Annotated in this window: 37 protein-coding genes and 2 pseudogenes; 16 read left to right on the top strand and 23 right to left on the bottom strand. The window is 70.5% G+C overall.

What is annotated here, in order from left to right:
• Nucleotides 1-990 precede the first annotated feature (990 nt).
• Both AC07CM_RS41675 and AC07CM_RS41670 read left to right on the top strand, forming a co-directional pair.
• Nucleotides 991-2,489: pseudogene (locus AC07CM_RS41675) on the top strand (DNA primase family protein); the annotation flags it as partial.
• Nucleotides 2,490-2,501: 12 nt separating this feature from the next.
• Nucleotides 2,502-2,903, top strand: coding sequence for a DUF6009 family protein (locus AC07CM_RS41670; protein WP_478881754.1), 402 nt, complete (start codon nt 2,502-2,504; stop codon nt 2,901-2,903).
• A gap of 386 nt (nt 2,904-3,289) precedes the next feature.
• Here the strand turns inward: AC07CM_RS41670 and metK are convergent, their stop codons facing one another.
• The 6 genes and pseudogenes from metK to AC07CM_RS41640 all read right to left on the bottom strand — a co-directional run bounded on the left by metK (nt 3,290) and on the right by AC07CM_RS41640 (nt 9,068).
• Nucleotides 3,290-4,480 (bottom strand): methionine adenosyltransferase, encoded by a 1,191-nt coding sequence (gene metK / locus AC07CM_RS41665; RefSeq protein WP_478881749.1) that lies wholly within the window; start codon nt 4,478-4,480, stop codon nt 3,290-3,292.
• A gap of 28 nt (nt 4,481-4,508) precedes the next feature.
• Nucleotides 4,509-5,612: an LLM class flavin-dependent oxidoreductase gene (locus AC07CM_RS41660; protein WP_478881748.1), complete on the bottom strand. Its 1,104-nt coding sequence runs from the start codon at nt 5,610-5,612 to the stop codon at nt 4,509-4,511.
• A 19-nt stretch (nt 5,613-5,631) separates the two neighbouring features.
• On the bottom strand, nt 5,632-6,651 hold the full coding sequence (locus tag AC07CM_RS41655) for an LLM class F420-dependent oxidoreductase (RefSeq protein WP_478881747.1): 1,020 nt from the start codon (nt 6,649-6,651) through the stop codon (nt 5,632-5,634).
• A complete protein-coding gene (locus AC07CM_RS41650) occupies nt 6,648-7,553 on the bottom strand; it encodes an ABC transporter substrate-binding protein (protein ID WP_478881753.1) in 906 nt (301 codons plus the stop codon). Before AC07CM_RS41650 ends, AC07CM_RS41655 begins: the two co-directional genes overlap by 4 nt.
• A pseudogene (locus AC07CM_RS41645) lies at nt 7,505-8,083 on the bottom strand (ABC transporter substrate-binding protein); the annotation flags it as partial. The pseudogene AC07CM_RS41645 and the gene AC07CM_RS41650, both read right to left, overlap by 49 nt.
• Before the next feature lie 199 nt (nt 8,084-8,282).
• A complete protein-coding gene (locus tag AC07CM_RS41640) occupies nt 8,283-9,068 on the bottom strand; it encodes an ATP-binding cassette domain-containing protein (RefSeq protein ID WP_478881752.1) in 786 nt (261 codons plus the stop codon).
• A gap of 161 nt (nt 9,069-9,229) precedes the next feature.
• Here AC07CM_RS41640 and AC07CM_RS41635 point away from each other — a divergent pair, with 161 nt between their 5' ends.
• Together AC07CM_RS41635 and AC07CM_RS41630 are read left to right on the top strand one after the other, a co-directional pair.
• Nucleotides 9,230-9,538 carry an IS3 family transposase gene (locus tag AC07CM_RS41635; protein WP_053743648.1) on the top strand — a complete coding sequence of 103 codons (309 nt, stop codon included), beginning with the start codon at nt 9,230-9,232 and terminating at the stop codon, nt 9,536-9,538.
• Nucleotides 9,535-10,407 carry an IS3 family transposase gene (locus tag AC07CM_RS41630; RefSeq protein WP_478881746.1) on the top strand — a complete coding sequence of 291 codons (873 nt, stop codon included), beginning with the start codon at nt 9,535-9,537 and terminating at the stop codon, nt 10,405-10,407. The genes AC07CM_RS41635 and AC07CM_RS41630 overlap by 4 nt, the downstream gene beginning before the upstream one ends.
• Before the next feature lie 237 nt (nt 10,408-10,644).
• On the opposite strand, the gene AC07CM_RS41625 is transcribed toward AC07CM_RS41630, so the two are convergent.
• Nucleotides 10,645-11,394: an ABC transporter ATP-binding protein gene (locus AC07CM_RS41625; RefSeq protein ID WP_478881745.1), complete on the bottom strand. Its 750-nt coding sequence runs from the start codon at nt 11,392-11,394 to the stop codon at nt 10,645-10,647.
• Nucleotides 11,395-11,472: 78 nt separating this feature from the next.
• Here AC07CM_RS41625 and AC07CM_RS41620 point away from each other — a divergent pair, with 78 nt between their 5' ends.
• Nucleotides 11,473-12,192, top strand: a complete 720-nt coding sequence (locus AC07CM_RS41620) for a hypothetical protein (protein ID WP_478881744.1) — start codon at nt 11,473-11,475, stop codon at nt 12,190-12,192.
• A 307-nt stretch (nt 12,193-12,499) separates the two neighbouring features.
• Nucleotides 12,500-13,033 carry an NUDIX hydrolase gene (locus AC07CM_RS41615; protein WP_478881743.1) on the top strand — a complete coding sequence of 178 codons (534 nt, stop codon included), beginning with the start codon at nt 12,500-12,502 and terminating at the stop codon, nt 13,031-13,033.
• Here AC07CM_RS41615 and AC07CM_RS41610 read toward each other — a convergent pair.
• Nucleotides 13,011-14,351 carry a hypothetical protein gene (locus AC07CM_RS41610; RefSeq protein ID WP_478881742.1) on the bottom strand — a complete coding sequence of 447 codons (1,341 nt, stop codon included), beginning with the start codon at nt 14,349-14,351 and terminating at the stop codon, nt 13,011-13,013. The genes AC07CM_RS41615 and AC07CM_RS41610 overlap by 23 nt on opposite strands.
• Nucleotides 14,352-14,464: 113 nt before the next feature.
• On the opposite strand from AC07CM_RS41610, the gene AC07CM_RS41605 reads away from it, so the two are divergent.
• From AC07CM_RS41605 to AC07CM_RS41595, 3 genes are all read left to right on the top strand, one after another.
• Complete coding sequence (locus AC07CM_RS41605) at nt 14,465-14,707, top strand: hypothetical protein (protein ID WP_478881741.1); 243 nt, start codon at nt 14,465-14,467, stop codon at nt 14,705-14,707.
• A gap of 187 nt (nt 14,708-14,894) precedes the next feature.
• The gene (locus tag AC07CM_RS41600; protein ID WP_478881740.1) at nt 14,895-15,347 is read left to right on the top strand and encodes a glycine-rich domain-containing protein; all 453 of its coding nucleotides are present in this window, start codon (nt 14,895-14,897) and stop codon (nt 15,345-15,347) included.
• Nucleotides 15,348-15,417: 70 nt separating this feature from the next.
• Nucleotides 15,418-16,260 (top strand): protein kinase family protein, encoded by an 843-nt coding sequence (locus tag AC07CM_RS41595; protein WP_478881739.1) that lies wholly within the window; start codon nt 15,418-15,420, stop codon nt 16,258-16,260.
• A 658-nt stretch (nt 16,261-16,918) separates the two neighbouring features.
• Here AC07CM_RS41595 and AC07CM_RS41590 read toward each other — a convergent pair.
• On the bottom strand, nt 16,919-17,485 hold the full coding sequence (locus AC07CM_RS41590; protein WP_478881751.1) for a cupin domain-containing protein: 567 nt from the start codon (nt 17,483-17,485) through the stop codon (nt 16,919-16,921).
• A 19-nt stretch (nt 17,486-17,504) separates the two neighbouring features.
• Between AC07CM_RS41590 and AC07CM_RS41585 the strand changes: the two genes are divergently transcribed.
• On the top strand, nt 17,505-17,648 hold the full coding sequence (locus AC07CM_RS41585) for a hypothetical protein (protein ID WP_478881738.1): 144 nt from the start codon (nt 17,505-17,507) through the stop codon (nt 17,646-17,648).
• Between the two features lie 208 nt (nt 17,649-17,856).
• Here AC07CM_RS41585 and AC07CM_RS41580 read toward each other — a convergent pair whose 3' ends face one another.
• Entirely contained in the window at nt 17,857-18,876 is a 1,020-nt protein-coding gene (locus tag AC07CM_RS41580; RefSeq protein WP_478881737.1) for an LLM class flavin-dependent oxidoreductase, read from the bottom strand.
• A 227-nt stretch (nt 18,877-19,103) separates the two neighbouring features.
• Here AC07CM_RS41580 and AC07CM_RS41575 point away from each other — a divergent pair, with 227 nt between their 5' ends.
• Both AC07CM_RS41575 and AC07CM_RS41570 read left to right on the top strand, forming a co-directional pair.
• On the top strand, nt 19,104-20,303 hold the full coding sequence (locus tag AC07CM_RS41575; protein ID WP_478881736.1) for a cytochrome P450: 1,200 nt from the start codon (nt 19,104-19,106) through the stop codon (nt 20,301-20,303).
• A gap of 32 nt (nt 20,304-20,335) precedes the next feature.
• The gene (locus AC07CM_RS41570; protein WP_478881735.1) at nt 20,336-20,551 is read left to right on the top strand and encodes a ferredoxin; all 216 of its coding nucleotides are present in this window, start codon (nt 20,336-20,338) and stop codon (nt 20,549-20,551) included.
• Here AC07CM_RS41570 and AC07CM_RS41565 read toward each other — a convergent pair.
• Both AC07CM_RS41565 and AC07CM_RS41560 read right to left on the bottom strand, forming a co-directional pair.
• Nucleotides 20,511-21,554 (bottom strand): LLM class flavin-dependent oxidoreductase, encoded by a 1,044-nt coding sequence (locus tag AC07CM_RS41565; protein ID WP_478881734.1) that lies wholly within the window; start codon nt 21,552-21,554, stop codon nt 20,511-20,513. The genes AC07CM_RS41570 and AC07CM_RS41565 overlap by 41 nt on opposite strands.
• 357 nt (nt 21,555-21,911) lie before the next feature.
• Entirely contained in the window at nt 21,912-23,375 is a 1,464-nt protein-coding gene (locus tag AC07CM_RS41560) for an MFS transporter (protein WP_478881733.1), read from the bottom strand.
• Between the two features lie 126 nt (nt 23,376-23,501).
• Between AC07CM_RS41560 and AC07CM_RS41555 the strand changes: the two genes are divergently transcribed.
• Both AC07CM_RS41555 and AC07CM_RS41550 read left to right on the top strand, forming a co-directional pair.
• Complete coding sequence (locus AC07CM_RS41555; RefSeq protein WP_478881732.1) at nt 23,502-24,107, top strand: TetR/AcrR family transcriptional regulator; 606 nt, start codon at nt 23,502-23,504, stop codon at nt 24,105-24,107.
• 53 nt (nt 24,108-24,160) lie between these two features.
• Nucleotides 24,161-25,540, top strand: coding sequence for an NtaA/DmoA family FMN-dependent monooxygenase (locus AC07CM_RS41550; RefSeq protein WP_478881731.1), 1,380 nt, complete (start codon nt 24,161-24,163; stop codon nt 25,538-25,540).
• On the opposite strand, the gene AC07CM_RS41545 is transcribed toward AC07CM_RS41550, so the two are convergent.
• The 7 genes from AC07CM_RS41545 to AC07CM_RS41515 all read right to left on the bottom strand — a co-directional run bounded on the left by AC07CM_RS41545 (nt 25,524) and on the right by AC07CM_RS41515 (nt 34,934).
• On the bottom strand, nt 25,524-27,068 hold the full coding sequence (locus AC07CM_RS41545) for an ABC transporter substrate-binding protein (RefSeq protein ID WP_478881730.1): 1,545 nt from the start codon (nt 27,066-27,068) through the stop codon (nt 25,524-25,526). The genes AC07CM_RS41550 and AC07CM_RS41545 overlap by 17 nt on opposite strands.
• 79 nt (nt 27,069-27,147) lie before the next feature.
• Complete coding sequence (locus AC07CM_RS41540; RefSeq protein ID WP_478881729.1) at nt 27,148-27,966, bottom strand: ABC transporter ATP-binding protein; 819 nt, start codon at nt 27,964-27,966, stop codon at nt 27,148-27,150.
• Nucleotides 27,953-28,765 (bottom strand): ABC transporter ATP-binding protein, encoded by an 813-nt coding sequence (locus tag AC07CM_RS41535; protein WP_478881728.1) that lies wholly within the window; start codon nt 28,763-28,765, stop codon nt 27,953-27,955. The genes AC07CM_RS41540 and AC07CM_RS41535 overlap by 14 nt, the downstream gene beginning before the upstream one ends.
• Nucleotides 28,758-29,627: an ABC transporter permease gene (locus AC07CM_RS41530; RefSeq protein ID WP_478881727.1), complete on the bottom strand. Its 870-nt coding sequence runs from the start codon at nt 29,625-29,627 to the stop codon at nt 28,758-28,760. Before AC07CM_RS41530 ends, AC07CM_RS41535 begins: the two co-directional genes overlap by 8 nt.
• A 10-nt stretch (nt 29,628-29,637) precedes the next feature.
• Nucleotides 29,638-30,669: an ABC transporter permease gene (locus AC07CM_RS41525; protein ID WP_478881726.1), complete on the bottom strand. Its 1,032-nt coding sequence runs from the start codon at nt 30,667-30,669 to the stop codon at nt 29,638-29,640.
• On the bottom strand, nt 30,669-31,667 hold the full coding sequence (locus AC07CM_RS41520) for an aldo/keto reductase (RefSeq protein ID WP_478881725.1): 999 nt from the start codon (nt 31,665-31,667) through the stop codon (nt 30,669-30,671). The genes AC07CM_RS41525 and AC07CM_RS41520 overlap by 1 nt, the downstream gene beginning before the upstream one ends.
• 69 nt (nt 31,668-31,736) lie before the next feature.
• Entirely contained in the window at nt 31,737-34,934 is a 3,198-nt protein-coding gene (locus tag AC07CM_RS41515; protein ID WP_478881724.1) for a type I polyketide synthase, read from the bottom strand.
• A gap of 230 nt (nt 34,935-35,164) precedes the next feature.
• Between AC07CM_RS41515 and AC07CM_RS41510 the strand changes: the two genes are divergently transcribed.
• The gene (locus AC07CM_RS41510) at nt 35,165-36,049 is read left to right on the top strand and encodes an IS110 family transposase (RefSeq protein WP_478881723.1); all 885 of its coding nucleotides are present in this window, start codon (nt 35,165-35,167) and stop codon (nt 36,047-36,049) included.
• 170 nt (nt 36,050-36,219) lie between these two features.
• Nucleotides 36,220-37,428 carry an RNA-guided endonuclease InsQ/TnpB family protein gene (locus AC07CM_RS41505; protein WP_478881722.1) on the top strand — a complete coding sequence of 403 codons (1,209 nt, stop codon included), beginning with the start codon at nt 36,220-36,222 and terminating at the stop codon, nt 37,426-37,428.
• Nucleotides 37,429-37,579: 151 nt separating this feature from the next.
• Here AC07CM_RS41505 and AC07CM_RS41500 read toward each other — a convergent pair whose 3' ends face one another.
• From AC07CM_RS41500 to AC07CM_RS41485, 4 genes are all read right to left on the bottom strand, one after another.
• Nucleotides 37,580-48,025, bottom strand: a complete 10,446-nt coding sequence (locus tag AC07CM_RS41500) for an SDR family NAD(P)-dependent oxidoreductase (RefSeq protein WP_478881721.1) — start codon at nt 48,023-48,025, stop codon at nt 37,580-37,582.
• Between the two features lie 66 nt (nt 48,026-48,091).
• Nucleotides 48,092-49,123 (bottom strand): 3-oxoacyl-ACP synthase III family protein, encoded by a 1,032-nt coding sequence (locus AC07CM_RS41495; protein ID WP_478881720.1) that lies wholly within the window; start codon nt 49,121-49,123, stop codon nt 48,092-48,094.
• A gap of 6 nt (nt 49,124-49,129) precedes the next feature.
• Entirely contained in the window at nt 49,130-49,654 is a 525-nt protein-coding gene (locus AC07CM_RS41490) for an allene oxide cyclase barrel-like domain-containing protein (RefSeq protein WP_478881719.1), read from the bottom strand.
• Between the two features lie 69 nt (nt 49,655-49,723).
• Nucleotides 49,724-57,658, bottom strand: a complete 7,935-nt coding sequence (locus AC07CM_RS41485) for an SDR family NAD(P)-dependent oxidoreductase (RefSeq protein ID WP_478881718.1) — start codon at nt 57,656-57,658, stop codon at nt 49,724-49,726.
• Nucleotides 57,659-57,671: the final 13 nt, after the last annotated feature.

The raw sequence follows: 57,671 nt of genomic DNA, 5'->3' as shown, positions 1-57,671 counted from the left end.
AGAAGCCCTCTCATTGATGAGGGGGGAGCAGTCCCTCCCGGCTGCGCTGCCCGGTCGAGCGGGGCGCCTTCACCCTCAAACGCCGGCGTGCCTTGCGCCGCTCCCGCTGCAGCCCCAGCTGGCTCGCGTCAGCCGCCAAGGTCGTTCTCATCCGGGAGAGGCAACGCGAACAATGCTCAGTAATGCCGTCGCACTCGTCCAGCGCGTCGCGCAGCATCTGTCGGGTGGCGTCCCATCGTTGACCGGGAGCTATGGATGTTCACCTGGGAGTTCCCAACGGCCGGAGCCTTAGCTAATCTTATGTCCGCTGTTGAGTCGCTTCGATCGCTGGTGAGGGGCATCGCAATCACCAGTACGACCTACGACCGTGCTGGCATCCGTCCGACCCCATGACGGTGGCCGGTACTCCCGGGCAGGCCGTACTAAGCGCCTCCATCAACTGCGCAGCGTCACCGGCCGCCACACACCACCAGTTCGAGGATGGCCGGCACCATCATCAATTCAGGCTCGGCCGCCAGGCCTCCTACACGGATGCCGACGGAAGAACCGGCTCCTCGACCGCCTGGTCAAGTTCGCGGAGATCATGGTTACCGTACGGTGCCGCGGGACGCGCATTACAGTGATGCGCACCTCGCTGCTTGTTGAGTCCCTTCAGTCGCTGATGAAGGAAACTATTTGCCCGCAAACCTGCGGTATTTTCGTAGCGAGTCCGCGCGACCGAACCCCTGAGCATCAGGCACCGTCCCTCAGTCGCTGGCCACTGCCCGGCAGCGCGCCAGCCGCCGCTGGCCCGTCCACCCGCGTGCGTGCTGCGTACACCCTCGCAGGCCCGATCGCTGCCGGCCGTCTTCCTCAGGTAGAGGCTGAACAGGCTGCGAGGGAGGCTGCGGTCGAGGCTCGTCCGGGTCGGGAGACCAGGATGGAGCAAGTTGTCCGTAGCGGTCTTGCCGCGTGCTTGAAGAGGCCTATGCGCGTGGCCGGGAGGCGCCCGTGACGCCGCCTCGCCCAGAAGCGCTGTTCGAGTTTGATCCGCAGGCTGTCGCGGCTCAGATCCGTGATCACCATGCGATTCCGCACTCGCCTGCTCAGGCCGCCTCAGAGCGTCCCGCTGGCGAGGCGACGGCCCATGGGCTGCTGCCCGACACCCTCTCCGACCGGGGTAATGCCAAGCTGTTCGTGAGGCTCTACTGCAACGATTACCGGCACGTCCCCGGTATCGGCTGGTACCGGTGGGACACCACACGCTGGCAGGTCGACGAGGACGACACCGTGCTGTGGGCGGCCGGCGATCTCGCCGAGAACATCGCCGCCCACGACCCTCGCGGCGTCTTCACCACCACCGCGCTGCAGCAGCACCGCCGTCGAGCGCTGTCCACCACGGGCATGAATGCCATGCTGTCCCAGGCGAAGGCCGCTCCCGGTATGGTCCTGAGTGCTGCCCGTCTGGATGCTGACCCCTATGCTCTGTGCACGCCGAACGGGATCGTCGATCTGCGTACCGGTCTGCTGAAGACTCCCGATCCGAACAAGGACTTCCATTCCCGTTCCACCAGCGTCGGCCCGCAGTCCATGCTGACCCCACGGTGGGATCGTTTCCTGGCCGACACCTTCGGTGATAACGCCGAAGCCCAAGAGATGATCTCCTACCTGCACCTGCTGCTCGGGTATTCGATCACTGGTGATGTTGGCGGCCAGGTCCTGCCTTTCCTGTTCGGTGCTGGGAAGAACGGTAAGTCCGTGCTGATGGACGTGCTGATGAAGGTTCTGGGTGACTATGCGGATGCCGCCCCGCCGGGCTTTTTGATGGCCAAGCCCTATGAGGGTCATCCCACCGATCTGGCCGAGCTGCACGGTCGGCGTGTCATTGTCTGTTCCGAGGTCAAGCCTGGGGACAAGTTCGACGAGGCGCGCGTCAAGCTTCTGACCGGCGGCGAACGGATCAAGGCCCGCCGCATGCGGCAGGATTTCTTCAGCTTTCAACCCACCCACAAGCTATGGCTGCTGGGCAACCATCGTCCGGAAGTGGGTACCGGTGGTTTCGCGTTCTGGCGGCGCATGCGGCTGATTCCTTTTGAGAGTGTGGTTCCCGACAGCCGCATGACAACCTGGCCGACATGCTTGTCACCGAGGAGGGTTCCGGGATTCTCAGGTGGCTGATCGACGGCGCACGCCGCTATCTGGCGGGCGAGCGCGACCTGACCGGCTCCGAGCGCGTCCGCATCGCCACCACCGCGTACGCCGAGACCGAGGACCACACCGGCCGGTTCTACGAGGAATGCTGCCGCCTGGACCCCGCGCTACGCGCTGAACAGACCGCGCTCTACGCCGCCTACAAGACGTGGTGCCAGAATGAAGGAGCAACCGCCATGACTTCCCGGGCGTTCGCCTCCCGCACCCGGGAAATGGTCGGACTGGTCTCGCCCAAGGAGATGATCCTGTCCAACCAGCGTAAGCACTACCCGGGCATCGGACTACTCACCGACGACGAAAGGGACACACACATGAGTTCCCTGATCGGCGCGGACGAGATCAGCCACGAAAGCGAACTGGTATGGCTGGAGGACATCGACCACCTCGACTACGTCCGCCAGAGCCTGGACCGCCTCCCCACCCGCAAAGGCAAACCGGCCTACCACCGCGACGGCCGCATGATCGGCTACGCCCTCCTCGACCCTGCCGCCAAACCCTCACGGGCCTCGGGCACCTTCCGCCGACGCGTCTTCTGGCTCCTGCCCCACGACCGCGACAGCGAACCCGACGGCCTCTACTCCCAAAGCGCCCCCGCCGAAGCCGTCGACCCCCGCACCCTTGAACCCCGCGTCAAAGGCTACAAAACCGAGCGATCGGAAGGCGGACCACCCTCCACCGCCATGCAGGAACTCGGCATCACGCTGCCCCTGTAGCCGAAGGCGTGCCCCAGGCGGCGGCGTACACGGGGGCGCCGTTCACGGCGGAGCTGCTGGCGTCGTCCGCCCGGAGGTCAGCCATCTGACCCGCCATCTCACCGGCCGTGCCCCCAAGGTGCTGTCCCCGACCTGGACAACACGGTGTGGGGCGGGGTATTCGGCGAGGACGGGCCGGAGGGCATCGAGGTGGCGGGTGGCCGCCGGCGGGAACGCCTTCCGAGCACTGCAGCGCACCGCCCTGCATCTCGCGCGCAGGGCGAGATGCAGGGCGGTGGTCAGCAAGAACGCTCCCGGTCCGGTGGCCGACGTTCTACGCAAACACCCCGTTTGCGGGCATCTTGGCAAGGGCAACTTCATCTCAGTCGCGGCCGCCACCAGCCTTGTCAGGCCACGATCGCCCGCAACTGCTCGACCCGGTTGGTGCGTTCCCAAGTGAAGTCGGGCAGTTCGCGGCCGAAGTGGCCGTAGACGGCGGTCTGGGCGTAGATCGGGCGCAGCAGGTCCAAATCGCGGATGATGGCAGCCGGTCGGAGGTCGAAGGCGGAGGTGATGGCCGACTGGATCCGCTCGACCGGCACCTGGTGCGTGCCAAATGTCTCCACGAACAGGCCCACTGGCTCTGCCTTGCCGATGGCGTAGGCAACCTGGACCTCGGCGCGGGAGGCGAGTCCAGCGGCCACGACGTTCTTCGCCACCCAGCGCATTGCGTAGGCGGCGCTGCGGTCCACCTTCGAGGGGTCCTTGCCGGAGAACGCGCCCCCGCCGTGGCGGCCCATACCGCCGTAGGTGTCGATGATGATTTTGCGGCCGGTGAGCCCGGCGTCCCCCATGGGGCCGCCGATTTCGAAGCGGCCCGTTGGATTGACGAACAGCCGGTAGCCGGAGACGTCCAAGTCGAGCGAGGCCAGCTCCGGTTCGACGACGTGCTGGCGAATGTCTGGGCCGAGCTGGGTTTCGAGGTCGATGCCCTTGGCGTGCTGGGCGGAGACGACGACCGTGTCGAGACGGACTGCGCGGTCGTCGTCGTAGGCGATGGTCACCTGGGTCTTGCCGTCGGGGCGCAGGTAGGGGAGGGTGCCGTTCTTGCGGACGGTGGCGAGGCGCTGGGCCAGCCGGTGGGCCAGGATGATGGGTAGGGGCATGAGTTCGGGGGTTTCATCGCTGGCGTAGCCGAACATCAGGCCCTGGTCGCCGGCGCCCTGGCGGCCCAGTTCGTCGTTCTCGTCGCCGAGACGCGACTCGTACGCCGTTTCGACGCCCTGTGCGATGTCGGGGGACTGCGTGCCGATGGACACGGTCACCCCGCAGGAGGCACCATCGAAGCCCTTGGTCGAGGAGTCGTAGCCGAGGTCGACGATGGCGTCGCGGACCAGCTGCGCGATCGGGGCGTACGCTTTGGTGCTCACCTCCCCGGCGATGTGGACGAGGCCGGTGGTGATCAGGGTCTCGACGGCGGCGCGGGAGTTGGGGTCGTCCTTGAGCAGGGCGTCGAGGATGGTATCGCTGATCAGGTCGGCGATCTTGTCGGGGTGTCCCTCGGTAACGGATTCTGAGGTGAACAGGCGGGTTGACATGGCAACTCCGGGGTGTGGGTGGATGGGTTCACCAGCCGCGGCGGACGTGGGCAGCGTTGCGGGGCGGGGACGGGAGGTAGGCTGCGCGTAGCCGGGCAACGAGGGCCCGGCGCAGTTCCCGGTCCTGTTCGGTCTCCAGCGGCATGTCGAGCTGGACGATGCTCACGCCGGCCGCGCGCAGCCATCCGATGCGGGCGGCGACGGTCTCGGGGGAGCCGATGAACGCGCTGGCCATGGAGCGGGCGATGTAGGCGGAGAGCGGGTGGGGGCCGTCGGCGCGGCCGCGTTCGCGGTCCCGGTCGAACTGTACGGCGTCCAGCCAGCGGGAGGCGTCGGGGCCGGAGGTCAGCCGCAGGGCGTCCTCGCGGATGCTCCGGGCGCGCTGCTCCGCCTGTTCGTCGGTGGGGGCGGTGATGACGGTGATGTGCCGCCAGATTCTGAGGTACCGGCCGTGTGCCGCGGCTGCGGCGCGGGCCCGTGCGATCTGCCGGCGGGTGGCGCTGATGGGCAGGGGCGACACCGCAAACACGTCGGCGTACTGGCCGGCAAGTGTCACGCCCTCGGGTGAGGAGCCGCCGAAGGACAGCAGCTCGGAGCGGGGCTGGGGGAACAGGCCCGCGCGGGCACCGCGCACGGTGTAGAACTCGCCGTGATGGTCGAAGTCCTGCTTTTCGGTCAGGGTTCGGCGGAAGACGTCTAAATACTCCCCGGCGCGGCGGTAGCGGTCCGCCTTGCCGAGGGTGTCGCCGTCGCGTGCCATGTCGGCGTCGCTGGAGCCCACGATGACATGAGCGGCGGCCCTGCCGCCAGAGAGGCGATCCAGGGTGGCCAGGGAGCGGGCGGCGACGGTGGGCGCGGTGACGCCGGCCCGGTGGGCGACGGCGACGCGGAGCCTGCTGGTGGCCGCCAGCGCCCAGGAGGCGATCAGCCACGGGTCGGGCCAGGAGCTCGACTGCACGACGAGGGCGCTGTCGAGCCCGTCCTCCTCGTTCTCCCGGGCGCTGCGGGCCACGAACGCCGGGTCTGCGTCGCGGTCCCGAGGGTCGGGGGCGAAGCGCAGGGCCTGACGTTCCTCGGGCGTCGCGCCCGGTACGGGTGCGGCTCGGACGCCGCCGCGTAGGTCGAGCTCCATGGGCGCGTGCCTCCTTAAGTCAGTGTGTGGCGGCAGGGCCGAGCCGAGCCAGGGTGTCGAGGACCTTGGCCCGGCTGGTGAACACTTCGGGGGGTAGGGACACGTAGAGCTGGATCGTGGTCACGCCCGGCCGGTGGTATTGCAGGATGCGTTCGCGGCACTCTTCGGGTGAGCCGCTGATGAACAGGCCGTCGACGACCTCGTCGGGGAGTGCCTTCTGTGCGCCGTCGACGTCGCCGTGGGCCCACAGTTCGTGCGACTCCCGCAGCAGTTCGCTGTGGCCGAGCCACTCGTGGAATTTTCGGTAGGGTTCGCGGTTGAGGATCCAGGCGAGGAACGGGCGTGTGGCCTGGTGGGCGTAGTCGGTGTCTTCGGTGGGGCAGACGAACACTTTCACGACGAGTTCTTTGCCTGGCGGCTGTGGGCCGACGGCGTCGAGGATCTTGGGGACGTCGTGTGGGAAGAGCAGGTTGGTGATGGCTCCGTCGCCCTCGCGGAAGGCCAGACGGAGCATGCCGGGGCGCAGCGCGCCGAGGATCACCTTGACGGGGGCGACGGGTGGGTGCGGCAGGCGGTAGCCGGTGATGGAGAAGGTGTCGAAGTCGCCTGCGATGTGTTCGCCGCGCAGTGCGCGGGTGACGAACCGCAGGACGTCCCGGGTGCGTTTGTAGGGTTCGTCGAACGGGATTCCGTTGATGTCTGTGACATGTGCGGGTACGGAGGCGCCGAGGCCCAGCAGCAGTCTGCCTGGGGCGAGTTGGGCGAGTGTGGCGGCGGTCTGGGCGAGTACGGCCGGGCCGCGCGTGTGAACGGGGACGATGCCGGTGGCGATCCGCAGGGTGGGTGACCAGGCGGCGGCGGTCGCGAGGGGGGTGAAGGCGTCGGTGCCACCGCCTTCGGCGCTCCAGACGTCGGTGTAGCCGAGGTCGGGCAGCCGCTCGATGAGGAATCGGTGCCGGTCGATGGTCAGGCCGGGCAGTGGCAGGGTGATGCCCCACTTCGGCGGCAGGTCGGGGGTGGGAGTGTGGGAGAGGGTCATCGGGTCACCGATACGGTCGTGAGGTCGAGGAACCAGGACTGGGGCTGTACTAGGCCGTGCACCTTTGGTGAGAGCGCCCTGGGGTTGCGGTCGTTGACGACGAGCAGCCAGGGAGCGTCTGCGGTGACGAGCTTCAGCGCCTGCTTGTAGGCGGCTTCGCGGGCGGTGCGGTCGACGTCCGCGCCGGCTGCGGCGAGGAGCTTGTCGACCTTGGGGTTGCTGTAGTGGCCGGTCCAGAAGGGGCTGCCGGTGCCGATGAACAGCGGCAGCAGTGCTTCCGATTGGAAGAGGGTGGTGGACTGGGCGATGGCCTGCGAGCCGCGGGCCACTTGGCCCTTGGCTTCCGCGCCGATCAGAGTCGACCAGTCGGTGGTGCGGATCTCCACCTTGATGCCGACGGCGGCGAGGTCACGCTGCAGGGCCTCGGTGATGGGGACTGGGATGAGGTTGCCGGAGCCACCGGTGGGGATAGTGACGGAGGTGGTGAAGCCGTTCGGGTAGCCGGCCTCGGCGAGCAGTTTGCGCGCCTTGGCGGGGTTGTGCCCGTAGGTGTCGTTGGTGGGGTCATAGGCGAAGGTGCCGTGGGGGGCGGCCTGGTGGGCGGGGTCTGCGGTGCCGTGCAGGAGGTTCTCGGCGATGGCCTCGCGGTCGATGGCGTAGTTGGCGGCCCGGCGCACGCGCGGGTCGTTCCAGGGCTTGGCGGAGGTGTCGAGGATCCAATACCAGAGGTGGTCGTAGCTGTTGGTGACGATCTTGGCGCCGTCGGCCTTGAGGCTTGGATGTCGTCGGGGTTGGGGTATTCGATCCAGTTGACCGAGCCGGAGCGCAGGGCGGCGGTGCGCGCGGCGGCGTCGGGTAGTGCCTTCACGACCAGTTTGTCGAGCTTGGGCGCTCCGCGCCAGTAGTCGTTGAATCGTGCGAGCTCGATCTGTTCGCCGGCCTTTTGTCGGACGAAGCGGAAGGGGCCAGTGCCGACTGGGTGTTCGGAGAAGTTCGCTGAGCCGGTCTTGCGGACCGCGGTCGGGCTGGCGATCAGGACGTGGGCGAGGTCTTGCGGGAAGTGCCCGTTGGGCCCCTTGGTGACCAGTTGGATCTGGTCGCTGGAGAGTTTCGTGTATTTCGTGATGTCGCCGGCGTATTCGCTCGCCGCGGCGCCTAGGGCATCTGTGTAGTAGGGGCTTTTCTTGTTCAGGTAGCGGTCGAGGTTGAAGACGACCGAGTCGGCGTTGAAGGCGGTGCCGTCCTGGAACTTGACGTGCTTGCGCAGGGTGAACGTCCAGGTCTTGCGGTCCTGGGCGACGGTCCAGGAGGTGGCCAGAGCCCTGGTGATTTCGGATGGGCCGTCGCTCTTGGACAGGTCGTAGCGGGTCAGGCCCTCGTAGAGCTGGAAGCTCACGAGCCGCTTGCCCTCGAAGCCGGCGCCGCCGATCATCGTGTCGGGGTTGGGTAGTTTGTCCGTAGCGCCGATGACGAGGGTGCCGCCGGTCTTGTTGCCGCCCGACGCGTCGTTGGCGGCCGAGCCGGTGCCGCACCCGGCCGCGGCCAGGGCGAGGAGCAGCACGGTGGCAAGTCCGGTGCGCCGTTGCAGGTCGGATGGGGTGTGGTGGTGCGTCATTGTTCCTCGTCGTCACTCAAGGGGCGGACGGTTCGCCGACGGACTCCGGATCACCGGTCTGTGTCGGCGTGGGGGGCTCTGGGGTGGCGCCGTCGGCGGCGAGCAGGGCGCGGGTGTAGGGGTGGCGGGGAGCGGACCACAGTGCCTGTGTGGCGCGCTCCTCTACCACCCGTCCACGGCGCAGGACCACGACTCGGTGGGCGAGACGGCGTACGACGGCCAGGTCGTGGGAAATGAACAGGTAGGCGAGGCCGAGGCGTTCCTGGAGTTCGGCAAGCAGGTCGAGGACTTGGGCCTGCACGGTGGTGTCCAGGGCCGAGGTCGGCTCGTCGCACACGATCAGGTCGGGGCCGGTCGCCAGGGCACGGGCGATGGCGACGCGCTGCACTTGCCCGCCGGACAGCTCGCGTGGGTATCGGCGAGCAAGGTCCGGGTCCAGGCCGACCTTGCAGAAGAGCTCGGCGATGATGGCGGAGCGGTCCCGGCGGGGTGTGCCGTGCACGCGCAGGGGGAACGCGACTGCCTCCCCGGCCCGAAGTGCGGGGTTCAGTGAGGCGCGCGGCTGTTGCGGCACGAACTGGAGCCGGGCCCGGATGCGTCGTCCGGCGGCTCCGTGTAGCTGGTAGGGGTCGTGTCCGTCGAACCGGACGGTTCCGGCGTCCGGGGCAAGCAGCCCGAGAGCCAGCCGGGCGAGGGTCGACTTGCCGGACCCCGACTCACCGACCAATGCCACCGTCTCACCGGGCGCCACCTCAAGGGAGACCCTGTCGAGGGCGAGGGGTGCACGCCGATAGCGCTTGATGACGTGGTCGAGACGGAGAAGCGCGGTGGTCTGCCGGGTGCCGCCATTGCCGCCTACGCCAGTCCTGGCGCCCCGAGGCCGCGCGATGGTCTCGTGCTTGGGCTTGATCCGCTTTGGCGGACATCCGAGATCAGGGGTTCTGCCCCGGGAGGATGTCCATCATGGAGAGCATGGGGAAGAAGAAGCCTCGCCCTCGTCGTTCGTTCACGCCGGAGTTCAAGGCGGAGATCGTCGAGCTGTGCCGACGCGGTGACCGCTCGGTCGGTCAGATCGCCAAGGACTTCGATCTGACCGAGACCGCGGTGCGTGACTGGGTGAAGCAGGCCGAGGTCGACGCGGGCGAGCGGGACGGCCTGACCAGCAGCGAACGCGAGGAGCTGGCCGCACTGCGGCGGGAGAATCGCCGTCTGCGTGAGGACGTTGACATCCTCAAGCGGGCCACGGCTTTCTTCGCGAAGGAGACCCGGTGACGGTGCACCCGTTCATCGAGGCGGAGAAGCGTGCAGGTCACAGCATCAAACGAGCGTGTGAGCTGCTGAAGGTCTCCCGGACCGCCTTCTATGCCCGCCGCACCGGCAAGCCCGGCCCTCGGGCGGTCCGTGACGCCGAGCTGGCGCAACAGATCGCTGACGTCCATACGAGATCGCGTGGAACTTACGGCGCCCCGCGCGTCCACGCCGCCCTCAAGCGGGCAGGCGCCGGATGCGGCCGCCGACGCGTCGCCCGGTTGATGCGGGCAGCCGGACTGCAGGGCCGGCATCGCAGGCGACGGCACTTGACCACGGTCCCCGATCCGCGGGCTGCCCTGCGGCCCGATCTCATCGTCCGGGACTTCCAGCCCGACGCCAGCTCGCTGGATGCCCGCTGGTGCGGTGACATCACCTACATCGCCACGGAAGAGGGCTGGCTCTATCTGGCCACCGTCATCGACATCGCCTCCCGTCGCGTGGTCGGCTGGGCGACGGCCGACCACCTGCGGACCGATCTGGTCGCCGATGCCCTCACGGCCGCCTGCCGCAAGCGCCGTCCCACCCGGCCGGTGATCTTTCACTCGGATCGTGGCTGTCAGTACACCAGCCAGCAATTCGCCGCGCTGGCGGACCAGTTGGGGGTGCGTCTGTCGGTCGGCCGCACCGGCCAGTGCTGGGACAACGCACTCGCCGAGTCGTTCTTCGCCACCATCAAGAGGGAGTTGCTCGACACCATCTCCTGGCCCAGCCGGGCCGCCGCCCGCACCGCGATCTTCGACTTCATCGAGGGCTGGTACAACTTGCACCGTCTGCACAGCAGCATCGGCTATCGCAGTCCCGCCGAATACGAGACCGCACTCGCAGCCTGACCACCACACCGATGGTGTCCGTCAAAGTGGAACAAGCTCAGCTTGGCTGAGGAGGTTTCTGTGTCAGTGGTCGGCGGAACGGAGCTGTCGATCGAAGGGGCCCTCGCAGCGTCTGTGTGAGCTGCGTTCGTGGTGGCGCTTTCATCCCGATCGCCCTCGGCGCGCGGCGGGTCGGTCCTCGTGTCCCTGGCCCCACGGCGCTCGCATCCCGCGACGCGCTGGCGAGGTCGTCGCGGCTCATTGCGGCACTCCTGGCTGGGCGGCCACCAGTGCGGCGGCGTAAGGGTGTTCCGGGGCGGTCAGCAGTCGTCCTACGGGGCCGGACTCGACGATCTGGCCCGCTCGCATCACCGCCACGCGGTGGCCGATGCGGCGGGCGACGGCGATATCGTGGGTGACCAGGAGGAGGGACGCGCCACGTTCGGTGAGCAGGTTCAGGACGCGGGTGCGGATCAGGGCGTCCAGTGCCGTGGTGGGCTCGTCGGCGATCAGCAGACCGGGTGCGCAGGCGAGAGCGAGCGCGATGACGGCGCGCTGCCGCTGCCCGCCGGAGAGTTCGTGAGGGTAACTGCGGGCCGCGCGGTCGGGGTCGGTGAGGCCGGCCGCCTCGAGGTGGCCGCGCACGGCCTGTCGGGCTGCGCGGCGGCCTGTGACGGCGCGGTGGCGCAGCAGCACCTCGACGAGCTGGGCGCCGACGCGGCGCAGAGGGTCGAGTCCGGCTTCCGGGTCCTGGGGGACGTACCCGATGCGCAGTCCCCGGATGTCGGTCAGGGCGCGTTCACTGAGGGTGCGCAGGTCGGTGCCTGACAGGCGCACGCTGCCGCTCACCCGTGCGGTGCGGCCGGGCAGGCCGAGGACGGTGCGGGCGAGGGTGGACTTGCCGCTGCCGGATTCCCCCAGCAGGACCAAGACCTCGCCGGGGTGCACCGTCAGGGACACCCCGTCCACGGCCCGCACGTCGCCGTGGGTCACGGTCAGGTCCTCCACGTCCAAAGGGTTCGCCTCCTGCCCCTGCGTTGGGAGATGGGCGCTGTACCGCTCGTGGGGCAGCAAGATGCACAGGAGGTGATCAACGAGCAATTCGCCGATGCGGCCGATATCGTCATCGCCGTTTTTAATAGCCGCCTCGGCCAGGCCACGAAGCGTGCAGCCTCGGGTACAGCTGAGGAGATTCTCCGAGCCCGCGATCGTGGTGCCGCTGTGCACGTCTTCTTCTCCGACGCACCAATCCCCCGCGACCACGATCCGGAGCAGCTCAAGGCACTGAACGCTTTCCTCAAGGAGCTACAGGAACACGGACTGACTGGCAGCTACGTGTCCCCTGACGACCTCACCGCCAAGGTGCGGACGTGCTTGGAGCGCGACGCATACAAGATCGGCGATGTGGGCGAAGATGATGCTTCCTCGTCGCGCTCCGGCGCCGTACTGCGGTCCAGCTACCTGTTCGACACGGAGCCTAGGCAGGACAGGAGTGGTCGCCTCAAGATGCGACGGACCAAGGAGCGCCTCCATGTTGAGAATCTGGGGGATGCAGCCGCAGAAGACGTCGTCCTGGAAGTCAAGCCTGTTGGGGAGGGGAACAGGCCTGTGGCACTCAGCCCCCTAACTGCCGGCCGCATCCCGCCTAAAGCTCACGTCGACTTCCTGGTAGCACTCGCCATGGGCACCCCGCACCTCAGGGGACCGTTACTCACCGATGGACTGAGGATGGAGAGCTCCACTCTGAAGAACAGACGATCTCTTGGAGGTAGGAGGATCGGTCTGACCAGAGCTGCCGGCCACTAGCCATCACGGTGAGGGCAACCACGGCACCCGCTCAAATCCGCGCCGCAACTACACCAGATAGAGCGGTAACTGCGGGATCGCAGCTTCCCACGCCGGTGTCTACTGGCGTACGCCAGGCCGCATCACGGCAGACAACTGCTCGACCACACACCTCTGCTCCTTAGATCCTCCGCCTGACGCTTGGCCGCTCCAGCCGGAGCGCGAGGCAAGCGGGGCATCTCGTCAAGGCGACGCGAAAAGTGCCGAACATGCGCCCGCCTCCAGATCGGTCTGAGATCCTGGGGACCGATCGAGAGGGGCCGCAGGTATGGAGTGGAAGACTCACGGTGAGCGACAGATCTACACGAACAAGTGGGTGAATCTGTGTCTGGTGGACGTCCAGCAGCCTGACGGGCGCAGGTGGGAGTACCACGTCGTTCGCCTGCGGCACCTGGCCGTGGCTGCCGTGGTCAACGACCGCAAAGAGGTTCTGATGATGTGGCGGCACCGCTTCATCACTGACTCGTGGGCCTGGGAGCTGCCTATGGGCCTGGTTGAAGAAGGCGAAACGCCCGAAGAGGCTGCAGCCCGCGAAGTCCTGGAAGAGACGGGCTGGCGCCCCGGCCCCATCAAGCCCCTGATCTACGCCGAGCCGGCTAACGGGATCACTGACTCGCAGCACCACGTTTTCCGGATCGACGGCGCCACCTACTCCGGGCCTCCCACGGAGAAAAACGAGTCCGACCGCATCGAGTGGGTTTCCCTCTCAGAGGTGCGGGGCATGGTCGACCGTCGGGAGGTCGTGAGCAGCGGCTCGCTCGTCGGCCTGCTGTACCTGCTCATGGACGAAGCGATCCGCTGACCGGCGGGAGGAGTGCCCGTAGCCGAGCCTCGAAGGCCAGCGCTACGGGCTCCTGCCTGTGTGGCGCCAACTGGTCGTAGAACTCCCTGAGATGGCCGGCCACTCGCTCGGATGCCACTGCCGACGCAGGTTCCAGTGCTTGCGTAGCGGTGTCGCATGCCTGGTCGAGCTTGCCCTGATCCAGCTGCGTACGGGCAAGCCAGAACGAGTGAAACGCCCGACCACGCTGATTGGTACGGGCCTCGCGCCGCAACGCGTCCGCGATCAGGGGTTCGGCGGTTGCCGCCTCGCCCAGCCGGCCGTGAGCGATCCCCGTGTCCACGATCAGCTTCGTCTCGTCGAAGTACGTCACCCAGGACGGGTCCGGATCGCTCACTCGGATCCGCTCGAAGTGGCGGTGAGCTTCTCTGATTGCCTGGTGAGTGGAGTCCCGGTTGCCGAGAGTGGCGTGAGCAAAGGCTTCACGCATCGACAGCATGGACAGGACTCGTGGGGTGGTGTCGACGGCCGAGCGTGCCTGATCCTGGGCAGCAGTCACGAAGGCCAGCGAGTCAGCGGGCTTGTCCTGGTACGTGCCCTGCAAGCTCATGCAGGCAAGGACGTTGGCCATGAACTGGCGGTCGTCGATTTCCTTGGCCAGTTGCAGGGCCTCGGTGAAGTACGCGCGGGCCTGGTTGTACTGGCGGGCGTCGAAGTAGGTCCAGCCGGTGAGGCGGGCCAGCTCGGCCGCGATTCCGTACAGGCCGTTCTGAATGGATGGCGGTCGGTTCTCCTTCAAGAGAACAACGACATGGCGGAGTTGCCCGACGATGGCCGGCCGCAGTGCCTCGCCTCCGTGCTGGTCGTCCCGTCGCCAGTAGTCCTCGATGGATGAGCGGAAGGCTTCAAGTGTGGCCGCGTTCAGGCTCGTTCGCGTGGCCAGAGCCAAGATGCTGTCCACATCGGGACCGGGTAACGAAGCGGGGATCTGCTGCTCAGGCTCCGGTGCTTGGGGAGTCTCTCGCTCGGTGATCACGAGCGCTTGAGGCGTCTCCCACCCCCGACGGGCAAGCCCAAGCATGTGTCCAGGGATGCGCAAGCCGTCCGCGATGCGCTCGATGACGTCCATATGCAGCAACTGGCGTTGTCCGGCGATGACTTCGCCGACACGGCTGGGAGTCAGCTCGCAGCGTCTGGCGATCATGGATGGGTAGATACCCGCCTTGGTCTTCACCAGCCTGAAGACTCTGGCGAAGTCCCGCACTCGACACGCGTCAATCATCTCGGGATCGGTGAGCAGCCTGGCTGGCAGTTCCTGCGGCCGGTCTGCGTCGGGCATCGGCAAGCTCCCACACTGCGAGGGCTACGCAACGTCGCTGATTCTCTACTTGCCGCGATGTTACCCAAGTTGGGTAATCAGCCTGACCTTTTGGCACGGCCCTCCGGATCGCGATGCTCCTTTCCATGGCGAGCAACCATCAGACCAGACCAGGCATCGGTGAACTGGCGAAGGACAGCGCCCGGGACCGGATCGGCGTCGTCATGGGTGCGGTGGACGATCGGGTGCAGATGAGACCGATCGGCGGCGCCACGGAATGGGATGTCATGCCGGACAACGTGGTGGCGCCGAGTCCACGGGAGGAACTGAGCGCCCGTCTGGCCATCAGGAACGGCAACAGCCGGGACGGACTGTGATGCGCGCTGTCGGCCGGTACGCAGGAGTCCTGTTCGTGATCCTGATCAGCGGCTCGTGCGGCCTGGTGATCGGTATGGCTCTCGCCATGGGCCAGTAGACGGGCGGGTGCCAACTCCCCGGCTCCCCCTTCCCCCGTTCGGGGCCGGCCATCCAACCCACGCACCGCCACACACAAGGAGTAATCGCATGACGGCAACGGCGAACGATCTGAAGACCGGTCGCGCGGTGGCTGGTGAGGAGCTGTTCGAGAGCCTCACGCACTTCGTGGTCATCCACAACGGGCAGTCACCCGAGCGTGCGGAGCGGATCGCGGACCAGGCGGTCGCCTTCCTGGTCACCGCCGCCACGGCCAACGTCCCCATGGTCCCCTCGGACGACGTGGACCTCGGCTTGCACGCGCTGATCCTGCACACGAGGGAGTACGCGAGGCTGTGCGAGCGGTACGCGGGCCGCTTCCTGCACCACAACCCGAAGCCGGGCGGCGGGCCCCGCGACCTGCTGAAGGTCATCACCGCGGCACGCGCCATGAAGGCGGCCAGGTTCATGGTCTTCGACGACCTGTGGACCGTGGATGGCACGAACCTCGCGCAATGCGACTCGGACTGCGGCCGTCCGTACGGTCAGGACTATCAGGACTAGCGCACGACAGCAGCGACGCGGCCGGCCTCGAATCATGGTCGGCCGCGTTCGCCCGGAAGGAGAACAGACGTTGTCCGGGTCACCCCCTGAACTGCCGATCGTGGTGCTCGACGCGCTCATGCCCACGGCCCAGAACCTGGTCCTCAACCGCCGGGGCTCCATGGTCTGGGAGGTTCAGAGCCATCGGGGCCGCTACGCCGTGAAAGTCGGCTATCCGATCGAGGCCACCGCCGAGTGGTCCGCCCAGCCCTGGACCGCCCTCGCCCCCGCACGTGAGGGGGCCGTTCTGCTGCGCCTCGGCCTGGTCGACCTCGCGTACGGCGAATGGGAACACGGAACCTGGAACTTCCAGCCGTGGCACGAAGGGCCTGACCTGTACCAGCTGTGGGAGCCGTGTCGCCGGCCAGGATCGTCGATCGAACCGCACATCAGCGTGGCACTGGGGTGCGTCGAGGCGCTGGCAGAACTCCATGCCAAAGGCTGGGCGCACGGTGACGTACAGCCCGCGCACTTCATCATCGGGCCGGAACAGACGCACCTCATCGACCTCGCCCTTGCCCAGGGCGGGCACGTGCCTGAGGGCTACGACTTCCCGTTCCGCGGTTGCCTCGTCCACTACGAAGCCCCGGAGATCGCACGCAGCGTGCTCGACACGGGGGAAGCCGAGCCGACATCGGAAGCCGACATCTACGCGCTCGGCGCCTCTCTGCTCATCTCCGCCACCGGCTGGCGAGCCGTCGAGTACCCGGACGACGCTCCACGCCCCCTCCAGAGAGAGGCAGTGGCCGACGGCCGACGCCGACCGGTCAAGGCGCCTGGTGAGCTGGGCAAGTTGGTCGACGCGATGCTCAGCCACGCCCCCGAAGATCGGCCGACCATCTTCGAGGTGGGCAAAGCCCTTAACTGCCTCTGAGGCCCACTCGCCCAACGCAGCTGATACAGCGAAGGCCAAGAACCAAAGACCGGACCACCCTCAGTCTGGACAGCATTCCGGGTGGTCCGGTCGCTGAAGTCCTGATCAGGACCCCGGTGCCGATGGTACCGGGGCAGTCGGCGTGCCTTGATTCGGGTGCTGCCGCAACCCCGGTGCTGTGATGTCGAGTTAGAGAGGGCTCTGACCTGAGCCACCGAAAGTCAGCCACGACGACGGTTGCGCCGAACGAGCGGCCGCCACGTGGTTTCCAGCACCCCCCGGCCCCCCTCAGCCACGCTTCCTCCATGCGTCACGGCGCTCCGCTCCGCCCTTGGCCTGGACGTCGTCGACGAAGCCGCCTGGCTCCTGCGCTCCGCCTGCGACTTGCTGTCCGCCGCGCTGCGGAACGTGACTGGTCGGGCGGCATCGTCACGCTTGGTCTGGGTCTGCCTGCTCCTTGCTCGGAGTGGTCGAGTTGCTTCCTGCTCTGGTTGTCCGCCTGGTCGGGCTGCGCGCTGAGCGGGTGGGGCCGCCGGAGCGGTGGCGGAGACAATACAGTCTGCACGGCGTCGTACGCGTAACGGGCGCCGATCCGCTCATAGCTCGGCATCCGCTCCACGAACTCGTATATACCGACCTGCCTCTTTGATCACTGCGCTCACTGCCAGTCTTCCGGCCGCTCGACCTGCTCCAGGCGCAGCACCTGTCCCGTTCGGCTGTAGCGGCGGATCTGCGGCAGGGGCGGATAGTACGCGTGAACGGAGATCGCGTGCCCGTCGGTGGACTCGTTCAGCACCTCATGCACGTGATAGCGGCCAAACGCACGACCCTGGCCGGCCGCCAGCCGTCGCTGCCGATCCACCCCCTCGGTGAGCTCCAGCGTCTTCCACCCATCAGTGGGCAGCCGGGCGGCGAGCGAGTACTCCTTGAGCTCGCCCGACGCGGTCAGGAAGGCGCCCACCGACTCAGCGTGGTCGTGCCAGCCGGTGCCGGTCCCCGGCGGCCAGCCGATCAGCCACGTCTCACTACCACCAGGGCCCTCGAGACGCACCCAAGTGCGCCCCTCAGGGTCGAGCGGGAGAGAAGCGATCAGTTCCGCGTCGGCGGCCGTACGCCGCACAAAGTCGAGGAGGTCCGCCTGCGTGGGGAACCGGGCGGGAGCTTCGGCCTGAACAGCAACCGCAGGAGCAGAGCGCTCGACAGATTGGGAGAAGGATCGGGAGATAGTCACAAGCACCGTCCTGGTGAGGATTTCGCGTGGGATCGCGCTGCAGCGGGGCAGCGCGTTCGTCGAGGAGCGCGAACTGAACGTGCGCACGGCGGACTTCGACAGCTTTGCCGCACGTCGATTGCACGACCTCACCGAGGAGTTCCTGGCTCGGCACTGAGCTTGTGACGTGAGGTCGGATTTGAAGCGTCATGAGGCCCTGCGGAACGCTGGTACGGACGATGGTCGACCTGGCGCCCGCGCCTGAACACCGCCGCGGGCACGGCGCTCTCCGTAGCGGTCCACCAGGAGCGCATGCACTCGCCCCGCCCAACACATTAAAAGCAGCAAACCGCGGAGTGCGGAGGCGTGTCCCGGGTCAGTTTCGGTCAGACCGGCAGCACTTCTTCTGCGAACAAGCGCAGCGACGCGAAGGCGTTCTCAGCCGACAGAGCACCGTACTCGAAGGCTGCGTTGACCTGGGTGACCCCTGCCTCGGCGAGCGCGGTGAGCTGTTCGCGGATCTCGTCCGGGGAGCCGGCCAGGAGGCGTTCGGCGGCCAGGGCCTCGTCCGCAGGGTCGATGCGTGCGGGCAGCGGCGGCAGACCACCGTCGGGAACGGCGCCCCTGGCCAAGGCGCGGGAGGTCTGGATCTGGCGTGCCACCTCACGAACCGCGTCGCGGCGCCCGTCCGGGTCGGTGCCGCAGTACACGAACCGGTTCACGCCGTACTCCAGGCCGTCCGCGCGGGTTCCCTCCTCTGCGGCCAGGTCCTGCGCCGTCTGCCACTGTTTGGCCAGTTCGGCGGGTGTGGCTAGCGCGAGGCCCAGCAGGTGGAAACCGCGGCGCACGGCGAAGCGCGTCGACTCGGGGCTCACCGCCGCCAGCCACACGGGGGGACGCGGGTCCTGCACCGGGCGCGGCAGCACGGTCACCGGCGCGTCCACGGTGTGGTACTTCCCGGCGTAAGGCTCGACAGAGCCTTCGAGGAGCCGCACCAGCAGATCGGTGGCCTCTTCGAACCTTTCGCGGCTGGTGTCCAGTGCACGGCCGAATCCTCGGAACTCGTGGGGCTGGTAGCCCCGCCCGATGCCGACGTCGAGCCGGCCGTCGGAGAGTGTGTCGAGCGTGCCGAGGTCGGCTGCGAGCCGCACTGGGTCCCACAGTGGCAGCACCAGGATGCCGGTCCCGATCCGCAGGTTCGGGGCCGCTGCTGCGGCCCGGGTGAGTAGGAGGAGCGGCGAGGCGCTCAGGCTGTAGCCGGAGAAGTGGTGTTCGGTGATCCAGATGCCAGCGAAGTCGTGGCCGCCGGCCCACTCCACCTGACGCAGGAATTCGTGATACTTCTCGCGGGCCGATTCCCGATCGACGGTGGGCGATACGCCGAGGTAGGTGATGCCGATCCGCACAGGGAATCCCCTCAGGCTGGTGACGTGGATGGTGACGGCGGTGGTTCGCTTCCAGGATCGAGGCCCCTGGCAAACTCTGTCTTCGCCGCGTCTAAATCGATCCCTAATGCGGCACAAGGAATGGCCAAATCGTCGGTAATTCTGCCGGGTTCGCTCATTGCCGGTATTCAGGTGACGTGGTTACGGTCGGCTTCGTCTCAGACAGTCCTCAGCCTACGGAGGCCGCATTGTCCGCCGACGCCGTCGAGGCGCCCCCGTTCCCGCAGCGCCGTACGTGCCCTTACCAGCCGCCCGACATCTACCGGGACATAGCGGAGCGCGGTCCGGTCAACCAGGTCACCCTGTGGAACGGGCGCCGGGTCTGGCTGTTCACGGGTTACGCGGAGAGCCGCGAGATCCTTTCTGATCCGCGTCTTTCCTCCGATCGCGCTTTCGACGAGTACCCCACCATGGCGCCGCATCTTGGAGCCGAGGAGGCCAGGAAACTGGTGCTTGTCGGTGAGGACCCGCCCAGCCACGACATCCATCGTCGACTGCTCAACCCGGAATTCGGCCTGAAGCATGCCCGGGCGCTCAGGCCGCGCATCGAGGCTGACATCAACGGGCTTGTCGACGCGATGCTGGACAAGGGGCCGCCGGCCGATCTTGTGCCGGACTTCGCCGTGCCCATTCCGGGGCTCGCCATGTCGGCGCTTCTGGGAATTCCGTTTGAGGACCACGCGTTCTTCCAGGACGCGACACGTGGGGTGATGCAGGCGAGCACGCCGGAGGAGACGAACGCGGCTGGCAAGGCGCTGTTCGGTTACCTCGATGGGCTGGTCTCGGCGCAGGAGCGTGAGCCGGGCGAGGAGCTGCTCGGGCGTCTGGCGCACCGGGTCCTTGCGGGCGAACTGGGCCATGACGAGCTGGTACAGCTCGCGATGGTGCTCCTGATCGCGGGGCTGGAGACGACCTCGTCGATGATTCCGCTGGGGGTGGTGGCGCTGTTCGACCACCCCGAGCAGCTAAGCGCGCTGCGGGAGGGCCGGGTGCCGGTCCGGGACGCCGTCGAGGAGCTGCTGCGGATCACGGCGGTGACGGACTTCGGCGGGGTGCGCTGGGTGACCGACGACATCGAGATCGCGGGGCGGCGCATCAAGGCCGGCGACGGGATCGTCGTGTCGTCGACGATGGCGAACCGCGACCCGTCGGTGCACGCCGATCCTTATGTGTTCGACCTGGCGCGCGGCAGCCGTCAACACCTCACCTTCGGTTTCGGCATCCACCAGTGCCTGGGGCAGAGCCTGGCCCGTACTCAGCTGGAGGTGGCGTACGGGACGCTGGTGCGGCGCCTTCCGGGGCTGCGGCTCGCCGTGGATCCCAGTGAGCTGAGGATGCGTCAGACCGGCACTATGCAGGGGCTCGTGTCCCTGCCCGTCACGTGGTAGCCCAGCGCGGCAGGGACAGGGAGTCCGTCATCATGCGCGTCATCGCCGACCGGAACCTGTGCATCGGGGCGGGCCTGTGCGTCCTGAGCGCGGAGGATGTCTTCGAGCACGACGAGGACGGGCTCACCGTCCTGCTCGCCGCGCAGCCGGACGAGGCACAGTACGAGGCTGTGCGGGAGGCCGTCGCGCTATGCCCGTCCGGTGCGCTCAAGCTGTCCGAGGAGGGTGCGCCGCCACCGCGGGAGTGATCTGCAGGGCCTCGGCGAGGCGCCGGTAGGAGGCGCGGCGCTCGCCGGGGTCGTACGTGTTGGTCAGCGCCATGACCTCGTCGGCACCGGACGCCTCGAGCAGTGCGCTGAGCCGTTCACGCACGGTGTCGGGACCTCCCATGATGTCCGAGCGCTGGTCGAGTTGTGCCTCGGCCGCGCGCTCGGCCTCGGTGGGGCGGTGCGCCAGCGCGGTTTCCTCGGGCAGCAGGCGCGGGTCCTGGCCGGTGCGGATCTGCAGAACTGCGAGTTTGGCGGGGGCCGCGATGCGGTGGGCGTGCTCATCGTCCTCACCGGCCCACACGCGCAGCGCGAGCACGGCGTGCGGTCGCGCGTCCGAGGCGTGCGGCACGAACGCCTCGCGGTAGCGGCGCAGCGCGGCGACGGCGGTGTCCGGGTTTACGTACGCGGCGAAGAAGGCGTACGGGAGGCCGGCGCGCGCGGCGCGTTCAGCGGAGGCGACACTGGATCCCAGGACGTGCACCGGGGGCAGCGGAATCTCCACGGGCACGGCGCGCAGCGCGGCGTAGGGGTGGTCCGCGGGCAGCGGGCACACCCCGCCGTAGCCGAGCAGTTCGGCGAGCAACTCCTCGAAGCGGTCGCTGCGTTCGCGGCTCCAGCCGAGCGCGGCGGACGTGGTTGCATCGCCGGTCCCCGACGAACGCCCGACCCCTAGGTCGATGCGCCCGGGATACAGGGCGTTGAGGGTGAGGAACTGCTCGGCCAGGTGCAGTGGGCGGTGGTTGGGGAGCATCATGCCGCCGGTGCCGAGGCGCAGGTGCAAGGTGTGGGCCGCGAGGTGAGCGATGAGGATTTCGGGCGCGGAGGTGCCCATCATGGCGGTGGAGTGGTGCTCGGCCACCCAGTAGCGCCGGTATCCCAGTTCCTCGACCAAGAGGGCCAGTTCGAGCGCGTCACGCAGGGCGTGGCCGGGTGCGCCGCCGACACGGACGGGGCCTTGGTCGAGCACGGAGAGCGCGGTCATGCGGGGCTCCTGTGAGTGGGTGTTCGTTGGTTCGGTGCGGGGGGTTGCAGGCGTGGGTTCGGTGCGTGGGGATGACGTGCCGTCATGGCTCCGGTCGGCCTCGCGGGATCACAGGGACGCATGGACGAGAGTGCTCGCACGGACGCCCGAGCGCAGGTGATCGGACCCGAGTCTGAGTCCCTCCCCCAAGGCCGACCTTGGCCGAGGCTTGGCCCGGTCTAAAGCGCCGCGTCGGCGTAGAAGGACACCGGCGCCCGGACGCCAGCTGGTCAGTGGTCGACGGAGTCGTGCCCGTATGCGGAGGACGGCCGGTCGAGCGAGGGGGATTTTTCGCTTGTCCGGCCGTCCGGTCGGTGGTCAGTGCTGCTCGGCCGCGTCCGCGCCCTGACCAGCCTGCGCGGTCTCGCTCGCGCCGCGGCCGGAGAACCAGAACCCGGCCACCACGAGCGCTGCCGCCACGGCGATGCCGGTCGCCCACCAGAACAGCGGCGAGATGGTGTCGGCGGGCTTGCCGCTGCCGGAGGTGAACGGGATGAGCAGCACGGCGAGTCCGATGGTGCCGCCGACGGTCAGCGCGGCCTGCAGGATGCCCGCCGTGATGCCCGTGTCCTCTGGCCGGGACGTCGCGAGGATCGTCATGTTGACCGGCACGATCGCCAGGCCCACGCCGATCCCGAGCACCACGATGGGCGGCAGGACGTCGGCCGCGTACGTGCTGGCGCCGTCGAGCCGGGTCAGCCACAGCACGGCGGCGGCGACCACGACGAGACCGATCACGCCGCGCGCCTTGAGACTGATGCCGGCCAGGTACTTGGTCAGCAGCTGGGTGGTGACCAGCATGCCGAGACCGAAGGGCAAGATGGCCAGGCCGCGCTCCAGCGGTCCGAACCGGAGAACGACGTCCAGGTATTGGACCACGTAGAAGAGGAACCCGGTCAGGACGGCGGCCAGCAGGATCAGGCCGAGGAAGCCGCCGATGCGCTCGCGGTGCGCGAAGACCCGCAGCGGCAGCAGGGGCTCGGACGCGCGCGAGTCGACCGCGAGCAGCACGGCAACCAGGACGACGGCGGCGCCGAGTGAAACCAGCGTCCCGGCGGCGCCCCATCCGTCCTCCGAGGCCCGGACCAGGCCGTACACGAGGGCGACCAGGGCACCCGTGACGAGGACCGCGCCGGCGACGCCGAGGGAGCGGCGCGTCGTCGGTGCGGGATGACGCGTGAGCACCCGCGATGCGATCAGGACGACGGCGAGGGCGACGGGCACGTTCACGAGGAGCGTCCAGCGCCAGTCGCCCGCCCAGGTCAGCACGCCGCCGAGGATCATCCCGGCGGCGGCGCCGAGGCCGGTCACCGTGGAATAGAGGCCGAACGCCTTCTGCTGGCGCTCTCCCTCGAACTCGATCGTGAGCAGGGCGAGGCCGGTGGGGCCCGCGATCGCGGCGCCCGCGCCCTGCAGCACGCGCCCGGTCAGCAGGACGGGGAAATCGGGGGCGAGGCCGGCGACCAGCGAGGCGACGCCGACGAGGGCAACGCCGGCGAGGAAGACCCGGCGGTGGCCGAGCACGTCGCCGAGGCGCCCGGCGAGCAGTAGCAAGCCGCCGAAGGCGAGGAAGAAGCCGTTGAGCACCCAGGAGGCGCTGGTGACGCTCAGGCCGAGGTCGGCCTGAGCGCCGGGCAGCGCGACGTTCACGATCGTGCCGTCGAGCTGGAGCATGAACTCCGCTCCGACGAGGGCGAGCAGCACAAGACCCCAGGGTGCGGGGGACGCATGCGCCGGGGACTGCGCCACGGGCCCGGCTCCCGGACTGGTCTCGGTGGACATGGAAGTGCCTCCTTGAAGGGCCTGGACGGACGGCCCCGGCTCACCAGCTAACCTGAGGCCACCTCGACTTAATGGGGTCAGTTAAGCTGAGGCTGCCTCATGTAGTCAACCGCGGGAGGAACGGCCATGGCATCGACGGCGCCCTACATCGCGCAGCGCCCCAAGCGGGCGGACGGCCGGCGCAACTACGACACGATCCTCGCCGCGGCCCGCAAGGCCTTCGCGGTCTCCGGCTCCGACGCCTCGCTGGAGGACATCGCCGCCCAGGCGGGTGTGGCCATCGGCACCCTGTACCGGCACTTCCCCACCCGCGCCTCGCTCGTGGAGGCGGCCACCCGCGAGGGCCTGGACACGCTCGTCGCCGAGGCCAGGGAATACGCCGCCGACAACGACCCGCTCGACGCCCTCGCCCGCTGGATGAAGAGCGCCGTCGCCCACATCAGCACCTTCCGCGGCCTGGTCGGCATCCTCACCAAGGCCATGTACGACGAGGGCACCCCCTCGCACGTGGCCTGTACCGCGATGCACCGCTGCGGCGCCGACCTGCTGCGGGCGGCGCAGGAGGCGGGCCAGGTGCGTGATGACCTTACCCCCGACGACCTGTTCGACCTGCTCACGGCGGCCGGGTGGGTGAGCGAGAACGCGGCGCCGGACAGGGACGCCGGCACCCGGGTCCTGCGCCTGATACTGGAGGGCTTGGTGCTGCCCGGGACGGGTTCAGTGCGGCTTTAGACCGCGTTGGGACGATGCGGCCCACCCGTCCACACGACCAGGAGGGACCTGTCGTGCCTGCGCACAGCCAGCCGAACCCCGCCCGCACCCTGCACCTGAACGTGCACCCCGTGGCCGCGGGCCACCATCCCGGCGCGTGGCGGTGGCCGGGCGCCGATCCCGTGGCCTTCTCCCGGATCGAGGGGTACCTGGACGTGGCGCGGACCGCCGAACGGGGGCTGCTCGACGCGGTGTTCCTCGCCGACGTGCCCGGCCTCCACGCCGATCTGACCGAGTACCCGATCGTCAACGGCCTGGAACCGACCCTGATCCTGACCGCCATGGCCGTCGTGACCGAGCGCATCGGCCTGGTCGGCACCGCCTCCACCACGTACAACGAGCCGTACAACATCGCCCGCCGGTTCCGGGCCCTGGACCTGATCAGCCACGGCCGGGCAGGCTGGAACGCGGTGACCACGTCGGGCCCGCGCGTCGCCGGGAACTTCACCGCCCACGAGCCCGACTCGGCCGAACGATACGCACGCGCCCAGGAGTTCGTGTCCGTCGTACGCAAGCTGTGGGACAGCTGGGCGCCCGACGCTCTGGTCACGAACGTGGCGTCCGGCCGGTACGCCGACATGGCGCGGATACGCCCGATCCACCACCACGGCGCCCACTACGACGTGGCCGGACCGATCAACCTGCCCCCGTCCGAGCAGGGCCACCCGGTGATCTTCCACGCCGGCGTGTCCGACAGTGTGCGGACGCTGACGGCACGCACGGGCGAGGTGATGTTCAGCGCCGTCGCCGATCCTGACGCGGCGCTCGCCGACATCTCCGACATCCGCTCCCGCGCGCTCGCCTCCGGCCGCCCTGCCGGATCGGTGCTGTTCCTGCCGGGGCTGGTCACCTCCGTCGGCGGCACCGAGGAGGAGGCACTCAAGCGCCGTGAGGAGCTCGACGAACTCAGCGGAAACGAAGGCGCCTTGTTCGCAGTGGCCGCCACCCTCGGCCTCGACGCCGGTGACTTGACGCTCGACCGGCCCGTTCCCGAGGCCCTGCGCGGCGGTCTGCACCGCATCGGCGGCCACGCCCGCGCAGTGGCACGGCTGGCCCTGGAGGGCCGCACCGTTCGCGACATCGTACGGCGCGGCGGTGGCGGTGGGCATGTGGTGGCCGTGGGCACGCCCGAGCAGGTCGCCGACGTGATCCAGGCGTGGTTCGAGTCCGGGGCCGTCAACGGGTTCACCCTCATGCCGGACGTCACCTTCGACGGGCTGCCCGCTTTCGTCGACGAGGTGGTACCGATCCTGCAGCGCCGGGGCCTCTTCCGTACCGCATACGAGGGCAGCACCCTGCGCGAGCACTACGGTCTGGCGCTGCCGGACGTCGCCCTGCGGGACCGGGCCGCGGTCCCGCGGGCGAGTGCCGAGCGGATCACGAACTCAGCCTGACGCCCTCCAGCCGCGGCGAGGTAATGGCCGGGGCGAAACCGGTGACCTGCTTCGAACGTCCGAACAGCCACGGTGACGTGAACAGCATGATGTTCGAGCCGCTGCGCACGGTCTGCGCCGTGACCCTGCGCAGCGCCGGGGCGTAGCCAGGGCTGTCCACGGGCTGGTCGCCGGCGTCCTGGAGCGCCTTCGTCAGGGCCGGGACGTCGTAGCTGCCGTAGGGGGTGTTCGCGAACGACAGCTGCTGCGCGGGCGACTCCCGGCCGAAGACACCGCTCGGGAAGAACGCGACCTGGTGCTTCACGTACACCTTGTCGGCGACCTGAGCGACGGGGATCTGCTCCAGAGTGGTGTTGATCCCGGCCCTCTTCAGCTGGTCCTGCAGCAGTTCCGCCTCCACGCGCCGGTCGATGCCGCCGGGGCTGGAGAACCAGGTGATCGGAAACGGCTTGCCGTCGTACTTCGCCCGCTTCAGCAGGGACTTGGCCTTGGGCAGGTCGTAGGCGTAGGCGTCGGCACTGCCCGGGTCGTAGGCGATGTAGCTGTCGGGGAAGGGCTGTACGGTGGGCTCGCCGTGGCCGCCGTTGAGGACCTTCACCAGGGCCTTGCGGTCGATGGCGTGGTTGACGGCCTGTGTGAACAGCGGGTTGTCGAACGGCTTGAGCTTGGCGTCGACCTCGATGCTGGACACCTGCAGGCTCGGGAACTCGTCGACGGCGAGGCCGGACGCCTTCAGGGAGGCGACCTGGGTGCCGTTGATGAAGCTGGCGAGCTGGGTCTCGCCGCTGCGCAGCGCGGAGACGATGGCCTGCGGGTCGGACAGGAACTTAAGGGTGACGCCGGCCAGGTGGATGTCCTTTGTGTCCCAGTAGTCGGGGTTGCGCTTGAGGACGGCCTGTCCGTCGGGGCTGTAGCTGGTGAGCGTGAAGGGACCGGAGCCCACCGGTGCGGTGGCGAGCTTCTTGGGGTCGGCCGCGGCCGCCTTCGGGCTGACGACCATGCCGGTCTTGCCGCCGAACGCGAGCGGCAGCGCGTAGTCCTTGCGCTTCAGGTGCAGGACGACGGTGGTGGGGTTCGGGGCGTTGATCGTGGCGATGGAGTCGAGCTGGCCGGCGATGCCGGAGTCGGCCTGGGTCTTGCCCCGTTCGATGCTCTTCTTCACGGCTTCGGCGTTCAGGGGGGAGCCGTCGGAGAACGTCAGGCTGGGACGGAGGGTGAAGGTCAGGGTCCGGCCGTCCTTGCTGTACGCCCACTTGCTGGCGATGCCGGGGCGGGCCTCCCCCTTGGGGCCGAGCCGGGTGATCGAGTCGTAGACCAGGCTGAGCGGGGTGACGTCGATACCGGACTGGGAGGTGACCGGGTCCCAGGTGGAGGGCGTGGGCAGGGACCAGCTGAGGGTGCCGCCGGGGGCTGCTCCGGCCGCGCCTGTATTGTCGCCCCCGGTGCCGCTGCACGCGGTGAGCAGGGCGGTGAGGGCGAGGACCGCTGCGGCCGTTCGGGTGTGCGGTGTGGCGCTGTGCGGGTTCACTGGGGTTCCTTTCCGGGCCGGGGCCACAGGCTGGCTCCGGGCGGCTGGTGCGTAACTGAGCGGTCGGGGCGTCGTCGGCTCACGCCGGGAGGCGGGCGAGTCGGGCCTTGAGGGTGCGGGGGGCGGCGTCCAGGAGCAGCTGGGTGTAGGGGTGGGCCGGAGCGGTGAGGACCTGGCGGGTTGGGCCCTCCTCGACGATGCGGCCCTCGTGCAGGACGGCGACGCGGTCGGCGACCTCCGCCATGCTCGGCAGGTCGTGCGAGATGACGGTGACGGCGAGCCGCAGGTCGTCGCGGAGCCGGCCCAGGAGGGCGAGGATCTGTGCGCGGCCGGAGGCGTCGAGCGCGCTGACGGGTTCGTCGCATACGAGCAGTCGAGGCCGGGCGGCCAGGGCGCGGGCGATGGCGACGCGCTGGCGCTGTCCGCCGGACAGCCGGCCTGGCGTCCGGTCGGCCAACGCAGGGTCGAGGCCGACGAGCTGAAGGAGTTCGGCGGCGCGTGCGGCACGCGCGGCGGCGTTGCCCTCACGGCGCACGGCGAGGCACTCGGTGATCGAGTCGGCCGCCGTCAGGTCCGGGTCGAGGGAGCGCAGCGGGTCCTGGAAGACGTACTGGAGGGTGCCTTGGCGGCGCAGCGCGCGGCGGGCGCGACGGCTCAGGCGGGTGATGTCACGGCCGTCGAGGTGCACGCTGCCGGAGGTTGGGGTGACCAGGCCGAGCACGGCACGTGCCAGGGTCGTCTTGCCGGATCCGGTCTCCCCGATCACACCGGTGACGGTGGCGGCGGGGACAGCGAGGTGCACGCCGTTGAGGACGCGGTGCCGTGAACCGTCGGGGGCGCGGTATGTGACGGCCAGGTCGTCGACGCGCAGGACGGGCTCGGGTTCAGGAGCGGGCATACGGCTCCTCCTCCAGCAGGCCCGCGGCCGTCAGGAGCGAGCGGGTGTAAGGGTGTTCCGGGCTGTTCAGGAGCTTGTGCGCGGGCGCCACCTCGACGAGCTCTCCGTGTCGGAACACGCCGATGTCGTCGCAGAGTTCCTCAACTGCCTCCAGGTCGTGGGAGACGAACAGGATGGCGAGGCCGAGGCGTTCACGCAGGGAACGCAGCAGGGCGAGGACGTCCCGCTGGGTGCGTGCGTCGAGGGCTGTGGTGGGTTCGTCGGCGACCAGCAGGTCGGGGTGACAGGCGACGGCGAGGGCGAGCATGGCCCGCTGCTGCATGCCGCCGGACAGCTGCGCGGGGATCTGCCGGGCGACGCGCGCGGGATCGCGCAGGCCGACCTCGGCGAGCAGGTCGAGGGCACGCTCGCGGGCTTCGGCGCGGGTGGCCCCGCCGCGTACCCGCAGCACCTCGCGCAGTTGCCTGCCGATGGTCAGGGACGGGGTGAGATACGAGCCGGGGTCCTGGAAGACGGCGCCGATGCGGGCGGCGCGCAGCGGCTGCCATCCGCGCCGGTCGAGCCGGGTGATGTCCTGGCCCGCGAACCGGACCCGCCCCGCCGTGACAGTGCATCCGGCGGGGAGTACGCCGAGCACGGCGCGGCAGGTGAGGGTCTTGCCGCTGCCCGACTCGCCGACGAGGCCGAGCGTGCGTCCGCGGCGCAGGGTGAAGCCGACACCGCGGACGAGCGGCGTGTCCGTGCCCGCGGCCGAGATCGTCAGGTCCTCCACGGACAGGAGGGGACCGGGATCAGACACGGGTGGCCTCCTTCACCGTGCCGGGGACGGGGGCCGCGGGCTCGCCGCGGCGCAGGGTGTCGGCGAGGGCGTTGCACGACCACACCGTCGCGATGATGAACAGACCGGGCCACAGCGGGCCCCATGCGTCCTGCCACAGTTGCTGGACGGTGTCGGCGAGCATGCCGCCCCAGGTGGGGTGCGGTGGCTGCACGCCGAGGCCGAGGAAGCCGAGGCCGGCGGTGGCGAGGACGGCGTATCCGGCGGTCAGAGCCGTGGTGACGCCGAGCGTGGGCAGGGTCTTGCGCCAGATGTGCCGGCGCACGATCCACAGGCGGGACGCGCCGAGCAGTTCCGCGGCTTCCACGTACTGGGTGTGCGCGTAGCCGAGGGCCTCGGCCCGTACGACGCGCAGCAGGCGTGGTGCGAAGAGGGCGCCGACGGCGAGGGCGGCGGTCGCCGGGCCGTTGCCGAACACACCGGCGACAGCGATGGCGACGACGACGCCGGGCAGGGTGAGCAGGGCGTCGACGCCGCGCAGCGCGACGCCCGCCGCCCTGCGGCCGAGCAGCACCGATGCGATCCCGGGCAGGGCACCGCCCACGACCCCGATGCCGACCATGGCGAGCGCGCTGAGGACGGTGGGCCGAGTGCCGGTGATGAGCCGGCTCAGGACGTCGCGGCCCAGCTCGTCGGTGCCGAACGGGTGGTGGAGTCCGGGGCCGCGCAGGACGGCATCGGAGTTCTGGGCCAGCGGGTCGTACGGCGCGAGCGCCGGTCCGAACACAGTGAGCACCAGCACGCCGAGCAGCAGTACGGCCGCGATGCGTGCCGACGCCGTGGGCAGGGCGGCTGCCAGGCGCCGGGCGGTCCGAGTGATCATGGCGCGGTGTTCATCCCTTCCGGGTCTCGGGCCGCAGCCGTGCGATGAGGGCATCGACGAGGAGGTTGGCGACCAGCACCACGCCCACGGTGACCAGGAGCACGCCCTGGACGACGGCGGTGTCGTGGGAGGCGGCGCCGCTCAGCGCGTACTGGCCAAGGCCGGGCAGCCCGAACACGGCCTCCACGACCACCGCGCCGCCGAGGAGTTCGGGCACCTCCAGGCCGATCAGCGACACCGCCGGTCCGGCGGCGGTGCGTAGCACGTGCACGAACAGCACGCGGCGCGCGCTCAGACCGCGCAGGGTGGCGCCGACGACGAAGTTCTCGGCGAGGGCACCGGCGAGCGAGGTGCGCAGCTGCCGGGCGAGGGCGGTGGCGACGACGAAGCTGAGGGACAGTCCGGGCAGCAGGACGTGCCGCAGCCACTCCCCCACGCCCGCCGCGGGCGGCGCGTATCCGGTGGCCGGCAACCACTTGAGGTGCACGGCGAACAGTTGTGCGAGCCAGATACCGGCGAGGAACACCGGCACCGTCACGGCCAACGAACCGAGCGCGGTCACCGCCTGGTCCACGCGCCGGCCCGGCCGCACACCCGCCGCAAGCCCGGCGGGGACACCGATGAGCACCGCCGCCACGAGCGCGACGAGCGCCACCGACAGATCGACGGGCAGGCGCTGGGCGATCGCGTCGGCCACCGGGATGTCGGTCAGGTACGAGCGGCCCAGATCGCCGGTGAGAGCGTGGCCCAGCCAGGACAGGTACTGCTGCGCGAAGGGTCGGTCGAGGCCCCACAGCCGGTGCAGCCGGGCCACGTCGGCTGCGGTGGCGTTCTCTCCCAGCCGGGCCGCGGCGGGGTCCACCGGCGACAGATGGCCGAGCGTGAACACGATCAGCGAGCTGAGCAGGGCCACCGGCACGACGACGAGCAGGACCAGCGTGAGGGCGCGGCGCAGGGGCCGTGCGATTCCCGGGCGGCGCCGACGGATATCCACCGGGCCGAGCGCCGCCGGGGCGTCGCGGGACAGGGTCGGGGCGGCCATCAGCGATCGGTGAACTGCAGGCTGAACTCGGTGAGCCGGGTGCCCTCGACCTCCTGCGCGGGCAGCGCCTCCTCGACGGCGGCGAGTTCGTCGGCAGTGAGGTCGAGCGTCGCGGCCGCGAGGTTCTCCTCCAGGTGGTCGACGCGCCGGGTGCCGGGGATCGGTACGACGTCGGGGCCGCGGTGGTGGACCCAGGCCAGGGCGAGCTGGCCCACAGTGACGCCCTTGTCCTTCGCCAGCGGGGCGAGCCGGTCGACGAGGGCCAGGTTGTGGGGGAGGTTGCGGGCGGTCAGGCGGGGCTGGGCCAGGCGCCGGAAGTCGTGCTCGCCGAAGGCGGACACGTCGCGGTAGCGGCCGGTGAGGAACCCGCGGCCGAGGGGCGCGTTGGGCACGATGCCGATGCCCAGCTCGCGCGCCGTGGGGGCGATCTCCGCCTCGATACCGCGGGACCACAGGGACCATTCGGTCTGCAGCGCGGTGATCGGGTGGACGGCGTGCGCACGCCGGATGGTGGCCGCGGCGGCCTCGGACAGGCCGATGAAGCGAATCTTGCCCGCGGTGACGAGTTCGGCGAGCGCGCCGACGGTCTCCTCGATGGGGACGGCCGGGTCGACGCGGGCCTGGAAGTACAGGTCGATGTGGTCCAGCCCGAGTCGGCGCAACGAGTCGTCGGCGGCCTGCCGCACATACGCGGCGTCACCGCGCACCGCCTGGCCGATGCCGCTGCCACTGCGCACCACCCCGAACTTCGTTGCCACGATGGCCTGTTCGCGTCGGCTGCCGGCGAGGGCCTTGCCGATGAGTTCCTCGCTCGCGCCGTGCCCGTACACGTCGGCGGTGTCGATGAGCGTGACGCCCAGCTCGAGGGCCCGGTGGATGGTGGCGAGCGACTCGGCGTCGTCAGTGGGCCCGTAGAACTCGCTGATGCCGAGCCCTCCAAGGCCCTGCGCGGCCACTTCGAGTGCGCCGAGGCGGCGCGTGGGCAGGCCGTCGCTCATGGGTTTCCTCCCGCTGGTCATGCCGTACGTGCGTGCGCTGCTGCGTGCCGCACAGCATGTCCGGGCGGGCTAAACCGCCTCTGAAGCCGGCGCGGGGTGCGCGGGCAGCGTGCGGTGCAGGTGGGCGGCCAGGGCGGCGGGCGTGGGATGGTCGAAGACGACGACCGGCGCGAGTTCGAGTCCGGTGTCGGCGCACAGCCGGTTGCGCAGATCGAGCAGGGCGAAGGAGGTCAGCCCCACCTCCTGGAACGCGAGGTCGCCGGTGACAGCGTCGGGGCCGTCGTGGCCGAGGACGTCCGCGGCGTGCGCCCTGATCCGCTCCAGCAGCAGCCGTTCGCGTTCGTGCCCCTCGGCGACGGTCAGAACGCTTACGAACTCGCCCTCGGGCTCGTCCGGTCGAAGTTCCTGAGGGACGAGGGCGCCGGGGCGCGGCCCGGGTGTGGTGAGCCAGTACCGCTGCCGCTGGAAGGGGTAGGTGGGCAGGTCGGTCGGCGGGGACACGGGAGCGTTCTTCAGATGCTCTTCCGCGGGTGCGATGGTCCGGCCGTGCAGGGCGAGCGTGGTGAGCGCCAGGTCGAGGGCCTGCCTCTGCGATAGGTCGCGCCGCTGGAGCGGCACATGGACCGTGTCAGGCTGGGCGACGGCGATCAGCGGGGTGAGCGTGGCATCGGGGCCGACCTCCAGGTACGCCGGATGACCCGGGAGGGCTTCGGCAAGGGCGCGCAGCCCGTCGTGGAAGCGGACAGTGCCGCGGGCGTGACTGCCCCAGTAACCGGGGTCGGCGAGGTCGCCCGGGCCGGCGGTCGTCCCGGTGACGTTCGAGGCGAGCAGCAGCCGGGGCGCGGCCGCAGTGAGCGTGCGGGCGGTGGCGTACAGGTCGTCGAGCACGGGGTCCATGTGCGGGGAGTGAAAGGCGTGGCTGACCGTGAGCCGGCGGGTGCGGTGACCGAGCCTTCCACAGCGTTCCTCCACGGCGCGTATGGCGTCGACGTCACCGGAGACGACGGTGGACCGGGCTCCGTTGACGGCCGCGACGGCGATCCGGTCCGCGTGCGGGCGCAACAGGGGGCGAACGTGGCGTTCGGCGGCCTGGACGGAGAGCATGGCGCCGCGCTGCCGCGGCAGCCGTTCCATCGACAGGGCGCGGGCCGCAACGAGCGCCACGGCGTCGTCGAGGCCGAGGACGCCGGCGACGTGGGCGGCGGCGAGTTCCCCGATGGAGTGCCCGATGACGGCGTCGGCGCGCAGCCCGTGCGCCTCGAGCAGCCGTACGAGTGCGAGCTGGAAAGCGAACAGGGCGGTCTGGGTGTAGCCGGTGCGCTGCAGCAGGTCGGCCTCGGGGGTGCCCGGGTCGGCGAACATCACCTCCTTCAGCGGCAGCGGAAGGTGGCCGCTCAGCTTCGGTGCGAGGCGGTCCAGTACGTCGTCGAGGGCCGCCGCGAACACGGGGTGGGCTTCGTACAGCTCGCGTCCCATGCCGGCCCGCTGGGATCCCTGGCCGGAGAAGGCCAGGACGAGCGGGCCGGTGGGGCGGGGTGAGGCGAGAGCGAACCCGGGAGCGGGCTTGCCGTCGGCGAGGGCGCGCAACGCATCCCGCAGCGAGGCACGATCGGCGCCGGTGACAGCCGCGCGGCGCGGGAAGCGGGTGCGGCCGTACGCCAGCCAGTGGGCGATGTCGTCGGGCGGGGTGCCCGGCGCCTGGTCGAGATGGGCGAGCAGCGCGGCGGCCGCGTCGCGCAGGGCCTGGTCCGTGCGGGCGGTGATGATCCAGGGGCGGGGGCGGGTCCGCGGGAGTTCCGGGTACGAGGGGGCGGTGGCGTCGAGGGCCGCCGCGTCCGCGGCCGGGGCGGGGAGATTCCCGGCCGGGGCCGGGAGGCGCGGAGCCTCCTCGAGGACGACGTGGGCGTTGGTTCCGCTGATACCGAAGGAGGAGACGCCGGCGCGGCGCGGCCGTCCCGCGGTGCGAGGCCAGGGCCGCGGTTCGGTGAGCGGGCGGACGGTGCCCGCGGACCAGTCGATGTGCGGCGAGGCGCGGTCGACGTGAAGGGTCGCGGGGAGCTTCTCATGGCGCAGGGCCTCGACGGTCTTGATGACGCCCGCGACGCCCGCGGCCGCCTGCGTGTGCCCGATATTAGTCTTCAACGACCCGATCCACAGCGGACGTTGACGACCGCTCCCGTAGGTAGCGAGCAGCGCGTGGGCCTCGATGGGGTCGCCAAGGGTGGTCCCGGTGCCATGTGCCTCAACGGCGTCGACCTCGTCAGGGACGAGGCAGGCCTGGTCGAGAGCGCGGCGGATGACGCGTTCCTGTGCGGGGCCGCTGGGCGCGGTCAGTCCGTTGCTCGCGCCGTCCTGGCTGACGGCGCTGCCGCGGACCAGCGCGAGCACGGGGTGCCCGAGTCGCCGGGCGTCGGAGAGCCGCTCCACGAGCAGCATCCCGGCGCCCTCGGCGAGCCCCGTACCATCGGCCGCGGCGGCGAACGCCTTGCACCGCCCATCGGGGGCGAGTCCGCGCTGCCGGCTGAACTCCAGGAACACCCGCGGCCCGGCCAGCACGCACACACCGCCGACGAGAGCGAGCCGACACTCCCTCGCGCGCAGCGCCTGCCCCGCCAGGTGCAGGGCAACGAGGGAAGAGGAGCAGGCCGTGTCCACGGTCACGGCGGGGCCTTCGAGGCCGAGCGTGTAGGCGAGTCGGCCCGAGGCGACGCTCGCGGCGTTGCCCGTCATGAAGTGGCCGTCGAGTTCGCCGGGAACTTCATGGGGCCGGGGCGCGTAGTCCTGGGCGACGAGGCCGACGAACACCCCGGTGTCGCTGCCCCGCAGGGACACCGGGTCGATGCCTGCGCGTTCGACGGCCTCCCAGCCGGTCTCCAGAAGCAGGCGCTGCTGCGGGTCCATGGTGAGCGCCTCGCGCGGCCCGATGCCGAAGAACGCGGCGTCGAAGTCGCCGGGGGCGGTCAGGAAGCCGCCGTGCCGGGCGTAGCTGGTGCCGGGCCGGGCCGGGTCGGGGTCGTACAGCGCATCGAGGTCCCAGCCACGGTCGTCGGGGAACGCGCCGATGGCGTCGCGCTCTTCGTCGACCAGGCGCCACAGGGCGGCGGGCGAGTCGACACCGCCGGGGAGGCGGCAGGCGGTGCCGATGATGGCGAGGGGTTCGCGGGCGCGATCCTCAGCGTCGTCGAGGGCCTGGCGGGTGCGTCGCAGATCGGTGGTGGCTCGCTTGAGATAGTCGCGGAGCCGATCCTCGGTGGTCGTGGTGGTCATCGGGTCCTACCTTCTTGCTCGGGCTGAGCGAGCCATTCGTAGGGTTGGCTCACCCAGGGGTGCTGGGTGTGGCTTTCATCGGGTTGCCGTTTGTGGCTCTGGAGACCTGGCCGCCCAGCACCCCGTGACGACCCGGCCGCCGATTGGGAGTTGCGAGAACGTCGCTGAGTAGGACCATGCCGGCATGGTCGTCTGCGGACCTGTGCAACAGCGAGCTCGTGGAGGTGCCCGTGACCCGTATCTGGGCCGGCGTGGACATCGGCAAGGAACACCACCACTGTGTGGTGATCGACCAGGACGGAAACCGGCTGCTGTCGCGCCGTGTGGCCAACGACGAACCAGAACTCCTGACCCTGATGGCCGATGTGCTGGCCCTCGGCGAAGACGTCACCTGGGCGGTGGACGTGGCCGACGGCGGAGCCGCCTTGCTGATCGGGCTGCTCGTCAACCACGACCAGCGGCTGATCTACATCTCCGGCCTGGCGGTCAACCGGGCCTCGGCCGGTTACCGGGGAACCGGCAAGACCGACGCCCGCGACGCGGCTGTGATCGCCGACCAGGCCCGCCTGCGCCGCGACCTCAACCCGCTGCGGCCCGGCGACGAGGCTGCCACCGAGCTGAAGATCCTCACCGCACGCCGCAGCGACCTGGTCGCCGACCGGACCCGGACCATCAACCGGCTGCGCGAACAGCTGCTGAACGTCTTCCCGGCGCTGGAGCGGGCCCTGGACCTGACCAACAGCGGCCCCCTCGTCCTGCTGACCGGCTACCAGACCCCGGCCGCCCTGCGACGTGTCGGCGCCAAGCGGCTGGAGACCTGGCTGCGAAACCGCAAGGTCCGAGGCGCCCAGGCCATGGCCGCCGCAGCCGTCGAGGCCGCCGGACGGCAGCACACCGCGCTGCCCGGCGAGAAGCTCGCCGCACAGATGGTGCACACCCTCGCCGGGGAGGTGATGGCCCTCAACGAGAAGATCACCGAGACCGGCAAGCTCATCGAGAAACGTCACACGCAAGCCGTGCTCGCCCTCGCCCGCCGACGAGTCAACGTCCTGTGGGCCCTCTTGCGTGACGGACGGTGCTACCAGCCCATACCGCCCGTCACTACGGCAGCTTGACAACGTCATTGGGAGGTCTCCTTCGTGGATACCCCGGCCTTCAGGCCGGGGAGGAAACGAAGCTCCCGCGTAGCGGGGCAGGGAAAGGCGAAGCGCTGCCAGGGCGATTCGGCGTCTATGACCACCGGCCGACACCCGTCGTCTACACGGGAACTGATAGAATGTGAGCTATGACGCAGCAGGTCAAGCGGGCGTTCAAGTACCGCTTTTACCCCACGAACGAGCAGGCAGCAGAGCTGTCCCGCACGTTCGGCTGCGTCCGCCTCGTGTACAACAAGGCGTTGGAGGAGCGCACACGGGCCTGGTACGGCGAGCAGCGCCGCCTGTCCTACGTGCAGTCGTCGGCGGCGCTGACGGAGTGGAAGAAGACCGAGGAACTGGCCTTCCTGGCGGAGGTGTCCTGCGTCCCTCTTCAGCAGGCGCTGCGTCACCTTCAGACCGCGTTCGGGAACTTCTTCGCCAAGCGAGCGAAGTACCCGCGCTACAAGCGCCGGAAGAAGTCCCGAGCGTCGGCCGAGTACACCCGCAGCGCCTTCAAGTGGCGTGACGGGAAGCTGACGCTGGCGAAGATGGCCCAGCCGCTGGATATTCGCTGGTCGCGTCCGCTGCCCGAAGGCGTGGAGCCGACGACCGTGACAGTGTCCCGTGACGCGGCCGGGCGTTGGTTCGTGTCCCTGCTGTGCGAGGACAGCATCACCCCGGGCCCCGCCACCACGGCGGCTGTGGGCATCGACGCCGGGATCACGTCCCTGGTGACGCTGTCCACCGGGGAGAAGATCGCCAACCCGAAGCACGAGCGCCGTGACCGTCTCCGGCTGGCGCGCGCGCAGCGGGAGCTGTCGCGGAAGGTGAAGGGTTCGGTCAACCGCGAGAAGGCCCGGGTTAAGGTCGCTCGCGTCCATGCGCGGATCGCCGACCGGCGCCGCGACTTCCTGCACAAGCTGTCGACTCGGCTCGTCCGTGAGAACCAAACGGTCGTGATCGAGGACCTGACCGTCCGCAACCTGCTGAAGAACGCCAAGCTCGCGCGCGCCATCTCGGATGCGGCCTGGACGGAACTTCGCTCCATGCTGGAGTACAAGTGCGCCTGGTACGGGCGCGAACTCGTCGTGATCGACCGCTTCTTCCCGTCCAGCAAGCTGTGCGGGAACTGCGGCACGGTCCGCGGGAAGCTGCCGCTGAACGTCCGCGAGTGGACGTGCGCCTGTGGCGCCGTGCATGACCGCGACGTGAACGCGGCACGCAACATCCTGGCCGCCGGGCTGGCGGCGTCTGCCTGTGGAGACGGTGTAAGACCTCAACGGGAGTCCTCCCGGACGGGGCAGTCGTCGATGAAGCAGGAAACCCAACGGGCGACCGCAGGAATCCCCCGCCTTTAGGCGGGGGAGGAAGTCAAGGCGTGTCTGCGCTCCTGGGCGTACGGCTTGCGCGTTCGGCATCGTGCTCTCGCAGTCGGCGTCGTGCTGGTGAGCAGGGTGCGGGGCCGGGCCGTTCCGCCCAGGCCCCGCGGGGCGGTCGGCGGCGGCCGGGTCAGCGGGGGTCCGGTGTCTCGATCTCCTGGTCCAGCGCCGCGAACAGTTCCTCGTCGGTGACGTCGCTGAGGTCGTCCTCCGCAGTTCCGGGCGCCGGTGCTTCTGGCGCCGAGGTCTGTTCGTCCAGCCTGCGCAGCGCGGCTCGCAGCCGGGTACGTACGGCGGTGTGGGCTTCGCTTCCGTGGCGCAGGGTCGCTACGAGCGCCTCGATCCGGGCGAGTTCGTCCAGCGGCGAGATGTCGTGCCTGGTGTCGTCGGGCGTGAGGCGTTCGGCGAGGTGGCGGGCCAGCGCGGTCGGGGTCGGATGGTCGAAGACGGTGGTGGCGTTGAGCTTGAGTCCGGTCGCGCGGGCGAGCCGGTTGCGCAGTTCGAGGGCGGTCAGGGAGTCGAACCCGATGTCCTTGAAGGCCCGTTCGCCACCGTCGGCACTGTCCGCGGGCCGGCCCAGGACGGCGGCGGCGTGGGCCTGGACCAGGGCGAGCACGGTCTCGAGACGCTCGTCCGCGCCGAGAACGGCCAGCCGGTCGCGCAGGGCATCACCGCCGTCACGGGTCGTTGCTTGTGCGGCGATCCGCCGGCCGGGTGCACGGAGGAGTCCGCGCAGTACGTGGGGCACGCTGTCGGGTGCGGTGCCGGGCGGCAGGTGGAAGTGTGCGGCGGCTACGGCCGGGTGCGGTGCGTGCAGGGCGGCGTCCAGGAGCGCGAGCCCTTGGGCGGCGTCCATCGGGGCGACACCGCCGCGCGCCATACGCGCCCGGTCGGTGGCGTCCAGATGTCCGGTCAGGCCGCCGTCACCGGCCCACAGGCCCCAGGCCACGGAGGTGACGGGCAGCCCGTCGGCAGCGGCGGCCCGCGCCGCGAGCGTGTCCAAGTAGGTGTTGGCGGCTGCGTAGTTGGCCTGTCCAGCGCCGCCGACGAGGCCGGACAGGGAGGAGTAGAGGACGAGTCCTGCGAGGTCCGCGCTGCGGGTCAGTTCGTACAGATGGCGGGCGGCCGTCGCCTTGGGCGCGAGTGCGGTGTCGAGGCGCGCGGCGTCCAGGGAGGCGAGGACGCCGTCGTCAAGCACGCCCGCGGCGTGCAGCACCAGGGTGAGTGGGTGGGCGTCGGGGATCCGGCCGAGCAGGTCGGCCAGCTGCCCCCGATCCGCCACATCGGCAGCCTCGATTGTGACCTTGGCGCCCAACTCATCCAGTTCTGCAGCGAGTTCAGTCGCTCCCGGGGCGTCGGGGCCTCGCCGTCCGACGAGCACCAGATGTCGGATGCCGTACCGGGTCACGAGGTGCCGCGCGGCGTGGGCGGCCAGTGAGCCGGTGCCGCCGGTGATCAGGGCGGTGCCGTCCGGGTCGGGCGCGGGGGGCAGGGTCAGGACGAGCTTGCCGGTGTGCCTGGCTTGGGCGAGGTGACGCAGTGCGGCGGGCGCCTGGGGGACGGGCCAGGCCGCGAGGGGCAGTGCGGGCAGGGCTCCGCTCTCCAGCAGCGGCAGCAGCTCGCCGAGGATCGCGGCGATCCGCTCGGGCCCGGCCTCCATGAGCTCGAACGCCCGGTAGGAGACGCCCGGCCGGATCGCGCGCACCTCGTCGGCGTCACGGATGTCGGCCTTGCCCATCTCGATGAACCATCCGCCGGGGCCGAGGAGCCGCAGCGAGGCGTCGACGAAGTCCCCGGTGAAGGAGTTCAGGACGACGTCGAAGCCGTCGTCCCCAGCGGCCGTACGGAAGTGCTCCTCGAAGTCGAGGGTGCGCGAGGACGCCACATGCTGCTCGTCAAGGCCCAGCCGGTGCAGTGTCGGCCACTTGCCGGGGCTCGCGGTGCCGAACACCTCGGCGCCGAGATGGCGCGCCAGGTAGACGGCGGCGTGCCCCACGCCGCCCGCCGCCGAGTGCACGAGAATCCGCTGACCGGCCTCCAGCCGTGCCAGGTCCACGAGTGCGTACCAGGCGGTCAGATAGGCGGCGGGCACGGCGGCCGCCTGGGCGAACGTCCAGCCCTCCGGGATCCGTGCGACGAGCCGGCGGTCGGTGACGGCGACCGGTCCGATCGCACCGCCGAACAAGCCGGTGACCCGGTCGCCCACGGACAGGTCCGGTACGCCGGACCCGACCTCGGTGACGACACCCGCCGCCTCGGTACCCAGCGGGGCGGTTCCAGGGTAGCTGCCGAGCGCGATGAGAACGTCACGGAAGTTGAGCCCCGCTGCACGCACGGCGATGCGGATCTCTCCGGGGCCGAGTGGCTGGGTAGCGTCGGGGGCGGCCTCCAGGGTGAGGGCGTCGAGGGTCGTCCCGGCCGGGGCGAGCCGCCAGGCGCCGATGCCGGCCGGCGGAGTGAGTGAGCCCTCCGGACTCGCGGGCAGTGGAGTGAGAGCCGGAGCGTACAACCCGTCGCTGCGCACGGCCAGTTGAGGTTCGCCGAGGGCGAGGGCGGTAGCGAGGACGGATGCGTCGATCACCTCTGTGTCCGAGTCGACGAGAACGACACGCCCCGGGTTCTCGGTTTGCGCACTGCGCACGAGTCCCCATACGGCGGCCGTCGCCGGGTCCGCGAGGGCATCTTCGCGGCCGGTGCTGATGCCGCGCCGGGTGTGGACGACGAGGGTGTGGTCCTGCGTGCGCTCATCTGCCAGCCACGACTGGAGCGCGCCGAGGACATGGGCGGCAGATGGGCCGGGCAACGCGTCGGGTCCGGAGGTCACGGGGAGCACTTCCACCTGCGGCGGATCACCCGCCGGACGTACCGGCTCCGCGTCCCCGGATTGGCCCTCCGTATCAAGGCGCACCCGCGCCACCCATTCGACAGTGTAGAGACCGTCGTGATCGCCATCGTCGGCCGGGGGCCGGAGCAGTGCCCCTTCGGCGAGCTCCCGCAGTGTCAGCTCCTCGGCATGGGCGACAAGTTCGCCTGCCGGGTCGGCCAGAGACACTCCGATTCCGCCGCGCTCGGTCCTGCGCAGCCGCACACGTACAGCCGTCGCCTCGGTGGCCTGCAGCGTGAACCCGGTCCATGAGAAGGGCAGCTGAGTGCCTCCACCGTCGTCCGAATCCAGGAGTCCCGCGGCGAGCGGGTGCAGGGCGGCATCGAGGAGCGCCGGGTGCAGGGGGTGCCGGGACACGTCCGCGCGCAGCCTTCCCTCGTCGGGGAGAGCCACCTCGGCAAGGACGTCGGCGCCGTGCCGCCAGACCGCTTGTACGCCGCGGAAGGAAGGCCCGTACGTGTAGCCGCGCGCCGCGAGTTCGTCGTAGAGCCCCTCCACCGGTACGGGTGTCGCTCCGGACGGCGGCCAGGTGCCCGTCGGTCGGAAGTCCGGCTCGGCGACGGAGGGCGGTTCTTTCGTCAAGGTGGCGGTGACGTGCCGCACCCACGGTGCGTCCGGAGTGCCGGATCGGCGTGCGTGGACGGTGAGTTCGAGCTGTCCGGCATCGGCGCCTTCCTGGTCCGTGTCGGCTGTTCGCACGGTCGCCTGGATGTCCACGGGCGCGCCGTCAAGGACGAGAGGTGCCCACAGGGTGAGTTCGTCGACGTGAGGCGCGCCCGCGTGTTCCCCGACGAGAAGGGCGAGGTCGAGGAAGGCGGTGCCCGGCAGGACCACGGTCTCGCCGACGGCGTGGTCGGCGAGCCACTCCGGGTCGGCGGCGGTGCCGATCCGGCCGGTGTAGAGGGTCGTGCCGTCGGCGAGTGTCGTGGTGGCGCCGGCAAGCGGGTGATCGGTGACGTCAAGCCCCAGGAGACCCGGGTCACTGCGGTCGGACGCGATGTCGAGCCAGTAGGTGTGGTGGTCGAAGGCGTAAGTGGGCAGGCCCGGCGGTGGCGCCGCGTGCGCGGGCACCTGGACCGGCCAGCGCACCGGATACCCGTGCACGAACAGCGTGGACACCGCGGACAGCAGCGGCGCGTGATCGTCACGGTCACGCCGCAGCGTGCCCGTCACCACGACGTGGTCGGCCCCGGCCGCATCGACGGTGTCCTGGACACCGGCGGTCAGGACCGGGTGCGGGCTGCTCTCCACGAACGCCCGAAACCCATCCGCGTACAGCGCCTCCACCGTGTCCTGGAACCGCACCCGCTGCCGCAGATTCTCAAACCAGTACTCCCCCGTCAGCTCCCGCGTGTCCGCCAGCAAGCCACCCGTCAACGTCGAATAGAACGGGATCGCGGCCTCTCGCGGACGTATGTGCCCCAGGAGTTCAGAGAGTTCGTCGCGCAGGGCGTCGACGTGGTGGGAGTGCGAGGCGTAGTCCACCGGGACCTGGCGCACCCGCACCTCACTGTCCCGATGCCGTGCCACCAGTTCCTCGATGGCCTCGGCGTCGCCGGAGACGACCGTGGAGTGCGGTCCGTTGACTGCCGCCACCCCCACCCTGCCCTCCAGCGACCCCAGCAGCTTCTCCGTCTCCCCCACCGACAGGCCGACCGACGCCATCCCCCCGGTCCCGGCCAGCGCCCGCAACACCCGCGACCGCAGCACCACCACGGCCACCGCGTCCTCCAACGACAAGGCACCCGCCACGCAGGCCGCCGCGATTTCCCCCTGCGAATGCCCCACCACCGCATCCGCCACCACACCGAAGGAGCGCCACACCTCCGCCAACGACACCATCACTGCGAACAACACCGGCTGCACCACATCAACCCGACCCAACGCGTCGGGATCCGGCAGCACCTCCTCCAAAGACCACTCCACATACTCCGACAACACCTCGCCAACCTCGGCGAATCGCCGCCGGAACACCTCCGACTCCACCAGCAGCGAGCGCGCCATCCCCACCCACTGCGCTCCCTGACCAGGGAAGACGAACACCACCCCACCCAACTCCGAGGCGGCCAGACCCTCGACCACCGCCGGATGCGGAACGCCCGCACTCAAGGCCTCCAACCCTTCCCGCACCACACCCGGCTCCCAGCCCACCACCACGGCACGCCGCTCCAACACCCCACGACGCGACGCCAGCCACCCCGCCACGTCACCGGGAGTCGACGTTTCGAGGTACGCGGCGAGGTTGTGGGCCTGTGCGGCAAGCGCCGGTTGTGTGCGGGCGCTGAGAATCAGCGGGATGGGCAGGGAAGGTGTCTCGGCAGTGTCGGGTGCCGGGTGCGGTGGCGCGGACTCGAGGATGACGTGGGCGTTGGTGCCGCTCATGCCGAAGGCCGAGACTCCGGCGCGCCGTGTGCGTCCGTCGGTCTCCCAGGGCCGGGACTCGGTCAGCAGCGACACTGCACCGCTGGACCAGTCCACCTGCCCCGTCGGCGTCCCGGCATGCAGCGTCCGGGGCAGCACCCCGCGCCGCAACGCCTCCACCATCTTGATGACGCCCGCGACACCGGCGGCGGCCTGCGTGTGACCGATGTTGGACTTCAGCGACCCGAGCCACAAAGGCACTTCACGGCCCTGCCCGTACGTCGCGAGCAGCGCCTGTGCCTCGATCGGGTCGCCCAGCCGCGTCCCCGTCCCGTGCGCCTCCACCACATCCACATCAGCCGCGGTGAGCCCGGCCGACGCCAGCGCCTGACGGATCACCCGCTCCTGCGACGGGCCGTTCGGTGCGGTCAGACCGTTGCTGGCACCGTCCTGGTTCACCGCCGACCCTCGCAGCACGGCCAGCACCGGGTGGCCGTTGCGCCGCGCGTCCGACAGTCGCTCCACGACCAGCAGTCCGACGCCTTCGGAGAATCCGGTGCCGTCGGCGTCCGCCGAGAAGGCACGGCAGCGGCCGTCCGGGGACAGTCCGCGCTGCCGGCTGAACTCGATAAGCATGTCTGGTGTCGCCATGACGGTGGCGCCGCCAACGAGCGCCAGGCTGCTCTCGCCCTTCCTCAGCGACTGCGCCGCGAGATGCAGCGCCACCAACGACGACGAGCACGCCGTGTCGATGGTCAGGGCGGGGCCGGTGAAGCCGTACGTGTAGGACAGGCGGCCGGAGGCGACACTGCCCGCGCTGCCCGTGCCGAGGTAGCCCTCCACCTCTGCGTCGGGCCGTCCGAGCCGGGACCGCCCGCCATACTCGGTGTAGATGAGTCCTGTGAAAACGCCGGTGGCGGATCCGCGCAGGGAGGCGGGGTCGATGCCCGCCGACTCCAGTGCCTCCCAGGAGGTTTCCAGGAGGAGTCGCTGCTGCGGGTCCATCGCGGTGGCCTCGCGCGGGCTGATCCCGAAGAAGTCGGCGTCGAACTCGGCCGCGTCGTAGAGGAATCCACCGTGCCGGGTGGAGGTGGTGCCGGGGGCTGTCAGGTGCGGGTCGTAGAGCGCGGAAACGTTCCAGCCGCGGTCCTCAGGGAACTCCGAGATGGCATCACGGCCGTCGGCGACCAGTTGCCAGAGGTCCTCTGGGGAGTGCACGCCGCCCGGATAGCGGCAGGCCGTGCCGACGATGACGATGGGGTCGTCGGCCTCCTCCGCGTCGGCGTCCCGAGCGGCGCTCCGGTCCTCGGTCGTGGCGTCGGCCGGGGCGAGGAGTTGGCTGTGCAGGTGGGCGGCCAGTTCTGCCGGGTTGGGGTGGTTGAAGACTAGGGTCGCGGGCAGCCGCAGACCGGTGATGCGGCCGAGGCGGTTGCGTAGTTCGACCGCGAGGACGGAGTCGAAGCCCAGGTCCTTGAAGGCCCGGTCTGCGGTGGGGGCTGCCGCAGAGTCGTATCCGAGGACGGCGGCGACCTCGTCTTGGACCAGGTCCCTGAGTGTGGCGCGCTGTTCGCGCTCTGACTGGCGTCGCAGCCGGTCGGCCAGGCCGCCGGCACCATGCCCCGCTTGTTCGGCGACCCGGCGCCGCGGCCGGGGTGCGGGCCGGTGGTCCTCGATGCTCCGGTTCGCCGCTGGTGCGGTGAGGTCGGCTGCGGCGGGCGCGCGCAGAGTGATGGTGTCGACGGTCAGGACAGCCTGGCCGCTGGGGTCGGTCGCCGTGAGAGCGACAGTGCTTCCGTCCGCCGTGGGTGCGATGCGCACGCGGAGCAGCCGTGCCCCGGTCGCCCGGAGCGTGAGTCCGGACCACACGAACGGCATGCGCACGTCGGCGGAGGCCTGGTCGAGGAGCGCGCGCGGGTGCAGTGCGGCGTCGAGCAGCACCGGGTGGATACCGAAGGTGGCGGTGCCGTCGTCGGGCGCAGGGATCTCCTCGGGCAGGGCGACCTCCGCGTACAGGGTTTTGCCGTCCCGCCAGGCGGCCTGTACGCCATGGAAGGTCTCCTCGTACGTCACCCCGAGGTCCGCGAGGTGCGCGTACAGCCTCTCTGTGGCGAGGAGTTCGGCGCCGGTGGGCGGCCAGGCGGTAGGCGGGCCCAAGGGGTGGTCGTCGTCCGTCGCGTCGGCGGCGCGGGACAGGGTGCCCTCGGCGTGCTGTTCCCAGCGCTGGTGCCCGTCGCCGGTGCGGGCGTGGATGGCGAAGGCGCGGCGGCTGTCGTCCTCAGGCGGTGCCAGCACCACCTGGACGGCGACGGCGGTGTGCTCGTCGTCCGGCAGGACGAGGGGCCGGGTGAGCACCAGTTCCTCGACCTGGTCCAGGCCGGACGCGTCGGCGGCGTACAGCGCGAGTTCGGCGAGGGCGGCGCTGGGGAGGAGCCGGGTGCTGTCGAGGGCGTGGTGGCCGGTCCAGGGCTGGGCCGTGCGGGAGAGGGCGCCTTCGAGGACCAGGCTGCCGTCGTCGGCACGGTCGACCACGGTGCTCACGAACGGGTGCCGCTCGGTGCGCGCGCCACCGGTCGGTGCCGGGGTGTCGAGCCAGTAGGGGTGGTGGTCGAAGGCGTACGTCGGCAGCCCGGCAGGCGGCGCCGCGTTGGCGGGCACCCGTGCCGGCCAGCGCACCGGGTGCCCGTGCACGAACAGCGTGGACACCGCCGTCAGCAGCGGCACGTGATCGTCACGTTCACGCCGCAGTGTCCCCGTCACCACCACCGCATCGCTCCCGGCTGCATCCACCGCGTCCTGCACACCGGCCGTCAGCACCGGATGCGGACTGCTCTCCACGAACGCCCGGAACCCGTCCGCATACAACGCCTCCACCGCATCCTGGAAGCGCACCCGCCGCCGCAGATTCTCGAACCAGTACTCCCCCGTCAGCTCCCGCGTGTCCGCCAGCAAGCCACCCGTCAACGTCGAATAGAACGGGATCACCGACTCACGCGGACGTATGTGACCGATCAACCCGGTCAGTTCCTCGCGCAGGGCATCGACGTGATGCGAATGCGAGGCATAGTCCACCGGAACCTGGCGCACCCGCACGTCACTGTCCTGGTACCGCGCCACCAGCTCCTCGATCGCCTCGGCGTCGCCGGAAACGACCGTGGACTGCGGCCCGTTCACCGCCGCCACCCCCAGCCTCCCCTCCCATGCTCCGAGCAGCTTCTCCGTGGCCCCGACAGGCAATCCGACCGACGCCATACCGCCGGTCCCCGCCAACGCCCGCAACACCCGCGACCGCAGCACCACCACGGCCGCCGCATCCTCCAGCGACAACGCGCCCGCCACACACGCCGCCGCGATCTCCCCTTGCGAATGCCCCACGACCGCATCCGGCTCCACACCGAACGAGCCCCACAGCTCCGCCAGCGCCACCATCACCGCGAACAACACCGGCTGCACCACATCCACTCGGCCCAACGCAACCGGATCGACCAACACCTCCTCCAACGACCAGTCCACATACTCCGACAACGCCACACCCACCTCGGCGAACCGCCGCCGGAACACCTCCGACTCCACCACCAGCGAGCGCGCCATCCCCACCCACTGCGCCCCCTGACCAGGGAAAACGAACACCACCCCACCCGGCTCACCGCCAGCCACGCCCTCAACCACCACCGGATGCGGCACCCCCGCACCCAACGCAGCCAACCCCTCCCGCACCACATCCGGCTCCCAACCCACCACCACCGCACGCCGCTCCAACACCCCACGCCGCGACCCCAACCACCCCGCCACATCCCCCAACTCACCATCGGAGGCGGAGGACAGGTGGTCGCCGAGCCGGCGTGCGGCTGCGGCGAGGGAGGCTTCGGAGCGGGCGGTCAGGATCAACGGTGTGGGGAGGGACGGGGTTTCCGGCGGCGTGGCTTGGTCGGTGGTGGGGGCCTGTTCCAGGATGACGTGGGCATTGGTGCCGCTGATGCCGAAGGAGGACACGGCGCCCCGGCGGACTCGTCCGTCGGTCTCCCAGGACCGGGACTCGGTCAGCAGCGACACCGCACCACCGGACCAGTCCACCTGCCCCGTCGGCGTCTGAGCATGCAGCGTCCGCGGCAGCACCCCACGCCGCAACGCCTCCACCACCTTGATCACACCCGCCACACCCGCGGCGGCCTGCGTGTGACCGATGTTCGACTTCACCGAACCCAGCCACAACGGCACCTCCCGACCCTGCCCATACGTCGCCAACAGCGCCTGCGCCTCGATCGGATCACCCAACCGCGTCCCGGTCCCATGCGCCTCCACCACATCCACCTCACCCGGAGCAAGCCCGGCCGACGCGAGCGCCTGGCGAATCACGCGGACCTGGGACGGGCCGTGGGGGGCGGTCAGCTGGCTGCTCGTGCCGTCCTGGTTCACGGCGGAGCCCCGGAGCACGGCCAGTACCGGGTGGCCGTTGCGCCGGGCGTCCGACAGGCGTTCCACGAGGAGCAGTGCGGCGCCCTCGCTCCAGCCGGTGCCGTCCGCGTCGGCGGAGAAGGCCTTGCAGCGGCCGTCGGGGGCGAGGCCGCGCTGTCGGCTGAACTCGACGAACGTGTTGGGGGTGGCCATGACGGTGGCGCCGCCGGCCAGGGCGAGGCTGCTCTCGCCCTTCCGCAGCGACTGCGCGGCCAGGTGCAGCGCCACCAGCGACGACGAGCAGGCGGTGTCCAGGGTAACGGCCGGGCCGGTGAACCCGTAGGTGTAGGACAGCCGGCCGGAGGCGACGCTGGGCGCGCTGCCGATGCCGACGTGGCCCTCGTGGGCGGCCGGTGTGGGGTGGGGGTGCTGGAGGCGGCTGCCGTAGTCGTTGTACATGATGCCGGTGAAGACGCCGGTGTCGGAGCCGCGCAGGGCGGCCGGGTCGATGCCCGCCGCCTCGACGGCCTCCCAGGCGAGTTCGAGCAGGATGCGTTGCTGCGGGTCGATGGTCAGCGCTTCGCGCGGGCTGATCCCGAAGAAGTCGGCGTCGAAGTCGCCGGCGTGGTGCAGGAACCCTCCGTGCCGGGTGGTGGTCGTCCCGGGGTGCTCGGGGTCCGGGTTGTAGAGGGCGTCGGGGTTCCAGCCGCGGTTGCGCGGGAACTCCGAGATGGCATCACGGCCTTCCGCGACGAGCTGCCACAGGTCCTCGGGTGAGGTGACTCCGCCGGGATAGCGGCAGGCCATGCCGATGACGGCGATGGGCTCCGAGTTCCGCGCGTTAGCCGATTCGAGTTCGGCGACGCGGCGGCGCGTCTGCTGGAGACTCTCGGTGACCTTCTTGAGGTAGTCGCGGAGCTTTTCCTCGTTCGCAGTCATACGCCCTTCAGGCCTTCCCACAGAGCAGAAAACGTGGCGGAGCGGATCTGTATTCGGCAGTGGCTGTCAGAGTTGTTCGAGCGCGAAACCCGATTTGATCCACTTACTGGATTCGATGGCTATTCCTGCGACACGGTCACCGGGCACCAGCCGGTTGAGGAGTGCGTGCAGTTGGAAGAAGACGAGAGCGTTCCCGTTGTTTCCGGTCTCGCCCACGCAGTTGATGTGCTGGGCGCCGGTCACGGCGAGATGCCCGGTTATCTTCTCGGTCATGCGGACGGAGAGCTGGGGCGGCAGGAGATAGTCGAGGTCGTCCCTCTTCCAGTCCAGTTCGCCGAGTATGTCGTCGAGGATCTCGGAGGCGAGCAGGGGAACGGATTCCTCGATGGCCTTGTAGTCCTCGTGGGCGGCGATGTCGGGGCCGGGCGGGTGGGCGGGGCCGAACCATTCGAGGATCTGGCCGGGTGCCCTGCCCTTGCCGACGAGGCGGAAGCGGGTGGTGCGCAGCGCGGTGTCCCCGGCGTCGGGGTCGGCGCAGAGGACGGCCGCGCCCGCGCCGTCGCCGAAGAGGACGAAGTTGACGAGTTCGGCGGGCGGGATCCGGCGGAGGTCGGCGTTGAGGACGTAGTGCTTGGCGATCACGTCGCCGCCGATGACCAGGGCGGTGCGGTGGCGGCCGGTGGACAGCAGCCGGCGGGCCAGGTCGAGGGCCTGCACGGCGCCGGAGCAGCCCGACTGCAGCTGGTAGGTGACGACGTCGTCGATGCCGAGCGCGTCGGCGATGACGTTGACGGTGGCCGGCATCAGCGCGTCGGGGGTTGCGGTGCCGAGGACCAGTAGGTCGATGTCCTCGGCGGCCGCCCCGGCCGCGGCTAGCGCCTTACGGGCGGCCGCGGTGCCGAGGGAGGCGAGGGTGTCGCGTTGTTCACTGGTGGCGAGGTCTACAGCGAGGTGGCGGGTGCGGGTGCCGATGAAGGTCTCGATCCACTGCTGCCACAGCGCGTCCATGCGGAAGTGCTTGCCCAGGGCGACGTTGTCGATCGGCGGGCCGGGCAGGGCGGTGCCGACGGACAGCAGGCGGGTGTCGGCGGGGTCCATGCCCGGTCACCTCCGGTAGAGAACGATCTGCGAGAGGTACGACTTGTGGGTCTCGACGGGCTTGAACTGGCGGTATCCGACGGCCCCCTTGAAGGGTCCGGCGACTCCCACCGCTGGGATCGTGGCCTGTTCGCCGGCGGTGAGCCGGGCGTCGTCGACGAGGCCTCCGGTGCGGATGATGGTGCCGTCGTTGAGGGTGATCTCCTCGGAGTAGTAGGCGATGAAGTGGTCGTCGGAGCTCTTACGGAGCATGCGGCCTACGCCCTGGGTGGTGCCGACGACGTTTCCTTCCGCGTCGCGCAGTTCGTAGGAGACGCGGGCGAAGTCGTCGAGAGTGGGGTTCTTTCCCTCGAAGTCGTCGTTGGTGGACTCGTAGGCGAGGAGGTTTTCGTTGAGGTCGGTGAGCCAGAGCACATTCTCCGGGTCGGAGAGCAGAGGGTGGTCCTTCTCCGGTGCGAAGGGCGGGGCGGCGAGTTCCGCGATCCGCTGTGCCCTGGCTTCCGCTGTCGTTTCTTTTTCGGTTGTGGTCATGCGTTCACGGTAGGGAGGGCTTCTAAAGCCCTCCTAACCCATCGTGCTGCCGGTCCACCGCCGGGGCGCCTATTCGCTGTCGAGTTCTTCGTCGATGAGGCGGAACAGTTCGTCGTCGCTGACGGAATCCAGGGATTCCGCCGTGTCCTCCGCCGGTGCCGACGGCTCTGCCGGGGTGAGGGCCTCGGCGAGGTGGTCGGCGAGCGCCTGTGCCGTGGGGTGGTCGAAGACCACCGTGGCGGGCAGGCGCAGTCCGGTCGCCGTGGAGAGTCGGTTGCGCAGTTCCACGGCGCCGAGCGAGTCCAGGCCGAGTTGCAGCAGCCCGCGGTCGACCGGTACAGCGCGTGCGGAGCCGTGTCCGAGAATCTGCGCAAGGTCGCCGCGGACCAGCTCGAGCAGCACGGTCTGCCTCTCTCGGGGGGGAAGGTGGACGAACGCTGGTGGCGGGGCGGTCTCCTCCCGTGTGGCCGTGACGGGCGCGGGTATCAGGGTGCGCAGCACAGCGGGCGGTGTCGTGCCCGCCGCTTGGCTCCTCCTGAGAGCGGGCACGTCCCAGCGGGCCGCGACCCGCACTCCGCCCTCGGAGGTGAGCGCCTCGTCCAGCAGCGCCAGCGCCTCGTCCTCGCTCAGCGCCAGCACACCGCCGCGTCCCATCCGGGCGACGTCAGCCGCCGTCAGAGCGGCCCCCATGCCGTCGGCTCCGGTGTCCCACAGTCCCCATGCCAGGGAGAGTCCGGGCAGGCCCTCGGCCCGCCGTGACTCCACCAGCGCGTCCAGGAACGCGTTCGCCGCGGCGTACGCCGCCTGTCCCGCGGTCCCCAGGACTCCGGCCACCGAGGAGAACAGCACGAAGGCGTCCGCCGAGTGCGCCCGTGATACCTCGTGCAGATGCCAGGCCGCGTCGACCTTCGCCCGCAACACTCCGGACACCCGCTCGGGCGTCAGCCCCTCGACGGTCCCGTCGTCCAGAACGCCCGCCGCGTGTACGACCGCCCGCACCCGGAACTCGGTGAAGAGCCGCTCCACTTCGGAGCGCAGCGACACGTCCGCCGCCGCCCACACCACCGAGGCGCCCAGGCCCTCCAACTCCTGGGCCAGCTCGCCGGCACCGGGGGCGGCGGCGCCACGCCGCGAGACAAGCACCAGCTCCCGTGCGCCGCACGCCTGCACCAGATGGCGTGCGACCACGCCACCCAGCGCGCCCGACGCCCCGGTCACCAGGACCGCGTCGGCGAGGGCGGGGGTGCCGGCAGGGGAACGTGGCGCCTCTGCCAGGCGCCGCACCTGGAACTCTCCCTTGCGTTGTACGAGTTCGGGCTCGTCGGCGGGGAGGGTGGTGGGCGGCTCGGCGGCGTCGGTGTCCACGAGTACGAACCGTCCCGGATGCTCGGCCTGCGCCGAACGCACCAGACCCCGCACCGCGGCACCCACCGCATCGGGACCCGTCACCACCACCAACATCCCCTCTGCGGTGGCCACATGCCGCTGCACCACACCAAGCGCCTCACCCACCACCTCGTGCACCACCACGGGAACGTCCGCGCCAGCCTCCCGCCGCAGATCCACCACCCCCGCCGTCCGTGACACGTCGAGGACCGGTGCCGAGGCCAGCACGGAGTCGTACCCGATCTGCCACAGTGTGCCCGCGCCGCCGGGCCCCCTGAGCGTGTCGGCGTCGACGGTGCGCAGCACCACGGTCCGCGCGGTCAGGACCGGCTCGTCCTGTTGCGTGGTGATGCTGAGCGCCGCTCCGTCCGCCGTCCCGCTGAGGTGTACGCGCAGCGGCTGCGGTGGGAGCGGGCCGTCGGTGTGCAGTCGAACTCCTTCCCAGCTGAACGGCAGCCGCAGCTCGTCCACGGGCTGCCACAGGATGAGCGGGTGCAGGGCGGCGTCGAGAAGCGCAGGGTGGAGTGCGTGGCCGTCGGCGGGCACCATGTCGAGCTCGGCGTGCAGGGATCCGTCGGGCGCCCGGTGCACCGCGCGCAGCGACCGGAAGGGGCCGGTGTAGTCCAGGCCCACGTCGGCGAGGCGCATGTGGATTTCCTCGGTGGCCAGGGCTTGCCGTGGGCCGTCTGCCACGCGCAGGGGCGGAACGTCGTCGGACGCCTGCTCCAGCCGTCCGGTGGCGTGCAGCGTCCAGGGGCGGCCGTCTGTCGCGGTGCCCGTCGCGGGCCGCGCGTAGATCTTCAGGTCCCGGTGCCCGCCGGTGCCGGCCGGCTCGACGACCGCCTGGATCTCGACGTCTGCGTTCCCGTCGGGCCCGGCCGCGGTGGGCAGGGGCAGCGGTGCGGTGAGCGTGAGGTCGCCGACGGCCGGGTGCCCGGTGCGCCGTCCCGCGTACAGGGCGAGTTCGAGGAGGCCGGTGCCGGGCAGGACCGGTGTGCCGTGCACGGTGTGCCCGGCCGTCCATGGGTGGTCGGCCGGTGTGATCCGGCCGGTGAACACGGTGCCGAGGCCACCGCCCAGGTCGAGCGCCCTGTCGAGGAAGGGATGACCGGACCGCCGCGTGGTGCGCCGGGGCCGCGGCGGATTGAGCCAGTAGCGTTCCCGCTGGAAGGGGTAGGTCGGCAGCGCGTCGGGCGCGGGCACCGCTTCCGGGTGCGGAGCCCTCGCCGCGGATGCGTACCAGGTGCGCCAGTCCACATCGGCACCCGCCGCGTGCAGGGTCGCGGCCGCCGCGAGAGCCGTACGGGTCTCTGGCCGGCCGCGCCGGCCCGCGGCCGCCAGTGCGGCGGGCCGCTCGCCCTCGGGCAGGGACTGCGGGACCAGCGCGGACAGGACGGCGTCGGGCCCGATCTCCAGGTACCGGCTGGCCCCTTTGGCGTGCAGGGTGGCCACCGCGTCGGCGAAGCGCACGGCACGGCGTACGTGTTCGGCCCAGTAGTCGGGCGAGGTGAGCTGGCCGGGTTCGGCAAGGTGGCCGGTCGTATCGGAGATGTAGGGGATCGCGGGTTCACGCAGCCGCAGGCCGGCCACGGCCGCCCGGAACTCCTCCAGCATCGGTTCCATCAGCGGGGAGTGGAAGGCGTGGCTGACCCGCAGCCTGCGGGCGCGCACCCCCAGGCCGCTCAGCCGCGCCGCGACCGCGAGGATGGCGTCCTCGTCGCCGGAGAGCACAGTGGCGCGGGGCCCGTTGACTGCGGCGACATCCACCCGTCCCCGCTCCGCGTCGAGCTGCTCCAGAACCTGCTCTTCAGAGGCCTCGAAGGACAGCATCGCTCCCTCGGCCGGCAGTGCGTCCATCAGCCTGGCCCGGGCGGCGACCAGGGCCGCCGCGTCCTCGAGGTCAAGGACGCCCGCGGCATGGGCGGCGGCGACACCGCCCACCGAGTGGCCGACGACCAGGTCGGGGCGCAGACCCCAGCTCTCGTAGAGCCGGAACAAGGCCGTCTCGAAGGCGAACAGGGCGGGCTGGGTCCAGATGGTCCGGCCGAGCAGTTCCGCCGCGGGCGATTCGGGGTCGGCGAACACCACCTCCCGCAGGGTCCGTTCGAGTCCGAGCCGCGTGTCCAAGGCGGCCGCAGCGGCGTCGAAGGCGTCCGCGAAGGCTGGGTGTGCGGCGTGCAGGTCGCGTCCCATGCCGGGGCGCTGGCTGCCCTGCCCGGTGAAGAGGAAGGCGGTGCGCCCCTTCACTGCCTCCGTCACCGGGGTGCGTGCGTCGGCCAGCGCGGACAGTTCCTCGACGAGTTCGGCGCGCCCATCGGCGACGACGACAGCCCGGTGCTCGAATGTGGGCCGCACGGCGGCCAGCCCCGCGCCCAGCGACGCCGACGTCAACGTCTCATCCGCGAGCACGAGTTCGCGCAGCCGAGCCGCCTGAGCGCGCACCGCTTCGGGTGTACGGGCCGACAACGGTACGGGGAATAGTGCCGGGTCATCGACCGGCACGGTGGCTCCCTCGGACGTGTCACTTCCCGATGCGGCCGTCACCGGCACGGTGGCCTCGGTGGCTTCCTCGACGATGACGTGCGCGTTCGTGCCGCTGATGCCGAAGGAGGAGACGGCAGCGCGACGCGGGGTACCGTCTGCTCCTGCCGGCCACGCCCGCGCCTCGGTCAGGAGGCGTACGTCGCCCGTCTCCCAGTCGACCTGCCGTGTCGGGGTGTCGGCGTGCAGGGTGCGGGGCAGGACTCCGTGCCGGATCGCCTGCACCATCTTGATAACGCCACCGACGCCAGCGGCGGCCTGGCTGTGCCCGATGTTCGACTTCAACGACCCCAACCACAACGGCGTTGCACGGTCCTGCCCGTACGTCGCGAGCAAGGCCTGCGCCTCGATCGGGTCACCCAGCCGCGTCCCCGTCCCATGCGCCTCCACCGCATCCACATCAGCCGGCGTGAGCCCCGCCGACGCCAGCGCCTGCCGAATCACCCGCTCCTGCGACGGCCCGTTCGGCGCCGTCAGCCCATTACTCGCCCCGTCCTGATTCACCGCCGAACCCCGCAACACCGCCAACACCCGATGCCCATTACGCCGCGCATCCGACAACCGCTCCACCAGCAGCAGCCCCACACCCTCACTCCACCCCGTGCCGTCCGCGTCCGCCGAGAACGCCTTGCACCGGCCATCGGCGGACAGTCCACGCTGACGGCTGAACTCGACGAAGGTGGCGGGGCTCGCCATCACGGTGGCGCCGCCCGCGAGCGCGAGATCGCACTCCCCGGTGCGCAGCGCCTGCGCGGCCAGATGCAGCGCCACCAGCGACGACGAGCACGCCGTGTCCACCGTCACCGCCGGCCCCTCCAAACCGAAGGTGTACGCGACCCGTCCGGAGGCGACGCTGCCGGCGCTGCCGCTGACCAGATAGCCCTCGGATCCGTCGGGCGCCTCGGCCGCCTGGTGCAGGCGCGCGCCGTAGTCGTTGTACATGACGCCCGCGAAGACGCCGGTTCGGCTGCCGCGCAGCCCGGCCGGGTCGACGCCCGCCCGCTCGAACGCCTCCCACGCCGTCTCCAGCAGCAGCCGCTGCTGCGGGTCGGTGGTCAGTGCCTCCTTGGGGCTCATGCCGAAGAACGCGGGGTCGAAGTCGGCCGCGTCGCCGAGGAACCCGCCGTGCCGTGTGTAGGAGGTGCCCTGGCGGTCGGGGTCGGGGTCGTAGAGCGCTTCGAGGTCCCAGCCACGGTCGGCCGGGAACGGGCCGACCGCGTCCGTGCCGCTCTCCACCAGACGCCACAGATCCTCCGGCGAGGCGACCCCGCCCGGGTAACGGCACGCCATACCCACGATCGCGATCGGCTCGTCGGCCGCGGTCGTCGCCGTCGGGGCGGATGCCGGGGCCTTCTGCGCCCGTCCGAGGTCGCCGAGCAGTTCGTCGTGGAGGCGGCGGGCCAGAGCAGTCACGGTCGGGTGGTCGAAGACGAGTGTGGCGGGCAGCCTCAGGCCGGAGACGGCGGTGAGCCGGTTGCGCAGTTCGACGGCGCTGAGGGAGTCGAAGCCGAGGTCGGCAAAGGGACGTTCGTCGGCGATGGCGTCGGGGTCGGTGTGTCCCAGTACGCCGGCCACCGCTTCCCGTACGACGTCCAGGATCCTGGCCCGCCGCTCGTCCCCGTCCAGCCGGGCGAGCTCCTGGGTGAGGGTGTCCGCGTCAGCCGCTTCGCTGCCCCCGGTGGCGGTGGGGGCGGTGCGCGGGAGGAGGCCGCGCAGGAGGGCCGACGGTGGTGTGCCGTCGGTCTGCCTGCGGCGCAGTCCCGCCAGGTCCCAGCGCGTCGCGACCCGCAGGCCGCTGTCCGGGAACGCCAGCGCCTCGTCGAGCAGCGCCAGCGCCTGGTTGTCGTCCAGCGCCAGCACACCGCTGCGCCCGATCCGCGCCACGTCGACCGCGGACAGGCTCTCACCCATCCCGCCGGTGGACGCGTCCCACAGGCCCCACGCCAGCGACAGCCCGGGCAGGCCCTCCGCCCGCCGTGACTCGGCCAGCGCGTCCAGGAACGCGTTACCCGCCGCGTACGCCGCCTGTCCGGCCGTGCCGAGCACCCCGGCCACGGACGAGAACAGCACGAAGGCGCTCACGGCACGGTCGCGGGACACCTCGTGCAGATGCCAGGCCGCGTCGACCTTCGCCCGCAGCACCCCCGAAACCCGCTCCGGCGTCAGCCCTTCGATGGTCCCGTCGTCCAGGACACCCGCCGCGTGCACCACCGCGCCCACATCGAACTGGTCGAACAGCGCCTCCACATCCGCCCGCACCGAGACGTCCCCAGCGACGAACTCGGCGCGCGCCCCGAGCTCCGCCAGTTCCGCGACGAGCTCACCGGCCCCGGGCGCCGCGCCGCCCCGCCGGCTCACCAATACCAGCTCCCGCACGTTGTGTGCCCGGACCAGGTGCCGTGCCACGACGCCGCCCAGGGCACCCGAGGCACCCGTCACCAGCACCGCGTCCTGCAGCGCCCGTGGTTCGACGGCCGTGGCCGACGGTGCCGTTGTCAGCCGTGGTGCGAGCAGGCGGTCGTCGCGGACGACTACCTCCGGTTCGCTGGCGGGGAGGGTGGTGGGCGGCTCGGCGGCGTCGGTGTCCACGAGTACGAACCGTCCCGGATGCTCGGCCTGCGCCGAACGCACCAGACCCCGCACCGCGGCACCCACCGCATCGGGACCCGTCACCACCACCAACATCCCCTCTGCGGTGGCCACATGCCGCTGCACCACACCAAGCGCCTCACCCACCACCTCGTGCACCACCACGGGAACGTCCGCGCCAGCCTCCCGCCGCAGATCCACCACCCCCGCCGTCCGTGACACGTCGAGGGACGTGCCGGACACCGGGACGAGTTCGACGGCGTAGAGAGGGGTCCTACGTGCCGTGGCACCGAGCTGTGCGGGGTCGATATGCCGTACGGACACCTCCTCCGCGGTGAGGACGACCGTCCCGTCGGGGCCGGTCACCGTCAGGCCGTAGCTCGTGCCGTCCGCTCGGGGCACGAGTCGGGCGCCGGCCGCGTGCGTCTCCGTGTCGTGAAGGCGGACGCCACGCCAGGCGAACGGCACGACGATCCCGTCACCCTCGTCGGCGGCGGCGAGCGCGATCGGGTGCAGCGCGGCGTCGAGTAGGGCGGGGTGCACCACGAACCCTCCCTCGCTGTCCGTGCCGGGGGCGATCTCGAGCCGGGTGTGCAGGTGACCGTCACCGCTGCGGGCCGTGGCGCTCAGGGCACGGAAGGCGGGGCCGTAGTCGTAACCGGCCGCCGCGAGCCGCTCGTAGGCGTCGCCCGCGTCGTCGTACGCCTCCGGGGCCCGGACCAGCTCGCCAGCGGGCGCCGGGTCGGGTCCGGCCGGTGCCAGCTCCGCGCTGACGTGCCGGATCCAGGGCGTGCCGGGGTCCGCGTCGTCGGGACGGGAGTGCACGGTGAGTGGCCTCCGGCCGTCGGCGTCCGCCGCTCCGGCGTGCACGCGCAGATGGACCGACTCGGTTTCCGGGAGGGTCAGCGGAGCCTCGATCAGGAGCTCCGTCACCGTCGGCGCGCCGAGGCGGCCGCCGGTGTGCAGGGCCAGGTCGACCAGGGCGGCGGCGGGCAGCAGGGTGTGTCCGGTGATGGCGTGGTCGGCGAGCCAGGGGTGGCTGGCCAGGGACAGACGACCGGAGAGCAACAGGCCCTGCTCCTCGGGCAGTTCGATCTCCGCGCCGAGCAGCGGGTGGTCGGTGCTCTCCAGACCGGCTCCGGTGACGTCGGCCGCACCGCGCGGGACGTCCAACCAGTGCCGGCGCCGCTGGAAGGCGTACGTGGGCAGCTCGACGCCGCCCCGTGCTCCGGCGTACAGCGGCGCCCAGTCCACCGCCGCCCCCGACACATGGACCTTCGCCAGAGCGTCCATGAACGTGCCCACGGCCTCGTGTCCTCGAAGCATGGAGGGCACCGCCACGATCTCCGGCAGCGCCTCCCGCACCAGGCCGGTCAGCACACCGTCCGGACCGAGCTCCACCACCCGGCCGACGCCCGAGGCGCCCAACTCCTGTACGACGTCGTGGAACCGCACAGCTTCCCGCACATGCCGCACCCAGTACTCCACCGACCGCAGCCGG

Source organism: Streptomyces sp. NPDC044061 (assembly GCF_056434305.1).
The sequence above is the reverse complement of the archived record's forward strand: the minus strand, read 5'-3'. Positions and strand labels throughout refer to the sequence as shown.

Bases quoted from the DNA above. Each gene is read 5' to 3' on its own strand.
- AC07CM_RS41500 (WP_478881721.1), bottom strand. From the start codon at position 48,025: ATGACTGCGAACGAGGAAAAGCTCCGCGACTACCTCAAGAAGGTCACC.
- AC07CM_RS41490 (WP_478881719.1), bottom strand. From the start codon at position 49,654: ATGACCACAACCGAAAAAGAAACGACAGCGGAAGCCAGGGCACAGCGG.
- AC07CM_RS41655 (WP_478881747.1), bottom strand. From the start codon at position 6,651: ATGACCCTCTCCCACACTCCCACCCCCGACCTGCCGCCGAAGTGGGGC.
- metK (WP_478881749.1), bottom strand. From the start codon at position 4,480: ATGTCAACCCGCCTGTTCACCTCAGAATCCGTTACCGAGGGACACCCC.
- AC07CM_RS41525 (WP_478881726.1), bottom strand. From the start codon at position 30,669: ATGGCCGCCCCGACCCTGTCCCGCGACGCCCCGGCGGCGCTCGGCCCG.
- AC07CM_RS41615 (WP_478881743.1), top strand. From the start codon at position 12,500: ATGGAGTGGAAGACTCACGGTGAGCGACAGATCTACACGAACAAGTGG.
- AC07CM_RS41540 (WP_478881729.1), bottom strand. From the start codon at position 27,966: ATGCCCGCTCCTGAACCCGAGCCCGTCCTGCGCGTCGACGACCTGGCC.
- AC07CM_RS41515 (WP_478881724.1), bottom strand. From the start codon at position 34,934: ATGACCACCACGACCACCGAGGATCGGCTCCGCGACTATCTCAAGCGA.
- AC07CM_RS41570 (WP_478881735.1), top strand. From the start codon at position 20,336: ATGCGCGTCATCGCCGACCGGAACCTGTGCATCGGGGCGGGCCTGTGC.
- AC07CM_RS41495 (WP_478881720.1), bottom strand. From the start codon at position 49,123: ATGGACCCCGCCGACACCCGCCTGCTGTCCGTCGGCACCGCCCTGCCC.
- AC07CM_RS41635 (WP_053743648.1), top strand. From the start codon at position 9,230: ATGGAGAGCATGGGGAAGAAGAAGCCTCGCCCTCGTCGTTCGTTCACG.
- AC07CM_RS41605 (WP_478881741.1), top strand. From the start codon at position 14,465: ATGCTCCTTTCCATGGCGAGCAACCATCAGACCAGACCAGGCATCGGT.
- AC07CM_RS41670 (WP_478881754.1), top strand. From the start codon at position 2,502: ATGAGTTCCCTGATCGGCGCGGACGAGATCAGCCACGAAAGCGAACTG.
- AC07CM_RS41600 (WP_478881740.1), top strand. From the start codon at position 14,895: ATGACGGCAACGGCGAACGATCTGAAGACCGGTCGCGCGGTGGCTGGT.
- AC07CM_RS41560 (WP_478881733.1), bottom strand. From the start codon at position 23,375: ATGTCCACCGAGACCAGTCCGGGAGCCGGGCCCGTGGCGCAGTCCCCG.
- AC07CM_RS41660 (WP_478881748.1), bottom strand. From the start codon at position 5,612: ATGGAGCTCGACCTACGCGGCGGCGTCCGAGCCGCACCCGTACCGGGC.
- AC07CM_RS41610 (WP_478881742.1), bottom strand. From the start codon at position 14,351: ATGCCCGACGCAGACCGGCCGCAGGAACTGCCAGCCAGGCTGCTCACC.
- AC07CM_RS41505 (WP_478881722.1), top strand. From the start codon at position 36,220: ATGACGCAGCAGGTCAAGCGGGCGTTCAAGTACCGCTTTTACCCCACG.
- AC07CM_RS41555 (WP_478881732.1), top strand. From the start codon at position 23,502: ATGGCATCGACGGCGCCCTACATCGCGCAGCGCCCCAAGCGGGCGGAC.
- AC07CM_RS41565 (WP_478881734.1), bottom strand. From the start codon at position 21,554: ATGACCGCGCTCTCCGTGCTCGACCAAGGCCCCGTCCGTGTCGGCGGC.
- AC07CM_RS41530 (WP_478881727.1), bottom strand. From the start codon at position 29,627: ATGATCACTCGGACCGCCCGGCGCCTGGCAGCCGCCCTGCCCACGGCG.
- AC07CM_RS41520 (WP_478881725.1), bottom strand. From the start codon at position 31,667: ATGAGCGACGGCCTGCCCACGCGCCGCCTCGGCGCACTCGAAGTGGCC.